Consider the following 57,671-nt stretch of genomic DNA (forward strand, 5'->3'; position numbering starts at 1 on the left):
ACAAAAATCGCTTTACAAATAGTGGTAAAGCGTTAAGCTATGCCTATTTTTTTAAACTTAAATGTTATCATGACTATGCCTGCAAATTTTGACGAGATTATCCAACAAAACAGTGATGCCTACCGCACCCTAATTGCATCAACAGGGGAAGACTTAACACGTGAGGGACTACTTAATACCCCAGAACGTGCTGCTAAAGCCTTTAGTTTTTTGACCCAAGGCTATCATCAAGATTTGGTCGAAATTACCAATAACGCGATTTTTCCAACTGACAATAATGAATTGGTTATGGTAAAAAATATCGAGTTTTATTCGATGTGTGAGCATCACATGTTGCCTTTTTATGGCGTGGCCCATGTGGCGTATCTGCCCGATGGCAAAGTGATTGGACTGTCAAAAATGGCACGTATCGTGGATATGTACGCCCGACGTTTGCAAATTCAAGAAAACCTAACCCGCCAAATCGCACAAGCGGTGATGGATATGACAGGGGCGAAGGGCGCGGCGGTGGTGATGGATGCCGCGCATATGTGCATGATGATGCGCGGGGTGATGAAACAAAAATCCGATACCCGCAGTATGTCACTACTGGGCGAATTCAAACACAATACCGACGCAAGACAAGCGCTGTTAATGGCGATTCCAAGCGCCTAATATCTAGACTTGGTACCTAAGCCACTTAATACCTAAACTTAGCGCCTAAATAGTCAACCTAAATTAACTAGTTAAAAAAGCCCCAGTGACGTTACTGGGGCTTTTTTATATTCAGCCGATTTATAACGGGCATATAGCACTACTCCATAAAGTGCTTTTCCATATACTACTTTTCAATATCATCTATTGGCGATACACTAAAATGGTTTTCGATTTTTGCCCTGTAAGACCATAACATAAAGACAAACATATTAAAACAATAACAAGGAATATAAAATGCTCCATCATACCAAGGCGATTAATAGCTTTCTTGACTACGTTAAAGTTCAATTGCCCATCATCCAAGCGCCGATGGCAGGTGTCCAAGACAGCAAACTTGCTATCGCAGTGTGCCAAGCAGGCGGGCTTGGCTCACTCCCCGGCGCCCTGCTCAGCCTACAAAAAATCGAAAGTGAAATTGCGAGTATCCGTCAAGCGACTGATGGCCCCTTTAATGTCAATTTTTTTGCCCATCAACAACCTGACTATACCCAAGCAATGCAAGAAAAATGGTTTAATGTCCTACAACCTTATTATCAAGAATTGGGTTTGACGCAAGATGAGATAGCCACGACTGGTGGACGTCAGCCATTTACCCATGAACAAGCAGCGCTAGTGGCGGATTTAAAAGTCCCTGTGGTGAGTTTTCATTTTGGCTTACCTGAAAAAGCTTTGTTAAATGTCGTCAAAAAATCTGGGGCGATTGTGGTATCCTCCGCCACCACGCCTGCAGAAGCACGCTGGTTGCAAGCCAATGGGGCGGATATGATTATCGCACAGGGGTTGGAAGCAGGTGGGCATCGGGGTATGTTTTTAAGCCAAGATGTAACGCTGCAAGCGGGCACTTTTAGCCTATTACCCAATATCATCCGCTCTGTCAGTTTACCGGTGATTGCGGCAGGCGGTATCAGCGACAACGCTACCGCACAAGCAGCGTTTGCTATGGGCGCTAGCGCAGTACAGGTGGGTACGGCTTTTTTGCTGGCAGATGAGTGTGATACCAAAGACTTTCACCGCAAAGCGCTGCAAAGTGAGCGAGCCGAACACACCGCTTTAACCAATGTATTTAGTGGTGGCTTAGCACGCGGGATTGTCAATCGCTTTATGCAAGAAACGGGGTATATTAGCGAGTCTGCACCGCCATTTCCCCATGCCTCGTTTGTCAGCAACCCCATTAAAGCCAAAGCCGAAAGCATGGGTAGTGATGAATTTAGCTCACTGTGGGCAGGGCAAAATGCGAGATTGGCGAAAAGTGGTACAGCAGATAAAATTATTCAAGATTTACTTGGACACTAATTGCAAAAAATAATCTTGATATATTTTGTTAGTAAAAAAACGTGAGTAGCGTCACTCACGTTTTTTTTAATGAACAGTTTAGAAACCTAATGTTTTGCCATCAGGATTTCTTGGGTCAGAATAGCCATAAAACCCAGAACCATCAGCTTGAATAATTTGAATACGTCCCATGGGTGCTTTAGTAACAACTTTATGACCTTTGTCTTGCAACAATTTTATCGTATCAGGACTAATGCCTTCTTCAACCCTAAGCTCATCGGGTAACCATTGGTGATGAACGCGTGGTGTAATTATCGCTTCTGCGGGATTCATTTCATGGTCAATCGTATTAACCACACTTTGCAATACAGTCGTGATGATACGAGCCCCACCTGGACTACCTGTCACCAGCCAAGGTTTATTATTCTTCATGACAATCGTTGGTGTCATTGAAGAAAGTGGACGTTTTTTTGCTTCAATCGCATTGGCAGTACCACCCACTAGACCAAACGCATTTGGCACACCGGGTTTCACTGAGAAGTCATCCATTTCATTATTGAGTAAAATCCCTGTGCCTTCTACAACAATGCCACTACCAAAGTTAAGATTTAATGTATAGGTGACAGCAACGGCATTGCCCGCTTTATCCATTACGGAAAAATGCGTAGTCTGGTCACTTTCATAAGGTTGTGGTTTACCAGGTTTAATGTTTGATGAAAGTCTTGCTTTATTATCATCAATCGTTTTGACTAGTTCATTAGCATATGCTTTCGATGTTAAACCTGCGACAGGGATTTTGACAAAATCCGGGTCACCCAAATATTCTGAACGGTCAGCATAGGCTAATTTCATACTCTCTGCCATGTGGTGAATATTTTTGGCACTATTTACCCCATCTTCTTTGATAGGGTAATGCTCAAGCATATTTAATATCTCAATCAAGTGTACACCACCCGAACTTGGGGGTGGCATGGTAACAACTTTATAGCCTCGATAATCACCAATAATTGGCTGACGCTCAACAACTTTATATGCTTTTAAATCTTCAAGTGTCATTGTGCCACCATGTGATTGCATTTCTTTAGCAATTTTTGTGGCGATTTCACCTTGATAAAATGCTTTTGCCCCTTGTTTGGCAATCAAACGCAATGATTTCGCCAAGTCTTTTTGTACCAACAAATCACCAGATTTCAGCGGTTCACCGTTTTTGAAAAAAATCGCTTTGCTAGATGACCATTTACCCAGTGTTGATTTTTCTTCTTTTAACGTCTGTGCCAATACATCACTGACAATAAACCCTTTGTCTGCAAGCTTAATTGCAGGCTCTAGCACTTTAGATAATGGCATGGTACCCCATTTTTTTAGCGCGTATTCCATCCCAGCTACTGTACCAGGCACACCTGAAGCGTCATGCGTGAACAATGATTTTCCATCAATAACATTACCTTGATTATCAAGGTACATATCACGGCTGGCTTTGGCTGGCGCAATTTCGCGAAAATCAATCGCAACATCTTTACCAGTTTTATCATCATGCAACACCATAAAACCACCACCACCAATGTTGCCTGCATTTGGCAAGACGACTGCTAAGGCAAATCCAACCGCGACCGCCGCATCGATAGCATTCCCGCCTTGTTTTAATATATCCAAACCAACTTGCGTGGCTAACCCTTGCTCGGAAGCCACCATACCATTTTTACCATAGACAGGATGAAAGATATCATTACTGCTATCGTAGCGATTTGCCGCTAACTGGCTAGCATTGGTGGCTGGTTGTGGTAATAATTTGCTTTGGGCAATGGGTGATATCACTAACATTAAAGCCAATGACAGATTGGTTAAAATCAGTTTCGGTTTTAGTCGCAAGTCCCTATCCTTCTAAAATACTAGTTGATGTTGTAGCAGATACAAATAATATGTATGGCTACAATATACATAAATCCTTTCACAAAAACGTCATATTAAATTGTGACAAAAATATTTTTGTTATCTGACCAATTCGTTAATTTTTCTAACGGATATCTAAGTTATAAGTATTTACCACAATCTGCAAGCTTTTTTAACTGCCCTACCCCATCAATTAAAGATTGCTATAGTTTATTAAGATAGTTTATTAAGTCTGTGATGTAGCTTAACCACATTGCCCATAATTAAAATCGCTGGGGCGGGCAAGTTTGCCTCAGCTTGTTTTGCCACGATGGTCTCAAGCGTGCCTGTCAAAACTTGCTGATGCGGCAAGCTGGCATTTGACACAATCGCAATCGGCGTACTAGGATTTTTTCCTGCATTAATCAAGCCACTCGTCAGTTTATCCAGCTGCTTTAATCCCATATAAAAAACCACGGTTTGGTTATCATCAAGCCAGCTAGCAAAGTCTTCATTGATGGTATCCGTCTTAAGAGACGCGGTGACGAACTTGACAGAGTGCGCATACGCACGGTGTGTCAATGGAATACCGGCACAGCTTGCCGCCGCGGTGGCTGCGGTAATGCCGGGCACGACTTCAAACTCAATCCCAGCTGCAACCAATTGCTCGGCTTCTTCGCCGCCCCGCCCAAATACATACGGGTCACCACCTTTGAGACGTAACACGCGCTGTCCTTGCTGCGCCTGCTCGACCAGTAGCTCATTGATTTTTTCTTGCCTTATCGCATGATCACTGGCTTTTTTGCCGACGTAGATTTTGGTGGCATCACGCCTGCATAGATCGAGAATCTGCGCTGAAACCAAATTATCATAAAACACCACATCCGCTTGTTGCATCAATCGTAGCGCTTTAAAGGTTAGCAAATCAGGATCGCCTGCCCCTGCACCCACAATATACACTTTGCCAAGCTGTGCTTTATCGGCAGGTTGGTTGTTGGCGTGCTGTTGTAGCAAAGTTTCAAGTTGGCTTTCAGCTTTGCTTAGGCTATTTGAATTACCCTCAAATACCGATTCCGCCACTTGCCCTTCAAAGGCTTGTTCCCAAAACTTACGTCTAGCCGTCACATTGGGCAATGCAGCTTTTACTTTATCGCGAAATTTACCTGCCAACCCTGCCAATTCGCCATATTGGGGTGGCACGACTGTTTCGATTTTGGCTCGAAGTAGTCTTGCCAGCACAGGTGCTTTGCCTGCACTGGATACCGCGATGGTAATCGGATTGCGGTCGACGATGGCAGGAAAGATAAAGGTACATAGCGGTGGATTATCAACGACATTGACTGGGATAAAACGGGCTTCACAGTCATGAAAAATCTGCGCATTTACCGTTTCATCATCGGTACAAGCAATAACAATGGTTTGTTTATCCAAATATTTTTGCTGATAAACATCATTAATCAATTGATGACGAGAATCGCTAAATTGCGCGGTGAGTCTCGGCTCATAACTGGGTGCGACAAAGGTGATTATCGCCCCAGCTTTATCGAGCAAATCCGCTTTACGCAGTGCCACTTCCCCACCGCCAACCACGAGTACAGGGCGATTTTCCAATTTAAAAAATAGCGGTAAGGTATTCATAGACATTCTCAACATTAGATAGTGACAAGAACAATTAAGCTGAACCGAAGTTCAGCTTAACATTATCATACATACTGCCGATCAAAAATTATAATTGTGTGTGTAGACCACATTCACGGTTCTCTTCGACTTTGGTAGGGTCAAAGTAGTCATGTTCATTTGGCAAATCATGCTCTTTTAAGTAAGCTTCTAGGTCATCTTCTGACCAATGGAACAATGGCGCTACTTTTAACACGCCGTCTTTACTTTCTGACAACACGTCAAGCGATTGGCGAAATTCCGTTTGGTCTTTACGAATCGCATTAATCCACACGTCAGGGGCAATTTCTTTTAACGCACGTCCAAATGGCTCAAGTTTCACTTGCTCAGTGAATTTTTCGTGCGCTGGGTTGTTGACACTAGGTATACCATTGAACTCAACATCACGCCAAGCTGCGGTTTGTTGTGGCAAATAGGTAATCACGTTTAAGTTTAGACGTTTAATCAAATCTTGCGCATGGCGGTAAGTGGCTTCAGTGTTGTAGCCAGAATCCACGAACAATACTTTGATATCAGGACGTTGTTTGGTAACCATGTCTAATAATACCACTTCGTAAGGGCGAAAGTTAGTAGTGATGATAGGATTACTACCTTGTGCCAGTGCCCAAGCAATGATTTCCTCTGCGGTTTTGCCGTTCAATTCTGCGTTGGCTTTGTCTAGGTCGATATTTAGTTTATTGCTCATTGGATTTCCTAATGTTTTATGGTGAAAAATTGGGATACGCTATGCTAATCAACTATGCGATGTTTAAAAAATGATTTTTAATGATATTATTATGAAAATTTAGAATTAACAAATTGACTGGAAATGCAGAAACCAGAAGTTAGAAACGACAAGGTAGCAACTGGCTAACATTAAAAAAGCGAACCCTTAGATTCGCTCAATCTTAGCATCATTCAACAATTAATTGGCAAAAATCGGTAATTGCGTCACGCTGCGACCTGTATAGCGGTGTTTGATATCGACAAAATAATCAAACCAACTGGGGTTAAAATCGCTGTCATCAATATCAAACTCACTAAACCCTACTTCGGTGAGCAGCTGCAACGTATCTGGCAAGATATCACCGCTGGCGCGCAACACAATAGCGGGGGTATAACTGGGGTGTTGCTGGATTTTTTGCGCTAAACTATAACCGCGTCCATCACGAAAACCATGAAAATCAATCACAATCACCGACAGTAGCGGCATCACTTTGACAAAGTCCTGGTGCAAAAACTGATAATCACTAGCACCCGATAAAATAATACCCAGTTTTTTATCGCTCAACCGATGTGAAAGCGCTACCAAATCATCCGCTTCTAACTGTGGTTTTGGCGGATTTTTCTCGCTAAATTCGACAGGGCGATAGTCCACCAAAATTTCAGTGATATCTGAGGCATACTGGGATGGGTCGATATGCTCGATTTTTTGCTCATGAATACTCACGCTCACTGAGTTTACATTATCAATCACTTGGCTTTGGTTAATGAGTGCCATGGCTTATCCCTCCACCGGCTGTTCTGATTTGTCACGATACACATACTCTTTAAATGGCTCAATACCGATACGATCGACCACTTCGGCAAATGTTTCACTACCAAAGTCGGTATCCGCCGCTTGACGGTATTTAAGATAGACTTGCAGGATATCATCCACTGTCGCCGCAACCGCATCGACAGGCACGGATTTACCCAAAATATCGCCTAATTTAGCGTTTTGACCCGATCTACCACCGAGCGAGATTTGGTACCAATGCTCGCCCTTTTTATCTACGCCCAAAATACCGATATCTGCGACGTGGTGATGCGCACAGGCATTCATACAGCCTGACATGTTTAGGCGAATTTCGCCAATATCATGGACAAAGTCTGCGTCTTGGAAATATTGGTTGACTTGGTTAACGATATTTAAGGTACTGGCATTGGCCAATGAGCAATAGTCAAAGCCTGGACATGAGATAATATCCGTCAATAAGCCAATATTTGGGCGAGCAAGGTCGTATTGTTTGAGCACCTGATAGACGTCATACACCTTTTCAAGTTTGACATCCGTGAGCACCAAGTTTTGATGATGGGTGCCGCGCACTTCACCAAAACTGTATTTATCCGCCAAATCAGCCACCACGCGCATTTGGGTGGCGGTGATATCGCCGGTGTCTTGCATAAAATGTTTGAGTGAGATAATCACCACATGATAGCCTTTGACTTTATGCTCGCGGGTATTTTGATTAAACCAACGCACAAACTCGCTATCTTCAAACTGGGTAGCCAGTTTGTCTTGGCTAGCTTGTAATTGTTGTTGGCTGAATGTTTGATACGCCGGCTGTGGAAAGAAGGTTTTAGCGTGTTCAATTTGTTCAGCTGTCAGTGTTAACGCACCGTCTTTATTGTGTTTTTGCCAATCTTCTTCCACGATTCGTGAAAACTCTTCGGCGCCCATACTTTCAACCAAAATCTTGATGCGGGCTTTGTATTTGTTGTCACGGCGACCATATTGGTTGTAGATACGTAAGATGGCATCTAAATAAGAGAGTAAATGGCGTTCAGGTAAAAACGGACGAATCACTTTGCCAATCACAGGGGTGCGCCCTAGACCACCGCCCACAATCACTTCAAAGCCAATTTCACCTGCGTCATTTTTGACCACATGCAAGCCAATGTCATGCAGCTGGGTCGCGGCACGGTCCGACCGGGTACCGATAACCGCAATTTTAAATTTACGCGGTAAATAGGTAAATTCTGGGTGAAACGTTGACCATTGGCGAATGATTTCACAATACGGGCGCGGATCGGCAATTTCATCAGCCGTCACACCGGCAAATTGGTCAGTGGTGGTATTGCGGATACAGTTGCCCGAGGTTTGAATCGCATGCATTTGTACCGATGCCAATTCTGCCAAAATATCGGGTACCTCTTCTAATTTTGGCCAGTTAAATTGCATATTGGTACGGGTGGTGATATGACCATAGCCACGATCGTATTTTTCACTGATGTCGGCAAGTTTACGCAGTTGATACGTCGCAAGCAGACCATAAGGAATCGCCACGCGAAGCATCGGCGCATGACGCTGAATATATAGACCGTTCATCAGGCGTAATGGCAAGTACGCTTCTTCACTGAGCTCGCCAGCCAAAAAACGTCGGGTTTGGTCGCGAAACTGCTCGACCCGATCGTCTACCAATTGTTGGTCAATTGCGTTGTATTTATACATGCGGATTCCTATGTCACTAAGACAAATTCTAATTACAAAGGGAATTTAAAACTTTTAGCTTTTGCAGCTATTTCAACTGGGTGAAATTTTAACCTGCCTATCATAAATGCCCAAGGGGTTTTTAGTAAATTCCATTTTTACATAAATATATCGAATTACTGCATTTATTATTGCGAACTGCAATATTCTATTATACGCTACCTTAATTTTCTTGAACCGTCTTTTTTTTTGACACGTTAATTTTGACACGTTAATATAGGATATCCGATGAGCCAAAGCGCCACTTCAACTCTCCATTCTCTAAGCCAACTGGTGCCACCACACGGTAGTGACACATTAAAAGAAAAATTACTTAAAGGCGATGCGCTAACCGCTGCCCAGCAAAAAGCCAAAAATCTGCCAAAAATCCAAATCAGCTCCCGTGAAGCCGGTGATTTGATTATGCTCGGTATTGGCGGCTTTACCCCGCTAGATGGTTTTATGAACCAAACAGACTGGCAAAGCGTATGTGATAATATGCATTTAACCACTGGCGACAATGCGGGTGTATTTTGGCCCATTCCTATTACCCTATCGACCGATACTGCCACTGCCGATACGCTAAACCTAGGCGATGACATTGCGCTAGAATACCAAGGTGAAATCATGGGCATTTTGACCTTAAGCGAAAAATACCGCATTGATAAAGCGCACGAATGCCAAACCGTCTTTGGCACCACAGAACTTGAGCATCCCGGCGTTGCCATGGTAATGGCACAAGGTGATGTCAATCTCGCCGGCGATGTGGTGGTGTTAAGTGAAGGCGAATTCCCGAGCAAATATGGTGATATCTACCTCACCCCGGCACAAACCCGTGACATCTTTACTCAAAATGGCTGGAAAACCGTCGCTGCCTTCCAAACCCGTAACCCGATGCACCGCTCACATGAGTACCTTGCCAAAATCGCCATTGAAATCTGTGATGGCGTACTCATTCATTCATTGCTTGGCGCATTAAAACCTGGGGATATTCCTGCAGATGTACGCCAAGAAGCCATTGGTACATTAATCGACCATTACTTCCGTAAAGACACCGTCATCCAAGCAGGCTATCCACTGGATATGCGCTATGCAGGTCCGCGTGAAGCGTTATTACATGCCTTATTCCGTCAAAACTACGGCTGTAGCCATTTGATTGTCGGTCGTGACCATGCAGGCGTGGGTGATTACTATGGCGCGTTTGATGCGCAGCATATTTTTGATACACTTAAACCGAATGATTTAATCACCCAACCGTTAAAAATTGACTGGACATTCTGGTGTGATGCTTGTGACTCGATGGCATCGACCAAAACTTGCCCACACGATGCCAGCCATCATGTCAAAGTCTCAGGTACCAAATTGCGTAAAGCCTTATCGGAAGGGGAAGATGTGCCTGATAACTTCAGCCGCCCAGAAGTGTTAGCGGTACTTCGTAACTACTATGAAGGCTTAGAAGATCATCAAAAACATAAAGTTGAGCTAACAGGTCACTCTGCAAAATAACTATTGCGCAGTTTAACGCTTATCAATCGATAAAAAGGGTATGTGACAATACCCTTTTTTTATCCAACCTTTAGCAAAAAAATTAGCAAAAAAATTAGCAAAAAAAAGAAGCACACGGCTTCTTTTTTTTATTGCTTAACTAAGCTAAATTTAACTGAGCTAAATTTAACTGAGCTAAATCACATATTCGACGTGCGAATCTTGCAGAAAATTGGCAACAAAATGATTCGAGGGGTGATTGACTAGCGTCTCATAATCCCCAATTTGCACGATTTGACCTTGGTTCATCACCACAATTTCATCGGATAATTCTGCCGCTTCTTCTTGGTCATGAGTCACTAAAATACTGGTGACACCGAGCTCATGATGAATCGAACGCAGCCAAGCACGTAATTCTTTACGCACCTTGGCATCGAGTGCGCCAAATGGCTCATCGAGTAACAACAGCTTTGGCTCTACCGCCAACGCACGCGCTAATGCGATACGCTGACGCTGACCGCCTGAGAGTTGATGCGGGTATTTTTTTGCGGTTTGGGATAGTTGCACCAGCTCCAGCAGATAATTGACCTTTTTGCTGATTTCCGCGTTGCTTAGGCGTTTATTTTTTGGCATGACGGTCAAGCCAAATGCCACGTTATCAAACACGGTCATATGGCGAAATAACGCATAATGCTGAAACATAAAGCCGATATGACGCTGCTGCACAGGCACATCGGTCACATCTTCACCATCAAAAAAAATACGCCCTGTATCGGCAAGCTCAAGCCCTGCGATGATGCGCAGTAAGGTAGTCTTACCACAGCCCGAAGGTCCCAAGAGTGAGGTTAATTTGCCCGTCGGTACGGTTAAATTAATCGGTTGTAGTGCAGTAAAGCGACCAAACTGTTTGGTGATATCACGGATTTCAATACTCATGGTATTCTCTTAACTTTTTTTACTTTTTAAATTGCATCAATGTTATTCATCATTGCCAGACTGACGTTTAGTCAATGCCTGCTGCACGATTAAGGTAACGAGCGCCAACAACGCCAACAGACTCGACAACGCAAACGCCGCCGTCATGTTGTATTCATTGTAGGCAATCTCAACCAATAGTGGCATGGTATTGGTTTCACCGCGGATATGACCTGAGACTACACTCACCGCGCCAAACTCACCCATCGCACGGGCATTGGTCAAAATAATACCGTATAGCAATGCCCATTTGATATTAGGTAGCGTCACCCGCCAAAACATTTGCCAGCCTGACGCGCCGAGTGTTAATGCCGCTTGCTCTTCACTGCTGCCCTGCGACTGCATCAGCGGAATCACTTCACGTGCCACGAATGGAAAAGTCACAAACATGGTGGCAAGCACGATACCAGGAATGGCAAAAATCACTTGGAAACCAAAGTATTCTAGCCAGCCGCCAAGCCAGGTATTGGCGCCCAGTAGCGCTACAAACATCAAGCCTGCAACCACCGGCGACACCGAAAATGGCAAATCTAGCAGCGTGGTGAGAAATTGTTTACCTTTAAAATCAAATCGGGTCAATAGCCAGGCTAATGCAATCCCAATCACCGTATTAATCGGTACCACAATCAGCGCCGTAATCAAAGTAAGCTTGATGGCCGATAATGCCTCGTGATCGGTCAAGGCAGCCACATACAACTGCCAGCCAGATTTTAAGGCTTCATAAAACACCGATATCAGCGGAATCACTAGCATTAGCGTCATAAACGCCACCGCAATGCCAATTAAGGTATAACGTAGCCATGTTGGCTCACGGGTTGCGGCTTGGGTTTGGTAAGGATATTGGCTGCTCATACACTTGCCCCGCCCATACGTTTGGTAAATAGCCACTGCAAGGCATTAATGGCAAATAAAATCACAAATGAAATTATCAACATAAACAAAGCAACCGCCGCAGCCCCTTGTACATCAAAGCTTTCAAGCTTACCAATAATAATTAACGGTAAAATCTCAGATTTCATCGGCAAATTACCCGCAATAAAAATCACCGAGCCATACTCCCCCGTCGCCCGCGCAAACATCATGCCTGAGCCCATCAGCAAGGCAGGATACAACTCCGGCAATATGACCCGTCTAAAAGTTGTCAATCTACCAGCGCCCAGCACCGATGCTGCCTCTTCATATTCTGGCGACAGCTCCGCAAGCACAGGTTGCACCGCACGCACAATAAACGGTAAACTCACCACAATCAGCGCCAACCAAATACCAATGGGGGTAAAAGCAATTTTAATGCCGAATGGCGCAAAAAACTGCCCGATTAAACCATTGGGTGCATATAAGGTTGCTAGCGAAATACCCATTACCGCTGTTGGCAAAGCAAACGGTAAATCCACCAGCGCATTTAAAATCGACTTTCCCCAAAACTCGTAGCGCACCAATACCCATGCAATCAGCGTACCAAACACCAAATTGGTCAATGTCGCTAGCAATGACATTTTTAGCGACAGTTCAATCGCTGCCTTGACGCGCGGCTCGGCAATGGTTTTGATAAACCCTGCCACGCCAATATCGGCGGCCGTCATTACCATTGCCACAAATGGCAATAGCACAATAATCGACAACGCCAACACACTAATACCCAAACTCAAATTAAAAAACGGCATGATATGGCGCTTTTTATTGCGTTTTAAGGGTGAATTGGGTGTTTTAGGCTGATTGTTTGATGTTAAATCGGCTTGATGGTTAGCATTGATGCTTGCCATGCAGGGCTTCCTTTACTAATAATCGGTAGGCGACGTCAGAATTTAAAATAATAAACATACAAAAATAAAAATTCCAAAATAAAGATACAAAAAGCTCTGTACCCAAAATCTTAAGCACGGCTATAGTACCATCTCATTTTGATTTTCCAAACTATATTTATGCGCTTTAAATATTCTTAGCTAGAATAAAAAACCAGAGCCGAACTCTGGTTTTGTGAGCTTAACACAGCGAACTATTTTGCTGCAGGTGCCGATGCTATGGTGCTCGTTGGGCTGGCTAGTTGATCAAAGACCCCACCATCTTTGAAGTATTTGGTCATGATATCCGTCCAGCTACCAAATTCAGCATTCGGACTAAAGGTGGTAAGCGCGGGTAATTTATCTTGATTTTTAGCCAGTACCGCCGCATCGCTTGGGCGAAGATATAAATCTGCCGCCAATTGCTGGGCAGGCTCGCTCCATAAATAATCAAGATACGCTTTCGCTGCGTCGTTGGTGCCTTTTTTATCGGTCACTGATTTGACAATCGCCACCGGGTTTTCTGCTGATATGGTGTAGCTTGGATAGACAATTTGCACATCGCCTTTACCAAACTGTTTGACCGCTAGGTTGGCTTCATTTTCAAAGGTGACTAACACATCGCCAATTTGGCGCTGTAAGAACGTGGTAGTTGCCGCACGCCCACCATTTTCATACACCGGCACGTTTTTGAGCAACTCTTTGACAAAGTTTTTGGTTTTGCTTTCATCTTTATTAAAACTATGTAAGCCGTAGCCATACGCGCCTAAGAAGGCATAGCGCCCATTACCCGTGGTTTTTGGGTTGGCAAGTACGATTTGTACACCTGGTTTTGCCAAATCAGACCAGTCTTTGATTTGTTTTGGGTTGTCTTTACGCACCAAAAACACGATAGCACTGGTATAAGGGACTGCTTTGTTTGGGAATTGGCTTTGCCAATCTTGTGCCACCAAGCCTTTTTTTACCAACAGCTCCACATCTGAGCCTTGATTCATACTGACCACGTCCGCTTGCAGACCATTGGCAACTGCGAGCGCTTGTTTGCTAGAACCGCCATGCGATTGCTGGATATCGATGGTTTTGCCGCTATTTTTGGCTTCGTAGTCTTTGATAAACAGGGGATTGTAGCTTTTATAAAAGTCACGCGCAACGTCATAGGAGACATTGAGGAGCTTAATACCGCCTTTATCGCTCACGCCTGCATTTGATTGCGTGGCGGCTTGACCTGAAGCGGCTTGTTGGTCTTGCTGGGTGGGCGCACGTGAACAGCCCGCTAGACTCACGCCTAATAACGCCAGACTTGATAGCACAGCTACGGTTTTGTGTTGAACCTTAGTTTTTTTTTGAAAATTAACAGTCATCATGGTCACCCCTCATCTCAATGTATAAAAATCAATATATAATGTTAAATTCATTCATACTATTTTACAAAAAAAGCGTCGACAAAAAAAACAATATTATTCTTTATTCATATTCCACTTCTGAATATTACATCATAAAATATAATGTAATATTTAAAATTAAAAATTTAGCAACCTGTATTACACCTGAATCGCACCTGAATCACAAATGTCACGTTGCCAGCGTTATCATTTTCGCCTACAATTTTATTTTTAGTTATCAAGAATTCTCCATGGCAAAAGCTTCCAAAACCGTTATCAAATCAATTGAAGATCAGCTCGCACGACTGGATTTGCAAACCACTCCATTAAATCAGGCTGATGACGTATTTTTGGCGCTGCTTGACGATAGTGAGGATGACAATAAAGCAACTGCAAAGCGTGGCAGTGTTGATAACTTAAGCGATTATGACTTTAGCGAACAATTAGCCATTCAAGACCGCGATAGCCAACTGCAACAGGCATTAAGCGATACTATATTGTCACTAAGTGATTATCTATCCGCTGTGCAGTTGGTGATTAGTGAAACGTTTGCCCATACCGTTTGGGTAAAAGCTGAAATCCGTAGTCTGTCAGCCAAAGGCGGTCACTACTATTTTGAATTGGCGGATAAAGATATGGATGGCAAAGTCACTGCCAGCTGCCGCGGCACGCTATGGCGTGGTCAAGCAGCCAAAGTACTGTCAAAGTTTGAAAAAAACACTGGCATGAGCCTTGAGCGAGGCTTGAATGTATTGCTCAAAGTCTCAGCCACGTTCCATGCCCAATATGGCTTTTCGCTAAACATCGTCGATATCGACCCCACTTACACACTGGGCGATTTGGCAAAGCAATACCAAACGATTTTAACCAGACTGCATGAAGAAGGGCTGCTCGATCTCAATCAATCGCTCCCGATGCCGTTTGATATTGAGCATGTGCTCGTTATCGCGCCTGAAAAAGCTGCAGGGCTCGGTGATTTTCGCGCGGATGCCGATAGGCTCGCCAGCACAGGGGCTTGTATTTTTCATTATGAGCACGCCACCTTTCAAGGCAATCACGCCCCTGAAGACATCCGCCAAGCCCTCATTAAAGGCATGAAAAATCTGAGTAAGCAGCATATTACCGCAGATTTGATTGTGATTATCCGGGGTGGTGGCGCGGTGGGCGATTTGGCCTATCTCAATGATTACGAACTTGCCGCGCTGGTGGCAGAGCAGCCGATACCGGTATGGGTTGGCATTGGTCATGAGCGTGACCGTGTCATGCTAGATGAAGTGGCACATCAAAGTTTTGATACCCCATCCAAGGTTATCGCAGGTATTCGCAATCATTTGCTCACTATTACCCAAGGTGCCAAACAACATTTTTTGACCATCGAGCAAATTGCTAAATCTAGCATCTTGCAGGCACGCCGTGATAGCGAACAACAACTTACCAAGATACAATCGGCAGCGCAGCGACAATTATCTGCCGCTAAACTTGCCATGGACAACCAATTTGTACAGATTCGCCAGCTTGCCTATCAACAAATCACCACGGCTCGTCAATCGACCGATCGACTGCGTGAGATGACATTGTTACAGCATCCGTCAACTGTATTAACCCGTGGCTATGCGATTATCAGAACCTCGCATCCTGCATCAAATACGGTGATGACTTCGATTGCCCAAGTTGAACCCAATTCAACCATAACCATTGAACTACAAGATGGCTATCTACAAGCCACTGTCAATGCCAAACACCCAAAAAACTGACCTATCCATCAAGGAACAACCATGACCGAGCCAACCGATTTTAAAAGCGCCTATGAGGTGTTAAAAACAAATGCACAGCTCTTGCAAAACAGTCAAGAGCCCAATATTGACGCGCTGATGACTATTGTAGCGCAGTCCATTGACGCCTATAAAGTATGCCAAGCGCGGATTGATGCCGTTGAAGCCTCGCTTAATCAAGCATTTGAAACAGACTAAGTTTCAATCAAGCAGAAAAGCAAAATAAAAAAGCCACTATCGAAGGATAATGGCTTTTTAGTTGGGCATTTAAATTTCTACTTTGGCACCCATTTCTACCACATTGTTGCTAGGAAGTTTTAGAAACTCAGCCGCGGTGCCGGCATTACGGTGCATATGGGCAAACAATTTTTCACGCCATAACGCCATACCTTTAATACTCTCAGATGCCACCACCGCCTCATGGGATAAGAAATAACTCACCTTGGCAGGATCGAAATCAAAGTTAAATTGCTGAATGTGTTTGAGTGAGTCTGGCACATCAGGGTCATTTTTAAAGCCAAAATTGAGCACCACCTTCCAGCAATTGTGTCCCAAATAGGTCACTTCACTACGTTTACTGAGACCCACCCAAGGGGTTTCTAAGGTATTAACGGTCACAAAGATATTGTATTCATGCAAGCATTTATTGTGCTTTAAGTTTTGTTTCAACGCCACGGGTACGATATCGACTTCAGAGACCATAAATACAGCAATGCCTTTGATTTTTTTGATATTTTCAAAGAGCACTTGGCAGCGCTGGTTGATTAAGATTTTCTCCTGCAGTAATGCTTGCTGATTTTGCAGCTCTTGGATATTTTCAAGTGGCGCGTTTTCAATATCTTGGGTCAGCTTTTCTAATTTGCCTTGCGTCGACTCCAAGGCTATTTGTAAGCGTTTATTGGTAAAACTGCCAAACAAGTCATCCAAGAAATTTTTTAAGTTAATTTGCCTTGTGGTATGGGCAATTCTCACCAAATTACGCCCATCTCGCCAAGTCATCATTAACACAAACATGACGCCCCCTAACAACAATGGGAACCAGCCGCCCTTGAGGAGCTTCAGCAGATTTGATGCCCAAAACAAGAAATCCACCACAAAGAACAATGAGGTAGCGGCAATACACAGTAGCAAAGGATATTTCCACGCATAGCGAATCACAAAGAAGGTCAATATCGTGGTAATCAGCATATCCGTACAAACCGCAATACCATAAGCGGCCGCTAACGCACCCGATGATTTGAACATCACCACAGCAAACGCAATGGCGATAAACAAGCCCCAGTTAATCGCTGGAATATAGATCTGACCCACTTCTTTAACATTGGTATACACAATACGCATACGCGGTAAAAATCCAAGTTGCACCGCTTGTTTGGTGATACTAAACGCCCCAGAAATCAGCGCTTGTGACGCAATCACTGTCGCTAAAGTTGCCATCACCACCATGGGAATACGCATGGCATCTGGAATCATCAAAAAGAAGGGATTGGATTTGCCATCAGGATTGGCGAGTAAAAATGCGCCTTGACCAAAATAATTGAGCAGCAAGGCGGGCATGACAATGGAAAACCAAGCGATACGAATCGGTTTTTTGCCAAAATGCCCCATATCGGCATACAGGGCTTCACCGCCTGTCACACACAACACAACTGCCCCCAATATGATAAAGGCGAGTGTTGGATTGGTCATCACAAACTGATAAGCATAGATGGGATTGATGGCTTGCAAGATTTCGACATTGTGCTGAATATGATAAACCCCAATACCAGCAATCAACAAAAACCACAGCACCATCACAGGTCCAAACAGCTTACCGATACCTTTGGTACCAAATTTTTGCACAAAAAATAACAGGAACAAAATGGTCAGCGTCGCAGGAATTACCACACTATGCAGCCGTGGCGATACCACCGTCAAACCCTCTACTGCCGATAGCACTGAGATAGATGGGGTAATCACCCCATCGCCATAAAACAAGCAGGTACCAAATATTCCCATGGTCATGATGACTGCGTGCAATTTTGGGCGATGTTTTACCGCGCTTGATGCCAAGGCGAGCATCGCAATCAGACCGCCTTCCCCTTTATTGTCGGCACGTAGCACCAACGAGATATACTTAAGACTGACGATGATGGTGATAGTCCACACAAATAACGACAGCACCCCATAGATATTGGCAACGTTAAAGGCGACATGACCAGAATTAAAAACTTCTTTTACTGAATACAGTACACTGGTACCGATATCGCCATAAACGACCCCGATTGCCCCTAATGTCAATGCAGGAACCGAGGTTTTAGCATGTGCTTTACTCATAAATTAACGACGCAATTTGATAAGATGGATTATTATAAGTCGAATTATAAAATTGCGGTTAAATTATATTTTGTAACCAAAGTTATCTATGTACTTGACGATAGTAACATTTTATCAGCGTCAATTTGAAAGAAGCAACCTAACCCCTTATTTTTAATGGTGAAATGGCGGTTTGGCAAGCCAAATCATACCAATCAATAATAAGAACACCAAGCCAAACACATAAAAGACCTCATTCGAACCAATAATCAGCGCCTGTTGGTTAATATTTTGGTTGATGAGTGCCAACGTTTGGTCATAACTCATGCCAGACGCTTGCAGGCTTTTTGACCACGCATCAAAATTAGAATTTTGGGTGATACTTTCGGTCAAATAAGTATGGGCATGATTGCTGCGTCTTTCCCACACAGTCATCACCATTGAAGCACCAATCCCGCCCGCCAAAGTTCTCACAAAGGTAAAAATCCCTGTCGCTGCCGCCATTTTATCATGCGAAATATTGGAGAGCGCAATGGTAGTTAAGGGCATAAAAAACATGGCGGTACCCAGTCCTTGAATAAACTGCGGCCAAAACACATCCCAAAACGTCATCTGCGGATTAAAATCACTTCGCCATACAAAGGTGGCACAATAAATTAAAAAACTTAACGTCACCAAGATGCGCATATCGATGTTTCGCGCGTATTTACCGATTAAGGGCGTCAACAATACCGGGAAAATACCAATCGGTGCCGCTGCCAACCCTGCCCAAACTGCGGTATAGCCCATGGTCTGCTGCAGCATGACGGGCAATAGCACAATGGCGCCCATATATAGCAAAAATGCCAAGCTAATCACCAATGTGCCAATGGTAAAATTGCGGTCTTGAAAAATCGACAAATCAATAATCGGATGTTCCTCACCGCGCTCCCAAATTATCAAATAACTCAAACATAAAACGCTAATAACGGCTAAAGCAATGATTTCAGGGGAGGCAAACCAATCGAGCTCACGCCCACGATCCAAGAAAAACTGCAGTGCACCCACCCCGACAATCATCAAAACAAGCCCTACTTTATCAATATCGGTCTTGATGACAGGCGTTTCGCGGTTTTTAAGTTGTTGCCATGCCAAAATGATGGCGACAATACCAATCGGAATATTGATAAAAAATATCCAGCCCCAGTGATAGTTGTCGCAGATATAACCGCCCAAAATCGGACCTAATATCGGTGCGGTGACCACCACCATAGCAAATAATCCAAGCGCCATCGCCCGTTTTTCAAGCGCAAAAGACTGTAATAATAGACTTTGTGCCAGTGGAATCATCGGGCCTGCCACTGCGCCTTGCGCCACCCTAGCAATAATCAGCATCGTCAAACTATGTGACACCCCGCATAACCATGAACAAAACACAAATAAACTTGCCGACACCAAAAACACTTTGACCGAGCCATATTGACGAGCCAACCACCCTGTGAGGGGAATAGATATCGCGTTGGAAACGGCAAACATGGTAATCACCCATGTACCTTGCGAGGTCGCCGCACCCAAATCCCCCGCAATGGTCGGCAATGCCACATTGGCAATGGTCGAATCAAGCACCATCATAAACACCGCCATGGATAGGGCGAAGGTCACAATCGCAAGCGGCATCCCTGATAAAGGCGCGGGCTGATCGCCTTGTGGCTGACTACGGGCTTGATTATCAGCCGCTGGCTGCTCGGTATCCATAGTGGGTGAAATTGCTTCCGCCATTTTTCACCTCATGATTGGTTTTGCTGGATGATTTGTTGGATGATTTTGGTCGCGCCTGACATATCGACTTGCGGCTGCAGCTGGGCAACCGGTTTGTTGCTAGCGGTCGCGGTAGCCACCTGCGGTTTGCCTTGTTGGTCTCGGCTATCCAGCTCGGCATGCATACTTAGCCCCACGCGTAGCGGATGCTGTTGTAATTCTTTGCTATCGAGTGCAATTCGTACAGGCAGACGCTGGGTGACTTTAATCCAGTTACCGGTGGCGTTTTGGGCAGGCAAAACCGAGAACGCACTGCCTGTTCCTGCTGATAAGCCAATCACTTTGCCATGATAAACAACCTCTTTACCATAAATATCTGATGTTAAATTCACCGCTTGACCTAGGTAAATGTCTTTAATTTGGCTTTCTTTAAAATTGGCATCAACCCACAAATCATGTAACGGCACAATCACCATCAAAGGCGTGCCTGCGCTGATTTTTTGACCTAATTGCACACCGCGTTTGGCAATTTGCCCATCGATGGGTGCTACAATCTGGGTACGGTTGAGATTGAGCCAAGCGGTTTGGATATTTGCTATCGCGGTTTGTACCGCAGGTTGTGATAGCACATCATTTTTACCTAAATTGGCGATTGTCACATTGCGCTGCGCTTCGGCAGTCACAACGGCAGAGCGAGCGGTGGCTTGCTTGGCAACTGCCGCATTGAGCTGGGCTTGGGCTTTTTTGACAGTGTCGGCAGCATGCTGGACTTCTTCTTGCGATACTGCTTGACTTGCCATCAAAGCGGCGCGGCGTTGATAGTCAGATTGTGCGGCAAGCAGCGCAATCTTGGCAGATTCAATTTGTGATTGCACTTCATTCATCGCAGTTTGTGCTTGCGAGATATTGACATCAGCTTGTTGGATGGTTGCGGTTTGGGTTTTATACTGTCTGATTGCTGTGCGCAATTGTGCTTTGGCGGTTTCAAGGGCTAAGCCATTATCCGCTTGGTCTAATGCTACCAAGGTTTGCCCGGCTTTGACCATATCCGTGTCATTGACGCCAATCGCCGTCACCGTCCCCGATATTTGCGCGTTGATTTGTACTTGGTTGCCGCTCACATAGGCGTCTTCGGTACTGACTTGATAGCGCCATTGGTTAACGTATAACCATAACGTCACCGCAGCAATCGCTAAAACAATCAAGGTAAATAACAATAGGTTTTTTTTACGTTTGGATTTGGCGGGGCGTTGGGTTGTGTTATGCGTAGGTTCTAGTGTCGGTACTGGTTCGGGGCTATCATCAACCCCAGTCGGCATGGTTTCAGCCATTTTTTCGTCCTTATCGCTAAACTTGAGTGGCAAAATCTAAAAAATCCGACGGTTGACAGACGGATTTATCCTAGAAAATAGCTCGATTATGTAATTTAATATGCTTAATGGGTGGCAATATAAAACTATCCTAAACAGCCATCAAGCATCAAATAAAACATAAATGTTGCATAAGAATACAGTTAGGTAGATAATGTTGTTTATTGTAAAAATTTTGCGCAATTCGTGCGATTGCTAAAATTTAAAGGCTAAGACATAAAGCGTATGATAAAGAGCGTAAGGATACCAAAAAGCGATGAACGAAAATGATTTACGGGTCATTAAGACTGAACAACATATCGAGCAAGCTTTTCTGGCATTACTGCAGCAGAAACGTTACCGCGCCATCACGGTCCAAGATATTTTAGATACTGCAGCGATTAATCGCTCAACCTTTTATCGTCATTATGCCAGTAAAGAGGCGCTGGCGGAGAAAATGGTGAGTAATTTTCGCCAAGTGTATGAGAAGTTTTTAACTGAACGCTTTAGTGTCGCCAGTCAAGAAAATTTACTGATGTGTTTGGAACAATTTTGGGCGTTTATTCACGCGCAAAAACAACGCATACTGGCTTTTTGGCAAATCAAAACCCCAAATATCCATTTATATGATGATATGTATGCGTTAATCAAACAAAATTATATTGAGCATGCTAAGCGTCATGGACGCCCAGGCGACTTAGAGTTTCAAGGGCATACGTATGCAGGGATTATATTAAATAATTTAAGTTACTGTCTGCAGCAAGACCACCACATATCACTCGAGGATATTCGTAGCAATATACAACTGATGATGCAGACAGTGTCTATACAGTAATCTCTCATCGCAATGATCGGTCACCGCCATAATCTGCCATAACCTCGATACGCTCATTAGCAGCCAGTTTTAAGCGCTAAAGTCCTATTTAGGATTTTTTACCGACTAAATCAATTACCCAAAGTTCCGCTTGCGAGCCCAGCCGAAACGGTACTCCCCAAAAACCATACCCCGAGCTTACAATTACATCGGTATTGTTGATACGTTCATAGCCGTAACCCAAACGATTTAAGAATTTGACAATGAAATTGGCAGGAAATATTTGCCCATTATGGGTATGTCCAGACACTTGCAAATCAATCGGTAATTGTACGTTTTGTTCAATCTCATTGGGCTCATGGTCAAGTAAAATTATCGGCTTATCCGTATTTGACGGTATTAAGTCCTTGGTCGCTTTACGATAACTGGCATGATTATCCAGTCGTCCTACCAACCAAAACTGATTATCAACCAACACTTTGTCATCTGCCAATAAGGTAATATTGGCTTTTTGGATCGCATCGCGAATCTCGCCTTCATGCCCATACATGTCATGATTACCTAGCGTGGCATACGCGCCCATTGGCACTGCATTTGCTAGTTGTTGCAGCGCGGGCTGCATATTTTGCGAGGTATAGTAGTCAACATTATCATCCATAATATCGCCAGGCATGAGCAGCAGTTGCACGTTCTGTGCTTTTACCATATCGGTTAATCGATTAATTTGCCGCTCACCGACCATTAGACCTAAATGCAAGTCTGAAACCATCCCAATCCGAATCGGTTTAGCAAGTGGCTGATTGGCAGTCAAGCTGATATGACGAATAGTGGGTGTATAAGCATTATAAATACCCATCAACACCATGCCAAAAAACACAAGCGGCAACAAAATGCGTTCCCCGTAGATTTGATAACTCACGGAATTAAAAAATTGCGGGGCAACTTTCATCAACACCAGATTGATAATTCCCACCACCACCATCGACAGGATGACAAACCACAAAATAGTCAGCCAAGTCATAGACAGCTTAAGCCCAAAGCTCGTCAAGCGTGCGATGCCAAATACCAATAACGCATTACTCATTACAAATAGACTAATCATCAAATAGCGAGAAGACCGATCGGATAACCAAGACCCTGCCCACCACTGGAGCCCCCGCCCCGCCCCATAAGTAAACAATTCAAACAACAATACAATGACGGTCAGAAATATCCAACGCATACGAGCCCCAAATTTTTGATAAGTAAAGGTTATATAAAGAATATTTGTGAATTTACAATGTCGCTTTATCTATTAAAGCCAATCAGTGAATTTGAAAAAATCAATTAATATAATTTGCGCATTAAAAAACCCAACTTACGAGAATAAGTTGGGTTTTTTCGATATCGGCTCATCCGATAGCGGTATTGTGGCAGGTTTATTGATTTTTAACAAGCAATAAATTTGCTATAATAACCCTTTTGGCACTTTTAAAAATTATGACATATTCAACTGCTGTTAATTTATCTGATATTGCGAGCCCTGCCCAAACCCGCGTCATTGTGGGGATGTCAGGGGGTGTTGATTCTTCTGTCACCGCCGTTTTGCTCAAACAAGCAGGCTTTGACGTTGAAGGCTTGTTTATGAAAAACTGGGAAGAAGATGACGGTACCGAATATTGTACCGCCATGACTGACCTTGCTGATGCGCAAGCGGTCGCCGATAAAATCGGCATTAAGCTGCATACCGCCAACTTTGCCATGGAATATTGGGATCGCGTATTTGAGCATTTTTTGGCGGAATATAGCGCCGGTCGCACCCCAAATCCTGATATTTTATGCAACAAAGAAGTCAAGTTTAAAGCCTTTTTGGATTATGCGCTAACCTTGGGGGCGGATTATATTGCCACCGGTCACTATGCGCGCCGCGGTTTTAGCGATGAAACTGGCAAAGCGCCACTACTGCGCGGACTTGATAACAATAAAGACCAAAGCTATTTTCTGCACGCGGTGGCAGGCGATAAAATCGCCAAAACCTTGTTCCCTGTGGGTGAGTTAGAAAAACCTGAAGTACGCCGTATTGCCGAGCAATATGATTTAGCGACAGCGAAGAAAAAAGACTCTACCGGCATTTGCTTTATCGGCGAGCGACGCTTTAAAGACTTTTTACAGCAGTATTTGCCCGCTCAAAAAGGTGATATCTATACCGATGATGGCAAAAAAATCGGCACCCATGATGGCTTAATGTATTACACACTCGGTCAACGTGGCGGTATTGGTATTGGTGGGGTCAAAGATAGAGATGAGGCGCCTTGGTTTGTGTTGCACAAAGACTTAGATAATAATCGCCTGATTGTCGGTCAAGGGCATGACCATCCGATGTTACAATCCACTGAATTGACTGCCTATAAACTTGACTGGGTGGTTAATGCACCAACCCAACTGTTTACTGCCCAAGGTTATCGCTGTACCGCCAAAACGCGCTATCGTCAGCCCGATCAAGCCTGTACAGTTTTTGCCCTTGATGAAACGGGGGATACCATAAAAGTGGTGTTTGACGAGCCACAGCGTGCGGTGACCCCCGGTCAGTCTTGTGTGTTTTATCAAGATGACATCTGTTTAGGCGGTGGCGTGATTCAAACCATCGATGCCCCTACTAGCCTGGCTGAAGTTTAAAGTTTAATACACATCAACACACAAACAGCGCAAATTGATATCATTTGCGCTTTTTTTATACCCTATTGATTAAGAAAAGTTTGCAGCTAAGCGTTTGTTCCACCCTGCTTTTTTTCGTAGGTAGCCAATTCCCCAGCAGCTTAAATAAATCACAAATGAAATGGTGGTGATATAGGGTGAAATCGGCAGTCCAGGTCCTAACGATAATAATATGCCGCCAACCCCAGCGATAATGGCAAACAGCATAGACAACAAATAGACATAGATAGGTCTAGCCGTCACTTGACTCGCCGCCGCAGCAGGCGTGATGAGTAACGATAATAACAGCAATGCACCGACAAACTGCACACTCACCGCCACCACAAGACTCAGCGCAAACATAAACAGCAAGGATAAAAATGTTAAATTCAAATGCTGCGCTTGGGCAACTTGCGGGTCGACTGCGGCAAATAACATGCGCTGACCAAATATGGCAATGATTGACAGCACAATCACTGCGACCACTAACATCGACTGCAATTCAGCGGGCGTAATTGCAACAATTTGCCCAGTTAATAAGCCAAATTTATTGGAGGAGCGACCTTGATACAAGGATAAAAACAACACCCCCAGCCCAAGCCCGAATGGCAACAAAATACCCACCACTGAGTTGCGGTTTTTGCCATCAATCCCCATCACTCCCAGCACCATGCCCGCCATTACCGCCCCAACGACGGCGCCTAGCGTCACTGAAGACCCTAACCATAAGGCACACGCCGCCCCTGCAAACGACAGCTCTGCTGTCCCATGCACGGCAAACGCCATATCCCGTGCCTGTACCATCGGTCCAATGAATCCCGCCATCACACCCAACAATACCGCGGCCACGATGGACGTTGATACCAAGGGCAACAGCTCAGCAAAGTTATCAAAATTGATGATGGTATGTAGCCAAGTCGTGAGCAGCATGTAAATTCCAAAAGTTAAAAAACCATCGAATGTGATGGCTTGTTTTTGATTGAAGCAAATAAGTTAGAGAAATCGATTGATTAAGTCGATACCACCGAGGTTGGCAGTCGCATTTTCAAGGCGCAGTACTTTATCTACCAAAGGTATAATTGGTTCGAGTTCATGACTAATCATCAAAATCGCGGTATGATGCGCATGTTTGCGATGGGCTAAAATATCACTAACCACATACTGGCTTGCCACATCAAGGCTCAGTAGCGGCTCATCCATCAACAAAACATCAGGCTCAGCGACCAAGGCTTGGGCGATACGCATGCGCTGCTGCTCACCACCCGAGAGCATGGTAAGCGGCGCATCACAAAATGACTCACCGCCGACTTCCGCAATGGCTTTATCCACCAAATATTTTTTTTGTTTTGCTGTTTGCCAAAAACCGCCCAAGGTTTTTTTGGGGCTAAACAGACCAAACAAATAATTTTCCCCATCCAGCCCTAGCTGCACCAAGTCCCTACCCCGAATCGGTAGTTTTGGCGCAAAGTCTTTGAGCTGAGGCACATAGCCTACTCGAATATCTTTGCCAAGCGTGATTGAACCACTTGATAGTGGCACAAGTTTGAGTAAACTTCGCAGCAGTGTGGTCTTGCCTGTACCATTGGCGCCGAGCAAAGCCACAAATTCACCCGATAAAATCGAAAAATTGACATCCTGCCAGAGCAGACGTTGTCCAAAGTGCATACTGCCATCTTTGACTTGCAGAACGACTTGCTGTGAATGGGGCGGTTTGACAAACGATTGGCAATGAATAGCCTGCTCAAACTGCCGCTCGCTATTGGCTATTTTGGTGGTTGACATGGGCATGGTGGCTACTTCTTCATCCTAACAGCAAGATTAACGACAAGATCCTAAAGGCGAGGATGGTTGATTGGCAATATCACATTGCAAAAAATCTGGGCTAAAAAATTTAAGCATTATAAGCGATAACCAGCCAATACTATACCAATTAACGCAAATTTTTCCCCAAATGCGCTAATGGGTAATCTAAAATTTTTAGGCTAATTAAAATTAGCGCGTCGCGGCCGCAAAATCATCCAGGGTTTTTTCAATAAATTGCGTATAGCTTGTCACGCCATCGGGCAGAGTTTCATAGACCGCCACAACCGGTACTGTTGATGCCTTCGCCAATGTGATTAGTTGCTTTGAGGTAGCATCCTCGGTCTGGGCATTGACAACCAACAAACCCACTTGTTTATTGCTCAGCAGGCTTTTGCTGTCATTGAGCACTTTGACCGATACCCCCGCATCCGTCTCTGATTGCACAGCATAGGCTTTTGGCGTCACATCCTTGATGCCCATATCTGCTAGCAAATACCCGATGACGGGCTCAGTAGCAAAGGCAGTGATGGCTTTTCGCTGTCCGATTTGTTGGGCTTTGACTTTAAGCGCATCAATTTGCTGGATGAATTGCTGGGTATTTTTCGCATAAATTGCTTGATTGGCAGGCGATGTTGCAGCCAATTGTTTGTTGACTGCTTCAGCCACTTTTTTTGCTGTATCGAGGGAGAAAAACACATGCTCATTGAAGTCACCGTGCGAGTGACTATGTACTTCGCTATGCGCTTCACTGGGCACGTGAGGATGATCAGATGGTTGCGGATCAGCGGTTTTTATTTCGTGTTGGGTGTCGTGTTGGTGTTGTTCACTGGCAGACTCATCTGCCGCATTGTCCGTGTTAGGCGACAGCCCTGAAAGTGCTACGGCATTAATCACCACAGGTTTGTGACTCACCGACTGAGCTAAGCTCATACCCCAATCATCATACCCGCCACCGTTGACCAGCATGACAGCGGATTTGGTGATGTTAAGCTTGTCGGTCGCTGTGGCTTGATAATCATGCGGATCTTGTGATAAATCATCGACCCCCACAATCACATTGACTTTATCCCCCCCGACCGCTTTAGCCACCGAACCCCACACATTGGTGGTGGCATACACGGTGGGTAATTGGGTATCAATAACGGTGTTTGATGAGACTGTTGTAGCTGAGCTATTTGATGCGGATTGATTTGAGGTGGATTGATTATCAGTTTGCTTTTGGCAGCCTGTTAATCCACCCAATAGGCTCATCGTCAATGTTACCCCTGCAATCGTGGGGGTTTTTAGTAGCCTTAGTAGCAAAAAAGGTCGGCTAAAAAAAGCATATTTGTTAATCAATGCGTTTATCATGCTGGGTCGCCCAATCAAGTATTGAGAAGATTAAAAATGTTATATTATAACATTTTAATGGTGTTCTCAAGGTGGCTCAAGGATTTATGCTGGCTTGAATTGCATCTATCGCACCTTTAAATTCAACTATTTGCGCTGACCTTTTTATGCCATAATAAATTTATCACCTTGCTGTATGGTTCACAGGCAAATCGGTTGTTATTTTCTACGCTTTACGCCTGTCAGCACTTTTTTGTATGACCCACTCTCACAGGATGTTTTTATGAAACAATTTTTCGCGCCTTGTCTGGTACTTGCCAGTATGTTGGGCACAACATTTGCCCACGCAGCCTCTATGCCAGTGGATACCAATGCCCGCTTTAAACTGGGTTTAAACGCGTCTATCAATCATTATGCGTACGATAAGGACAATGATGTTACGATCATGCCACAGGCATTTTATGACAACAATCGATTCTACATTGAAGGCAGTGAAGCGGGCTATTATCCCTACAAAGACGCACAAAACGAATGGCGATTGACCGCAAGCTACGATAGCCGTTCATTTGATCCAGACGATGCGAGTACAGCGGCGTTAAAAGGACTCGATGAGCGTAAATGGTCTGCTATGGTGGGCACTAGCTATATGCGCATCACCCCGTATGGTGGCTTTAAAGCGCAACTGGAAACTGATGCCTTAGGTCGCAGTGATGGTACTAGCGCAAAAGTGGCGCACTTAAGCAGATTTAAAGCAATGGATGATAAAATCACCATTTATCCTGAGTTAGGACTGCAGTGGTACAATGACAAGTACAACAACTACTACTTTGGTGTTTCTGAGCAAGAATCGCGACGAACAGGAATAAAAGCTTATAACGCTGATAGTAGCATTACTCCCTATGTCAATGTCAGTGCCAGTTACGCCATTTCGCCACGCTGGAGTGCGTTTATCAGTCAGCATTTAGAGTATTTGAGCGATGAGCAAAAAGACAGCCCACTGGTTGATAACCGTGTCGATAGCAAAACGAAAATTGGCTTTAACTATCAGTTTTAATGCATAGCTTGATGCCTAGTTTACCCATAAATAGCTGCCCATAAAAAGCGCAAATTGTTTGATTTGCGCTTTTTTTATTTATAAGAAAGGATTACTTACTTCGTCCACGTGCGACGCTTGCTGCTGTTGCGTGGCAGATTTTTCCACCGTTTGCGCTTGATGGACTTCTAAATACGCAATGATTTGGTTCAACACATCTTGTAATTGTTTTGCCGTGGCTAAACTTTGTTTATCCAACGTAAACGTCGCACTGCCATAGAGATTGACTTGCTCTCCTTGATTCTCAAGGGTAAATTCGCCCAAGCCAACGCTTTGGCTATCATTTTGAAATGGTTTAAAAGCACTCATCTTTTTCCCTTGTTTAGTTGCTAATTTGCTAGTTTTTGACTTGCTAATTACTACTTATGGTTATGGTGAAATAGTTGCTACATTACTCGGCAAACTGGGAAATGCATTGACCCCGGTGCGTTTTTTAAGGGTGCTTAGGCTAATTTTTTCAACGGTTCCGCTATCATCATTCGGGCTAAAAAATGCCATCGCTTGATGTTGTGATGGCAAATATACCGCTTTAAAAAAATGCGATGGCACCAGCACACGATTTTTTAGCCGTTTGACTTCCGGTGTTAGAAATGCCACCCCTGTCACCACATAAGCTGAGCCGTATTGGTTGGTCAGGTTGCGAGTTTGTGTTTCAATTTTTACCCAGGTTTTACGGTTGTTATCAGGTGTTTGTGGGGCAATATTGGCCAAACTAAAGCTATCAAATTGTGAGTCCGGGTTTGCCATATCAGCATTGGGCGCTAAATGCCCTCTGTCAAATCCGGTACGGGTATAATCGCTCAATAAGCTACGCACCTCGGTTGGCAGGCGAGTTTCTTCATGAAAGTTATCCTCTCTGACCAAGGTTTTGGCAGCCGTTATTCGTTGTCGTGTTAAATGCTCAGCGACCCAAATCGGGGTTTTGGTGACACCCGAATACATCACCGCGAAGCCATTAAAGCACAGGGGGTAGGTTTTTTGCGATAGCTTAGCAGTAATTGTCGGCTGGGTTTTCTCCAAAAACTCGCTGGCGCATTTTTGTAGCGCCTTGTCTAGCGAACGCGTGGTGAGTGCTTGGGTATCTGGGTTCGCTTGGGTGTTAGGAATAGTGGCAGGGGTATTAATAGTATTGCTATCGGGCTTGGCGGTTGAGGGCGCAACACTACAACCTGTCAAATACAGCAAGCCAACGCTTATGGCTGATAAGATGGCAGTATGGCTAACAAAATGGGTTTGAACTATCATGAGTGACCTTAAACAAAGAAAAAATAAAAAATGATGCAATGACGACAATGGTATGGTTTGGGCTAAAGTGTCAGATAACGTAGTTTAAAGCTCGGTTTAAAACTTCTTGGTTATTTTATAAGTTTTTTTAGTGGAATACGCAAATATTTACTGGTAGTGATAGCAGTTTTTTGAAATGTTTTTTGGCTAATATTGCGTTGACTATTTTTATCCCCATATTTTCCCATCAACAATTGCTTAAGTTCTGATAAAATACACCTTTTGTCGTTAGTAAATTTTTATGAGTACATCAACCACACCACAAAACGCCGTCGTCTTACTCTCGGGCGGGCTAGATTCCGTGACTTGCCTTTACTGGGCAAAAGCCAATTATGCCAACGTCACAGCGGTAAGCTTTAACTACGGTCAGCGCCACAATAGCGAACTGAATGCCGCCAAAAAAATCGCTGTGACTGCCCAAGTCAACCATCGTATTATCGATATTGATTTGGCACAGTTAGGTGGCTCGGCGTTGACCGATGCTTCGCTGGTGGTACCCGATGCCAAACAAACAGATTTTAGCGATAATCAGCATAATGACAGCATTCCAATTACTTATGTACCTGCGCGTAATACCATCTTTTTGTCGTATGCGCTGGCATTGGCAGAGGTGACACAGTCCAACGCCATTGTGATTGGCGTCAATGCAGTCGATTACTCAGGCTATCCTGATTGTCGTCCTGAATATATTGAAGCCTTTGAAAAGATGGCAAATCTCGCTACCAAAGCCGGTGTGATGGGCAATCATCTCCACATTGCAACGCCATTGTTGCATTTAAGTAAAGCAGAAATCATTAAGTTGGGGGTATCGCTGGGGGTGGATTATGCTTTGACCGTGTCATGCTACCGCGCAGATAGCGAAGGACGCGCCTGCGCGCACTGCGATAGCTGCTATCTACGTCAGCAAGGTTTTTTACAAGCTGAAATAGATGACCCGACTATTTATCAGTAATCTATCATCATCAAATCCTGCCAGCTTTATTGCGTCAACGGTAAAGCTAGCCATTGTACGATTGAACACCTGCTGTTCTATACTGCTGTCTTTTATGAGGATAAACTATGAAACATTCAGCCATCGCAACCCTATTTGCTAGCATGGTTTTGCCATTTGCCGCGCATGCCGCCAATCCACAATATGTCAATGCTTGCGCCACCCAAATGACCGAAAAACACATCACTGATGCCGCTTCTGCAAAAAAAGTATGTACTTGTGTGGTAGATGAACAAGCAAAAATCACCCAAGCGCAAAAAAATGAGCTTGATACTTGGGTAAAAAGTGGAAAAGATGTTCGCCAAAACAAAACTTTTCAAACCATCAGTGCCCGTATGAAAGCGTGTGGCAACGGCGTTAAATTTAATAAAGCCCGTCCCTAATTGGTTACAATCAATACCATAATCGATAGCGCCGCACCACCAGACCAGTTGTTTACTGGTCTTTTTTTGTTTTGTCGCATGAAGAAGTTTGTACTCAATCTGGCTTTCTGATATTGTTAGTTCAATTTTTGCTTGGGAAATGCCCATGACTCAACTACCCAATTTTTTGGTCACCACGGTTGAAGCGGATACCAGCCGTCATTCTACAAATCAGCCGCAATTTATCCAGCGTCAAATCAATCTGCTAGCTTATGCCAAACAAGCAGACAAAGGCTTGATTCTGTACTTTTATCCAAAAGACAACACCTCAGGCTGTAGTGTACAAGCGCAAGATTTTAGCCATCATTTGCCCCAACTGCAGCAGCTTGGCTACCAAGTGATTGGCGTATCAAGAGATAGTGTCAAAAGCCATGAAAAATTTATCAGCAACCAACAGATTAATTTTGCACTGGTGAGTGATACCGATGAACAGCTTTGCCAATATTTTGGCATCATTGCCGAAAAAAAATTGTACGGCAAAGTCAGCCTTGGCGTGGTGCGTTCAACCTTAATTTTCGACAACGCAGGCAAGCTGGTTCATGAGATGCGCAATGTCCGCGCCAAGGGGCATATGGATAAATTACTTGCGATATTGCCCACCCTTTAACTCAGATTAAGCCAAACACCTTATTTTATTTTGATTTTTTGACTCGAGATCACTCATTGTATGTCCGTGAACCAGTTTTTTAAAAATATCTATCACGACTTGTATTATGACGTCTATAAAGCAGTCGGTGGTTCGCTCGAAGATGAAGCAGTTAATTGGCCGCTGTATCTCTCCAAACTTGCCAGTACAGGCATCAAAATTATGGTACTGTTGGCAATTTTGGTCGTGGTCTATCGGCTAAGTTTGTTGCTCATTAATTCTGCCCGTTTTATCGCCAAAGACAGTAAATACAGCCAATCGTTAAGGCTCATCGCACGGTTGATGTGGTTGTTTTCAAGTTTGCTTGCGGTGATGAGCCAGCTTAATTTTGAACCTGAAACAGTCAAAGCCACTGCCAAAGCAGGTATTTGGTCAGTGATTTTTTATATGGCGTGGTACAACCTCGGTTATTTGATGCAAAAAATGCTCAAAAATTATGGGTTAAATGCGTCCATTGAACAATTACTGCACAATTTGTTATCCATGCTCATCATCGTATTATGGATTGCCTCGGTGATGTCGCAGTTTGGTTTTGACATTGTGTCTGTGGTTGCAGGTCTTGGGATTGCGGGTATAGCAGTGGGTTTTGCCGCGCAAGCCACACTCGCCAACTTTATTGCCGGTATCACCATTTTGATTGAGCAGTCGTTTCAAGTCGGTGATTGGGTCAGCATCAATGAAAAAGAAGGCAAAGTGGTGCAAATCGCCTTGCGCACTACCCAAATTTTGACCCGTGACAATATCACTGTGATTTTCCCCAATTCAACCGTTGCCTCAGCGGAAGTCATTAATTTGACTGCCAAAAATCTGATTCGTTTTGATATTGAAGTGCGTATCGCGTTGGAAGCGGATATTGAAAGCGCTCGCGCTATCATTCTTGATATTTTAGCCAACACCAAAGAGGTATTAGAGCGTCCTGCGCCCACAGCGACAGTGGATAAAATTGGCGATTTTGGGGTGTTTTTTATCGTGCGGTTTTGGGTCAATCCGCCACACGTGTCTCGGATGCCATTTATCAAAGAAAATCTACGCGAACAAATCAAAGTAGCATTAGATGATGCCGGCATTGCCACACCTTACCCTCATATGCAGCTTTTAATGCCAAGCGGTGAAGTAGCACCATCGGTAAAAACTTCCCCATAATTTCAGACATTCTGTCATTTGTCCTTTGCTAATCATGCTAAAATACGCCATTAATCAACTTTGACTTTTTTTGGCAGTTTTTATGACAGACAGCAATACAACGCCCGTCGGGCAAACTTTTCACATTGTAATCACTTGTGCGGATGGGCTAGAGATTCCCTTGCAAACTGAGCTGGCAAGCTTTGGTATAGATACACAAATTGAGCGCACGGGTCGGCTGATGGCGACATTGACGTTGGCGCAGATTTATCAAGTTTGCCTATGGTCTCGTGTGGCATCGCGGGTGTTGTTGCCACTGGGCAAAAAGAACATCAATCCCGAGTACGATATTGCAGATCAGCTCTATACCTTTGCCAAAACTGTCAAATGGACCCAGCTATTTGATTTGGAGCAGACCTTTGCGATTCGTTTGACACTAGATAAGCGCGTACAAGCCAACCAGCAATTCACCATGCTGCGTGTCAAAGATGCGATTGCCGACCAATTTAACGAGCAGTTTGGTCGTCGCCCCAATGTCGATAAAAACCCCGATTTTGGCATTGTCGCTACGGTGGGTGACAAACAAGCTGAATTATATCTAGACTTATCAGGTACCAGTTTGCACCGCCGTGGTTATCGTGCTGCAATGACCGAAGCGCCACTCAAAGAAAACTTGGCGGCTGCCCTGCTCTATAGCGTGAATTTTCACACCACCCAATTTGACAGTATCGTCGACCCGATGTGCGGCTCAGGCACGCTGATTATTGAAGCCTTGCTGATGAGCGCAGATTATGCCGTAGGACTGGATAAAGCCGATAGCCAATTTGGGTTTTATGCATGGCAACATCATGATACTGCCCTTTGGGAGCGTATGGTGCAAGACGCGCAAACCCGTTTTCATCATCGCCTAAATGCCATGGCAAATGGCGAGATGCCCGCGGTATTTGCTTTTGATATGGATTCAGGCGCGGTTCGAGCCACGCACAAAAATTTAATCGCCGCAGGTTTGACGCCTATCATCAACCGTATTACCTTGCAGCAGCGCTCACTGGCGACCCTTAATTTGGCACTAGAAAAACAAGTCAATGGCTGGGTCAATCCCCTGTTTATCACCAACCCACCGTATGGTGAGCGTCTGGGTGAGGAAGAATTGATTAAACCCTTGTATCAAGGTCTGGGTAAAAAACTACAAGCCCTGTTTGCAGATAGCCCTGCCAAAGTGACTTTGGGTGTCCTCGCTGCCAAAGTTGAACAAGCCGACGTACTACCCCTTGCCGAGCCAAAAACCCTACGCTGTCACAATGGTGCTATCACCGTTTATTTTCGTTATGGTGAGCTGTTAAAGAGTAAAGATACACCGGTGATTACGCGCTTTGAAAAACGTGAAATTGCCGTAGAAGAAGGTCAAGATTTTATCAATCGACTACAAAAAAATCTTACCAATCTGCGCAAGCTTGCTCACAAACAAGCGGTGACCAATCTGCGGGTGTATGATGCCGACTTACCTGATTTTAAAGTAGCGGTGGATGTGTATGGCGAATTTGTGCATGTGCAAGAATATGCTGCCCCCAAATCAATTCCGTTGGAGACCGCCAAAAAACGCTTTAATCTAGCGCTGCATGGCGTGCGTGAAGCCTTGCAAGTGAACCGTGAGCAAGTGTTTATCAAAACCCGCGCCCGCCAATCCGGCAATGAGCAGTATGAGAAAAAAGCCAATTCGGGTAAGTTCCATGTAGTCAGCGAGCCAACCGCCAACAACCAACGGGCGTATTTTTTGGTGAACTTTAGCGATTATTTGGATACAGGGCTATTTCTTGACCATCGCAGCATCCGAAAAATTATTGCAGAAAACGCACGTGGTAAAACAGTGCTTAATCTGTTTGCTTATACTTGTACCGCCAGTGTGCATGCGGCATTGGGCGGTGCAAAAGCGGTGACATCGGTGGATTTATCACAAAACTATCTGGATTGGGGACGCAAAAATTTTGCCCTAAACGGCTTGCCAGATTTGCCAAGCTACCAGTTTATTGCCCAAGATATTTTTGAATGGATTAAAAGCAATACTGAGCAGTACGATGTGATTTTTATCGATCCGCCGACTTTTTCTAACTCCAAAAAATTTCAAGGTACGTTTGATGTGCAACGCGACCACGTACCGCTCATCAACCGTGCCATGAATCGCTTATCGTCTGAAGGCGTGTTGTATTTTTCCAATAACTTTACCAAATTTGTGCTAGATGACGAAATCAACAACCGCTATCACGTTGAAGAAATGACCAACCAAACCATCGGCTTTGATTTTGATAGTAAACGCCCTATTCACCAGTCGTGGGCGATTCGCCACAAATAATTTGCCAATAAAAAAGCGATGACTCGTGTTAGCCATCGCTTTTTTTGATGAGTTGGTTATTTTGCCATAGTCTTGGTTTCAATCACGCTATCAAGCTTGTAAAGACTGCCATAGCCTTTGGTATCGGTCGGTGGGGTGCGATAGCGAGTCAAGCGTAAAACCCGCTGTGCGCTTTCATCATGACGATAACCCATGATGGGCGCATCGAGAAGATACCATTGACCCACCGCTGTTTTTAGTCCCTGATTGTCATAATTGATGTCGCGCACTTCTAGGCACTTTTTATCGGTGACGTTGTCGCAATACTGCCATTTGGGTTTGACCTCCAAAAATACGGTTTCCCCTTTGCCGTATTTTACTTCAGGCTTTAATTTACCTACCCACTGAAGCCAGCTACCATCAGCCGTGGTTTGCGACAATACTGCATCTACTTGAGTTTCCATTATTTGTAGCTCACTTGGGCTTTGCATCTGTTTAGCAAGCCATTGTTCCCGTGCTTGCAATTCACCACAACCCATTAAAGTACTAATACCTGTCCCGATGGGTTGCATGGTATTTTTGCTTAGGCTATATTGATTTGATAGTTGGTTACAGCCTACATTATAGGTTATGTGATTTTGGTTAAAGTTTAGCGTGACTTTGCCATTCTGTGTTTGCAAGTATGAACCATTCCACGTAATCGGATCTGTGCTATTGATATTGTTAAGCTGCCAATCATAACTCTGTAAAGAATTAGTGGTGGGGGTAGAGCCGATAAAGATGGGCAACTGCACGTATGGCACTCTTTCACTCGGCGCTGATGGGTTAGTATTCACCGTTTGGCAACCCGTCAGGGCAAGCATGAGCAATGCGCTGGTTTTAAAGCTACCTTTAACTTGATTGTTTATCATTGTTTATATCCATTATTACGCCATTAATTGAAGTTTAGCCAAATATTTATGGTTACTCAGCATCCGTTCTGTAAATTTAGTTCAGTACCTTTAAGTTTAGTTGAGTATATTTAATGGGAGAGTTGGCATAAAAAAACCCAGTCAAGCGACTAGGTTTTTGATTTTAAACTTAACATAAACAGTCTTAACATAAACAGTTATTTATTCGGTTGTGGCGTGGTGCGTAGATAAGGTTTGATTTCTGTATGCCCTTTTGGGAATTTCGCGGCGATTTCTTCATTTTTGACGCTCGGCGGGATAATCACATCGTCCCCGTCTTGCCACTCAACCGGCGTTGCAATGCCATAATTATCTGACAATTGCAATGCATCAATCACCCGTAAAATTTCATTGAAGTTACGACCCACGGCAGCTGGGTAAGTGAAAGTTAACCGCAGTTTATGCTGTGGATCGATAATGAATACACTACGAACCGTGTGCGTGGTTGACGCATTTGGGTGAATCATGTCGTAAGCTTCCGATACTTTTTTGTCAGCATCTGCAATGATGGGGAAATTCACCTCGCAGCCTTGGGTTTCTGAGATATCGCCTGCCCAAGTTTTATGGTCTTCGACACTATCGACTGATAAAGCAATGGGTTTGACATGGCGCTTTTTGAATTCATCACCCAATGATGCTGTGCGTCCTAACTCCGTGGTACAGACTGGGGTAAAGTCTGCGGGGTGTGAGAATAAAACCACCCAGTTATCACCTTGCCAATCGTAAAAATTGATGTTGCCTTCAGTGGTTTGTGCGTCAAAATTTGGTGCCGTGTCGCCAATTCGTAATTGTGCCATCGCTGACTCCTTATGATTTGATTTGATTTGATTTGCTCTGATTTGATTTATCGTATGTGGTTATTGTTTGATATCGGTCTTTTACACAGACTCAGCAAAATTTTAACAGATTCTAAATTCATTAATCATGACTTTTTGCAAATCTTTGTTTCTAAAAAGGCATAAGCGCGCTACGATTGACTGTTTTATAGTGGAGGTTTTAATCAAATTCCGCGGTCTTTAAAAACTGCGCGACCACGTTAAACTGCCCAGCAGTGGTATCTTCTTCATACATCGCTTGGCGAAACGCATTGGAATTGGCAATGCCTGAGGTATACCAAGCAATATGTTTACGAGCGATACGACACCCCGAGTATTCGCCATAAAACGCATAAATCTCTTGCAAATGGCTTAATACAATCTCTTTTAGCGCATCCATCGTTGGACTGGGCAAGATTTCACCGGTCTTTAGATAATGCGCAATATCACGAAAAATCCAAGGCTGCCCTTGCCCTGCCCGCCCAATCATAATGCCATCAGCGCCTGTTTGCTCATATACTTGTTTGGCTTTTTGCGGGCTGTCGATATCGCCATTGACGATAACAGGAATGGTTAGAAGATTTTTAACCTCTTTAATTAACTCATAGCGAGCGCTGCCCAGATATTTATCTTCCCGGGTGCGTCCATGTATCACAATCATGGCGATACCTGCCGCTTCTGCCATTTGCGCGACACGTAAAATATTTTCTTCACCATTGGCATAGCCTAGACGGGTTTTTAGCGTGACTGGCACATCCACTGCATTGACCGTGGCATCCAATAGTCGCTTGACCAAGTCTTCATCTTTGAGTAGCGCTGAACCGGCAAGCTTTTTGCAAACTTTTTTTGCCGGACAACCCATATTGATATCGACAATTTGCGCCCCATTGGCAACTTGATAGCGAGCGGCTTCGGCGATTTTTTCTGGGTCTGAGCCAGCGATTTGCGCAGAAATAGGCGCGATTTCACCCTCAAAATTGGCACGATATAGCGTTTTGTGATGAGCAAATAACGTGGCATCAGACGTCATCATTTCTGACACGGCATGCCCTGCGCCAAAGGACTTAGCCAGCATGCGAAAAGGCTTATCAGTGACCCCTGCCATCGGGGCAACGATGATGCGGTTGGCGATGGTCTGGTCGCCGATATTGAGGGGAGTGAGCAATGAATGGTTGGACATAAATAAAAAAGCATGATGGGCTCAAAAATGGGGAAACATTATAACTTTTATCACTCGTGCTTTGGCAAAAAATATCACTTATTTAGTGCAAATCCGAATTTCCCCCTTTTAAACAATCTGGTGAGTTTTTATATTAATTTTTACGATTTTTTATTTGTTTGTCATATAGACTTAACTCAATAGAAGTTTAATAGTGTCATACTCATCAATTTGCTAGACATAGATTTAGACATAGATATGGGCATAAACATATGTTAAAACAGCTTAAGCTTTGGTATCGAGGCGGTAAGCATGTCAATGGGGAAGTGATTTATCAGCTGCCCCATTGGTCTGCTAGGGTGGCTCGTCGTACGGTTGATTTTGTTTCGCTTGAATGGAAGTGGTTATTGGCATTTTTATGCCTAATTATGATAATTCTTATTATCGCTATTTGATTCGTCGCTATTTGATTTGTCGATATTTTACCTATTTAGCCATGCCAATTTGGGCAACATATGGGAGGTAAAGACATTGTATATAAAACCGCTAACAAGGTTCACTATGTTTTACCATGACAATTCGTTGAGATTTTAGTATACTATCTTGTTTATTTGACACGCTTATACGACCGCTATGACCCAAATTCCTGTCATTCAAAACCCAGAAATGGTCAATCCCCAAGACCTTACCGCAAAAATCAATCTACTTGGCATGAGTAAGGCTGAACTTGGACAATTTTTTGCCAAGCTAGGCGAAAAACCGTTTCGCGCTACCCAAGTGATGAAGTGGATTTATCAATTGGGCGTGACCGATTTTTATCAAATGACGAATTTGTCCAAAAAACTACAAGAAACATTGGATGAAGTGGCAACTGTCACCCCACCTACTGTCAAGTTTAAACAATTTAGCGAAGATGGCACCCGCAAATGGGTGTTTGAAGTAGCAGGTGGCTCGCTGGTGGAAACTGTACTTATCCCAGCTGACGATAACAAACAATTTGGACGTAAAACCTTATGTATTTCCTCGCAAGTCGGCTGTGCGCTTGACTGCTCGTTTTGTAGCACCGGTAAACAAGGCTTCGAGCGGGACTTATCGCCTAGCGAAATTATCGGACAGCTGTGGGTTGCCAACCAGTCTTATATGGAAAATGTGCCTGTCACTGAACGTGAAAATCGGGTCACTAATGTGGTGATGATGGGCATGGGTGAACCCCTGTTAAATTACGAGCCTGTGGTAGCCAGTATGTCATTGATGCTCGATGATTTTGGTTTTGGCTTGTCCAAACGCCGCGTTACCCTATCAACGTCAGGCATCGTGCCAAAGATGTATGAGCTTGCCAAAGACATTGATGTGGCACTTGCCATCAGCCTACATGCACCCAATGACGAACTGCGTAATGAACTGGTACCCATCAATAAAAAATATCCACTCAAAGAGCTGATAGCCGCCGCCAAATCTTATGTATATGACGAAAATCCCCGTCATAAAAAGCACGTCACCATCGAATATGTGATGTTAAAAGACGTCAATGACACGGATGAACACGCCCGTCAGCTGGTCAATCTACTCAAAGATTTGCCTTGCAAAATTAATTTGATTCCGTTTAATCCGTTCCCGCATGCGCCTTACGGACGCTCTAGTAACAATCGTATTCATGCGTTTAGCAATATCTTGAACCAAGCAGGCTTTGTCTGTACCATTCGCCAAACCCGCGGCGATGACATTGATGCGGCATGTGGACAGTTGGTTGGACAAGTCACCGATAAAACCCGCCGAGCAAAACAATGGCAAGAAAAAGTGTCGAAAACGTTACAATCTAAAGCATCTCATTAAATCTTTTATCATTATAATGGTTTGGCGTGATAAAGGCGCAAGTTAGCCTTATCGGTTGGTGTTATCAAGGTTTTTTTGCTATAGTAATAGCCGTTTTTAGTGATAGGCTTGTTTTGCTGTTGGGTTTTATCGACAATTAAAAATCGTTATCGACTGTCAAAATTTTTAATTATTCAATTTAGTTCATTTGATTATGAGTAAGTTTGTTATGCCACCATGTCACTCACGTCAAACTCATTTATACCACAGTCAACCTGCTATTTTGTGTCAGTTAGACGACAACTATATAAAAGACAATGATAAAATGCCAGGCAAATCAAATTTTTTATCGAAGGTTTTTGCCGCAGGTATCATTGGCTTTTCAAGCCTCACCCTTTGCCTAACCGGTTGTACCACCACCCGACAAGTCACCACGCAGACAGTCACCGCAAGTGACCCAAGTCGTTGGGAAAAAAATCCAGAAGAAATCGCCAGAATTCGCACCGCGATTGCTGCTGAATATATTCGTGGTGGTAAATTAGACGATGCCAAACGACAGTTAGAAAGTGCCTTAAAGTCTTATCCAAAGTCAGCAGAAGCCAATGATATGATGGGCGTGTTATTACAGCAAGAAGGCAGCCCGCGCAATATGCAAAAAGCCGAAGCTTATTTTAAAAACGCCATTGCACTCAATCCTGACTTTAGTCAAGCAAACAACAACTATGGCGTCTATCTCGCCCAACTCGGTCGTAACCAAGAAGCGATTGCCCAGTTTCAAATTGCGGGTTCTGCCTTGGGGTATGACGGTCGTGCCAGTGCGTTAGAGAATTTAGGTCGTACAGCATTAAAGGTCAAAAATAAACCGCTAGCGATACAATCATTTATCAAAGCACTCGATGCCAACCGCCAAAGCATCGTCGCCCGTACAGAGCTCATAGATATTTTATTGGCCGATGGCAAATTTTTGGAGGCGCAGGCGCTGTATAATGATTTGGTTAAAATTATTGGTCAATCCAACCTTGACCCGCGCACTTTATCGCAAGGGATTAGGCTTGCCAAGCTTGCGAACAATACCATAGAAGTGCAAAAATTAGCGCAGCAGCTTTTGGATCGCTATCCCCTTAGCGATGAAGCAAAGCAGATTCGTTCTGGACTTTTAACCCCAACGTCAACTTGGAAATAAGATGGAAAACAGCAATAACACCGATAATCAACAAAACTCTACCCCTGTTCATGACACAACCCAGCTTTTGGGTCAGCGTTTTAAACAGGCCCGTGAGAAAAAAGGCTTATCGATTGACGATGTGGCTGCCAAAACTTTCATTTTAAAAAGTCATCTTCGGGCGCTTGAAGCCAATGATTTTGATGCCTTACCACAGCCTACCTTTGCACGCGGTTTTGCCACTACCTATGGGCGTTTTTTGGGTTTGGATAAAAATCTAGTTGCGCAAAGTTTTGATGCCCAGTACCCCGCTACCCTCAAACAAAAATATGCCACGGTCATCAATGCCCCGATGCAGCCGATGGGCACGCTTAATCGTGAAGCGCGTCCCAGTGTGCGCATTAATCCTTTTGTCATTGGTGGGATTTTATTGGTATTGGGACTGGCGATTTTTATTTTTAATAAAGTTAGCAAAGCACATAACGACTCGGTTGAACAAGCGCCCGCTAGTGCTGTTGCCAGTATGCCAACCCAAGACCAAGTCAGCGGTGCGTCGCTTAACAATGCAGGCTCAGCGATTGTGACAAACACAGTCACTGCCAGTGGCTTACCTGCCACCGGATCTGCGATTACCGGTGTCGCGGTGAGTGCTGATAATGCCAGTGCTACAGCAGCGACAGGACAAGCTGGCGCCAAAGCTTCGCTTGATATTTTTGTCAAAGACACCACCAAAATCACCATTGTCGATGCGACAGGCAATACGATTTTAGATGGCGAGCAAGCACGCGGTAGTTACCAATTGACAGGTCAAGCGCCGTTTCAAGTCACTATCGACAAAGCCAGCAACGTGAGCTTGGATTTGAACAAACAACCGATTAAATTAAGCAATTATGCCCAAAACGATAAAGCCAATTTTACGTTAAAACCTTAACGGCTTATCACTTTAAAAATACGCTAAATCATTCGTTATAATAGTTATAATAATAGGAACGCCTATGTCAGCGCATAATCCCATCAAACGTAAACTCACCAAAAAAATCTACGTCGGTAATGTCGCAGTAGGCGGTGACGCCCCCATTAGTGTGCAAAGTATGACCAATACAGATACCTGTGATGTCGATGCCACTGTGGCACAAATTCAGCGCTGTGTCGATGCCGGTGCTGATCTGATGCGCGTCTCCACGCCAACGATGCAAAGCGTAAAAGCCTTTGCCGAAATCAAAAGACAAGTTTCTGTGCCACTGGTGGCAGATGTTCACTTTGATTATAAAATTGCGCTGGCGGTGGCTGATGCGGGCGCAGACTGTTTACGTATCAACCCAGGTAATATCGGCAATGAACAAAAAGTGCGTGAAGTGATTGCCGCCGCCAAACATCATGGCATCAGTATGCGTATTGGCGTAAACGCGGGGTCACTAGAAAAAGATATCCAAAAAAAATATGGTGAACCTACAGGTGAAGCGATGCTTGAGTCGGCGATGCGCCATATTGATATTTTAGATCGTAATAATTTTGACCAATTTAAAATCTCAGTCAAAGCCAGTAATGTGTTTTTGACCATGGATGCGTATCGGTTGATTTCTGCACAAGTTGACAACCCCCTGCATTTAGGTGTGACAGAAGCAGGGGTGTACCGTACCGGTACCGTTAAGTCTGCCATTGCCTTAGGCGGGCTACTGCTAGAAGGCATTGGTGATACCATGCGTATTTCGCTAGCCGCTGAGCCAGAAGAAGAAATTAAAATCGGTTTTGATATCTTAAAATCACTCGGCATCCGTAGTAATGGGGTGAATTTTATCGCCTGCCCTAGCTGCTCACGTCAAGAGTTTGATGTGATTCGGGTGATGATGGACTTAGAAAAACGCCTAGAGGATATCCGTGAGCCAATGGATGTATCGGTGATTGGCTGTAAAGTCAATGGTCCAGGGGAAGCCAAAGAATCGGATATCGGCGTGGTGGGTGCGAGTCCAAATAGCCTAGTATATAAAAATGGGGAAAAATCACATTTGATTGATACCACCAAGCTTGCGGACGAGATTGAAGCCATGGTACGTCAAAAAGTGGCTGAACGGGAAGCGCAGCGCGCCAATGAAATTTTACGGGTTAAATAATTTTTGTGTCGTTTATTTTTTTAGTTTGTATTGTTTGGGAAATTGACCATGTTAAAATCCATTAAAGGTTTTAATGATATCTTACATATTGAGACAGAATCGACGCGCCCATCGAGCGAATGGCGCCAACTTGAAAGCAGCCTTATCGATGTGCTCAATCAATTTGGCTTTGAGCAAATTCGCCTCCCAATCGTTGAAGAAACCCAGCTATTTGCCCGGGCGATTGGCGATGCCACTGACATTGTCGAAAAGGAAATGTATAGTTTTTATGACAAATCTAACCCACCTACGGCATTGACGCTACGCCCTGAAGGCACGGCAGGCGCGGTACGTGCCGTGGTGGAGCATAACTTATTGCGGGGTGACAACCCAAAACTTTGGTACATTGGTCCTATGTTTCGCTATGAACAACCGCAAAAAGGCCGTTATCGTCAGTTTCACCAATTAGGGGTTGAGAGTTTTGGCAGTGAATTGGCGGATGCTGATGCTGAGCTCATCATCATGACCTACCAAATGTGGCAAAAATTGGGTATTTTAGACGTGGTGCAACTTGAGATTAATAGCTTGGGTGAGATAGACGAACGACTGGCATATCGCCAAGCTTTGGTGGATTTTTTAACCGATAAAAAATCTCAATTGGATGAAGATAGTCAGCGCCGCTTAACCACCAACCCACTACGCATTTTAGATAGTAAAGATAAAAATACCCAACAAATTTTACAGAACGCCCCAAAGCTTGCTGACTTTTTGGGGGCAGCAAGCCAGCAGCATTTTGAAGCCTTGCAACAGTATCTTAAAGCGGTCAGCATCAATTTTGTGATTAATCCAAAACTGGTACGGGGTTTAGATTATTACAATAAAACCGTATTTGAATGGACGACTGACCAGCTAGGTAGCCAAGCGACGGTATGTGCTGGGGGTCGTTATGACGGTCTTATCGGACAAATCAAAGCCATTGGCAGTGATAAGCCAGCCGCTTCCGAGCCTGCAGTAGGTTTTGCCATGGGACTTGAGCGTTTGTTGTTACTCATGCAAAAGGTACAGCCGTTTGAGGCAACACCGGCCTGTGATGTATTTGTGGTCGCCCATCCTGATGTTTACACCGATGCCATCAAATTTGCCCATGAGCTGCGTACACGACGTTCAAATCTTCGCGTGAAAATGGCGAGTGCCACGAGCTTAAAAGCGCAAATGAAAAAAGCCGACAAATCAGGTGCGCAACTGTCAGTGATTATCGCGCAAGATGAAGTCGCCAATCAGCAAATTACCATCAAAAAAATGGCAACCGGTGACCAAATTACGGTCGCGAGTGATACGCTCTTTAGCGAAAATCCAGATTTTATCTAATCTATCTGATTGAGCCAAATTTGATGGGTAACTTATATCAGTAATTTTTTGAAAGGCTTTATGTAATGGTTAAAGACGTACAACCTAAGCTAGTAAATGATGAACAGCAATTCTTAAGCGCGCTCAAACAATATGGTGGCTATATTGTATCCGCCATTATGTTGGTATTAGCGGGTTATTTTGGCTGGACTTACTGGCAAAAGCATGGCGGCAATATAGATACCGCAGCAGCGAACGATTTTGCCAAAATTCAAAGCGACCAAAACAACATTGAGACCCTAACCACCCAAGCTGCCAGCGATACCAAAGCACAAGCGCAACTGACTACGGCGCAAACCAATTTGGACAAAGACTTGGGCGAATTTGTGGCTAAGCATGATAATTCGGTTTATACATGGCAAGCCTTGATGCTGCAAGCCAAACAGCAAACCGATAAAAATGATTTAAAAGCGGCGGCGGCAACGCTACAAAAAGCGTCTCAGTTAACGCTCAAGGATGATGGGCTAAAAGCCATTGCCATTTTGCGCCAAGCACAAGTGCTGTTGTCGGACAATCAAGCAGATGCGGCACAAAAGCGCTTACAAAGCCCCTTACCCGCTGCCTTTGAAGCCAGTAAACTTGAGATTTTGGGGGACATTGCCAACCAACAAGGGGATAAAAAAGCGGCTGCTACTCATTATCAAAAGGCTTGGCAATTGATTGAACAACGTAATCAAAACAACCCAAACCCACAAGACCGTGCATTGCTGCGTATCAAAATGGAAAGCCTAGGCCTAAGCGTCAAACAACCTGATTTAACAGGCGGCGTACTCGCTAAACCTACCCAAGCACCTACCCAAGTTGAAAATGCTGCCCCTGCTGCAGCAATCGCATCTGCGCCCGCAGTTGCGTCAAGCACAAAATAGGCACACATAGCTAAAAAATAGGCAAAAAATCTTAACCTGACAAAACTCTTAAATGGCAATATTTAAATTTCACCGTACGTTACGAGATAAACAATGACGACCATAACAACAACAAAATCGACACCCTTATCGACAAACTTAATGAAACCTGCCGTATTTGCAACCGCCTTGGTGGTAGCGATGACCCTGACAGGTTGTGACAAGTTTAAAAAATCTGACAATGTCCATAAACCTGCCGCACTTGTGAAACTCGCTAGCAGTCAAAATGTGATTTCCCCACTGTTTAGTCAAGGCAGTAATACAAAAATTAGCCAACGCTTTGGCAATTTGCGCAACAAAACCACCATCAGCCAACAACCTACCGCCTTTCGCGTGGCGTATGACAACAATGGCTATGTGAATGCGTTAGCAGACGGTAGCGTGCAAGCGTTTGATGGGCAAGGCAAAGTGCTTTGGAGTACCAAACTCAAACAAGGCTTAATGTCAGGGGTGGCGCTAGATGAACAATCTCGCGTAGCCGTGGTTAGTGACAGCAAAGGGGTCATCATTGCGTTAGACAGAATGACTGGCAAAGTTATTTGGCAAACGCCGTTGGACACCGCAACCCTATCCCCTGCCCTAATCAGCCAAAACCGTGTCATTACCCTTGGCAATGATGGTAAAATTAGTGCGCTGTCGCTAGAGTCTGGCGCGCCTATTTGGACTTTTAACACCCAAAATCCAAATTTAAGCGTTCGCGGTAGTGCCACGCCGATTTTGTTCAATCGCAATACGGTACTGGTGTCGACAGCCGATGGTCGTATCCATGCCTTAAATATCGATAATGGCGTACCCATTTGGTCAAAACGTTTTGGTATTAGCAAAGGCAGTAGTGATATCGAAAAAATTTCTGATGTGGATGCCACCCCCGTACTAGATGGCAATATGCTGTACGTTGTGTCTTATAGCGGTCAGTTAGTCGCTGCCGATATGGCTTCACAGCAGCTAAGTTTTGTCAAAGAGTTGGCGAGCCTAAAATCAGTCGGCACAGATGATAGTCAAGTTTACGCCACTTCGCTTGATGGCGAATTGGTAGCGATGGATAAAATGACAGGCACGGTTAATTGGCAAACCGATAATTTGTCTTATCGTGGTTTGAGTAACGCGGTGAGTATCGGCAACTACGTGGTGGTTGGTGATGCTATGGGTTATTTGCATGTGTATGACCGCACCTCAGGGGCACTGGTTGACAGAAAACAAGCCAAATCCGACGTGGCGGTATTACAGTTTATCAATAACCGTTTGATTGCCCAAAGCGCAAATGGCGCATTTAGTGTTTGGCAAGTAAATCGTTAATTGTTAAACTGTTTACGCATTTAGCAGTTTTGGTGATTGGGTTAGCAGCCCAGACTGATAAAAGTGTGAGTTTAAATGACAACCCAGCATTGCAGCGCGATGTTGGGTTTGTTAAGTTATAGAAATAATGAATTTTTCAAGCATGTTAAAATCTTGCTTGTTGAAAATCTTGCTTTTTGAAAATTTTGGAAATTAAATTTATGAAACCAGTTGTTGCCTTGATTGGCCGTCCGAACGTTGGCAAGTCCACCCTATTTAATCAGTTGACCCGCAGTCGTCAAGCCTTGGTTGCTGATTTGGCAGGTCTTACCCGCGACCGTCAATATGGCGATGCAACCTTTGAAGAAAAATCCTTTATCGTCATCGATACCGGTGGTATTGGCGAAGTGGATGAAGGTGACGGCACCATTGATGACTATATGTCGCACCAATCGCATACCGCTATCCATGAAGCAGATATCATTGTATTTGTGGTTGATAGCCGCGCAGGTATCACCGGCGCCGACGAAGTCATTGCCAAACAACTTCACACCCTAGGAAAGCCCGTGTTTTTAGCCGCCAATAAAATGGATGGCGTCCATGAAGCGGCGATTCATGAATTTTATGCGTTAGGTTTTGGCGAGCCATTTCCCATGGCAGCCAGTCACGGACGTGGGGTCGGCAATTTATTAGAAGCCGTCACTGCCAATATGCCCACCGATGACCAAGAAGAACAAGCACCTGATGGCTTACGTATCGCCATCATTGGCAGACCTAACGTGGGCAAATCGACCCTTGTCAATCGCTTGCTTGGTGAAGAACGCGTGGTGGTTTTTGATATGCCAGGTACCACGCGCGATAGTATCTATATCCCTTACGAGCGTGACAATAGACATTATGTGTTGATTGATACTGCGGGTGTGCGTCGCCGTGGACGTATTGACGAAAAAGTTGAAAAGTTTTCTGTGGTAAAAACCTTGCAAGCCATCAAAGATGCCCACGTGGTCATCGTGGTCATTGACGCGCAAGAAGGCATTACCGATCAGGATTTGAACTTATTAGGCTACGCCTTAGAAGCAGGTCGCGCGATGGTGCTTGCCATCAATAAATGGGACGGGCTTGACCAAGACCAAAAGAACTTTGTCAAAATTGAAATGGATCGACGTTTTAACTTTATCCCTTATGTAAAAGTGCATTTAATCTCTGCGCTTCACGGAACGGGTGTTGGCAATCTTTACCCATCGATTCACCGTGCCTATGATGCGGCAATGTTTGATATTTCCACCAGTCGCTTGACCCAAATTCTACAAGATGCGGTTACTGCACACCAGCTCCCTATGGTAGGCGGGCGACGGATTAAACTTCGATTTGCGCATTTGGGCGGTCATAATCCACCGATTATTGTGATTCATGGCAATCAGACCAGCCAAGTGCCAAACAGTTATCGTCGCTACCTAGAAAACGAATTTCGCAAGGTATTTAAGCTTGAAGGCACCCCGATTCGGGTTGAATTTAAACAAAACGCCAATCCTTATGCAGGTCGCACCAATACCATGACGGATGCGCAAAAAGAACGTAAACGTCGAGAGGTACAAAAATTCAAAAAACGCGGCAAAAAACGTTAAGGTGATGTTAATTGGCGTTTTAAGGGATGAGTGAATGGTACAGAAGACTTTAGGTTATCAAATTGGGTTAAAGCGTATCGTTGCGATACCCTTTTTATTGGTTTTATTTATTTGCCTTGCGATTTATACCTTAGTCGACTTGACCCAAACGGTACAATATGAAATCAAACAGGCCAGTAAGATTAATTATCTACTTGCCCAGTCTACTGCAAGTAATCCTAACGGTGTGACAACCGCTAGCATTGACACACTATTAAGCGAGATGCCGCAGTACGAAAGCATTTTGTTTTTTCCATTTGATCAGCAGCAGCATCCGACCACCCGTCCGATTAAAGCTACTGAAGTGCTTTTTGAGCGCTATTACGGATTGAGCGAACCTGTTAAAATCAATTTGTTAAAATTAACGCCCAATCAAAGAAACACTAAAGTAAACCAGCTAATTGGCTATAGTAATCTTACCCTTGACCTACAAACCATTCGCCAGCAGTGGTTTTGGCAACATTTGCCGTTAGTACTGGTATTATCATTTATTGCGCTGTTCAATTTGTGGTTTGTGTTGCAAAAGGTGCAAAATTTAACCCATCGCTTACCAAAACTTGAAAATTTAAGCCATCACATTTTGCAAGATGAATTTTTAGCGGCAGAGGCGTATAAGCTGCCAAAAAGTAATGAGGCTTGGGTATTTGAAAAAGCCTTGGTGTATTTGCTCAACAAGCACAAGGCGCAAATTGCCCAAATCAACACCCTGCGCCAAGAAAACAATGACCTTGAAGAAACCCAAATTAAGCAGCTTGAGCACAATTCAAAATTTGAAAATATTTTGATTCATGAGTTCAAATCCTCTGTAAGTCGTATCGAATCGGGTCTACAGCTATTACACAATCAATATATCAGCGCTGAGCAAAAAGATGCCGTTGAAATTATTACTTTGGGCAAAGATGATTTAAATGCTAAGCTTGATCAAATCATCCAAATTAACCGTATTGATAAAGGGCAAACAGGCGTCAGCGCCTACCAATTTAGTCCAACGGGGTTAATCACCCAAATTGTCAATGATTATCAGCCTCTGGCTGCCGAGAAAAATATCACGTTAAAGGCAAAGCCCTATCATGCCGACTATGTCCTAGAAGGCGATGTTCAAAAAATCACCCTAATTATTAATTCATTGCTAGAAAACGCGATTAAATTTACCGATAAAGGCAGCATAACAATCACCTCGCAGTTGCAACATTTACAAACGCAAGTACGGTGGACGCTGCAGATTGAAGACACCGGCATAGGCATTGCAAAGGAATATTTAGAGCTAATTTTTGAACCTTTTTTCCAAATTAATCCTGAAGTAAAACATTCCTCATCAACTAATTCTGCAGGATTATTTTTGGTGAAAAAACTCTTAGCACTGATGAAAGGCAGCATCACAGTTACTAGCGAACCTGATGTGGGTAGCAATTTTCAGGTATCGTTATTGCTAAAAGATTGGAAACACAACTATGAACGCAATTTATTGCTAAATAAACATATTGTCGTTTGGTATCACTATGAGGATTTATTCGAAACGGCCAAACGCATGGAAAATGCGGGTGCTAAAGTTGAGACGTTTACCAGTAGCGAACTTCTTGAAGATTATTTGTTATTTCATACGGTGGATGCGCTATTTATCTCGCGAAATATCGATTATCAAGCGATGTTAGACTTCGTCAGCAAATTTCGTGAGCGTGAAAATAAAGCCAGGGTCACCATTATCTGCGTTTATGACACCAAAGCGTTAAATCCGCATACCATTGAATTACTAAAAATAGCTGGGGTGGATTATTTTGTCAAAAAAGAAGTCATAGACGAGCGACTCGATCAATATATCAAAGAGTTGTCCAATATATTGAGTTAAATTTTGAGTTAAAAAAACCCTTCGTTTCATTTGAAGGGTTTTTTTTGTGATTTTTCTTTGTAATTTAGAATAAACCTTTAAAGAACAGTACGATGTGTTGCCACATACGTTTAAAAATTCCAGCTTCTTGAACTTGGGTTTCCGCGACCAATGGGACAGACGCCACAGGTTTGCCATTGAGCATAGCCACCAGTTTACCCACTTCTTGACCTTGCGCTAACGGCGCTTTAACATCGGCTGGCAAATTGACCACAGTACTGATTTTTTCTTGATCCAGTTTTGGCACTAGTACTTGTAAATTGCCTTTGCTGACGACGTTGACTTTATCGACAGCACCGAAGTTGACTGGCACGCTGCCGTAGCTTTTTTGGGCAGGGGCGGCAATTTTAGTAGCAAAGTTACTAAATCCCCAGTTGAGTAAGTTGCGCGATTGGTCTGCGCGCTCTTGAGCGCTTTTAGTACCCATAATCACTGAAATCAGACGCATATCACCGCGTTTACTCGATGCTACTAGGCAGTAACCTGCTTCGTCGGTATGTCCTGTTTTTAGGCCGTCTACCGTTGGATCAGTGAACAACAGCGCATTGCGGTTGCCCTGGGTGATGCCGTTATAAGTAAATTGTTTTTGGCTATAGATGGGATAATACTTTTTGCTGTTTTTAATAATGGCTTGAGCGAGTTTCGCCAAATCTTCGGCAGATGCTTGATGGCCTTCTTGTGGCATACCGGTCGCATTCATAAAATGGGTATGGGTCATGCCAATTTTTTTGGCTTCTTCATTCATCAAATCTGCAAACGTGGTTTCGCTACCGCCAATGTGCTGTGCCATCGCTTTTGACGCATCATTACCCGATTGGATAATGATACCTTTTAACATATCAATCACAGGGGCGGTTGTGTTAACAGGAACATACATACAAGACTCTTCACTTGAGCCTTTACACCACGCTTCAGGAGTCATGAGGATGGGTTCGTTTTCTTTTAATGCCCCTGATAGCAGCCGCTGCTCAATGATATAACTGGTCATCATCTTGGTCAATGATGCGGGTGGGAATGGCTGCGCGGCATTTTTTTGAGCCAATACCGTACCCGTATCATAATCAATTAGGATAAAAGCAGAATTGTCTAGTTCAGGCTGTTGTATGGCGGCATTTGCCTGTACAGTTGTGGCAAAAAAACTGGCGGCGACAAAAGTGCCGACCATCAGACGTTGGGTATATTGCGGTATTACGATTGCTTTCATCTCACTCACTCTTGGCTCAAATCAAATGCGACCTGTTTGCTTGGACGCTTGGTAAAACAAATTGCCTATATTAGCAAAAAAAATCATGATTCAACACTATATTCGGTCTAAAAATCAACGATTTATCATAATTGACTTCCTCCCCTCCCTAAAGTGAGGGGATTCCTTCTACAAGACGGTTAAGCCCAACCGCAAGAATGTTCTGACTGGCGTTAATATCTCTATCATGCCGTGTGCCACACGTTGCACAAGTCCATTCTCTTATTCGCAAACCTGCTCTACCTTTCGGACTACTGGACATATCGCCACAGCACGAGCAAGTTTGGGTAGTGTATTTCTCATTCACGATTTCAAAACGGCAACCTGCGTTCTCGCATTTGTAATTCAGTTGCCTTTTGAGTTCAAACCAACCTGCATCGTAAACCGATTTGGCTAGTTTGCCTTTTTTACTGTTAAATTGGGTAGTTCTAACGTCACCTACCACGATTAGGGCATTGTCTTTGACTAATTGAGTGGTGAATTTGTGGATTAGGTCTTGCCGTGTATGTTTGATTTTGGCATGGATCGCTTTGACACGCTGTTTGTTTTTGGCACGTTGGGCGGTGGCTAACGCTTTGGCATATTTGAGCGTTTGCTTGATTTGTAGTTTATCGCCATTTGAGGCGGTGGCACTGTCTTTTAAGCCTAAATCAATCCCAACGCTACCCATTCCGCAAGTAGTTTTAGGGTATTGTTTGACGGTAATACAGGCATACCAACGGTTACGGCTGTCTTGGACAATTTCCAGCGTGTTGATTTGATATAGGCTAAGGTTGTAGCTGTCCCATAGATCAATGACTAGCTTTTGCCCTTTGGCTAAAGATAGTTGTAAGGTAGATTTTAAGCCCTTTTTACCAGTTTGGTGTGTGGCAATGTGCTTAATGGCGGATTGTTTGAATGGTAGCCAACCTAAGTTTTTACGCTTTGATTTTGGGTTGTTGGTTCGCCATGATAATTTAGCTTTTTTGGATTGCTTACGGCTTTTGGTGTGGGTTTCATTGATGGCTTGAATAGTTTGAGAATGTAAACCAAGTAACTCACCGCTACCTTTGGTGTAGTCGTTTAGGTCATAAGCACTAAAGAATTTGCCAGTTTTTTGTAGGTGTCTGTAACTCAAATCATTGACATAATTCCACACGAAATTGACCGAACCGCTTAGGCGGTTTAATTGGTCTGCGTGTTTATCTCGTATGCGTAGCTTGAGTGTTTTCATGGGTTCAAGTATAATTAGATTTTTATATTCTATAGTTGGTCTAAATATATGTCAAACGATTTAAGACTTGGTAGGCACGTTGTTTACAATCTTCATGTGCATTTGGTCTTTGTGGCTAAATACCGCAAAAAAGTATTCACTAAAGAGATTTTAGACGACATGCAGGTTATCTTTGAGAAAGTTTGTTCAAAGTTTAAGGCGCAACTAGTAGAGTTTGACGGTGAAAGTGACCATGTGCATTTACTGGTGGTTTATCCGCCCAAAGTGGCTATTTCTAGTTTGGTGAATAGCTTGAAAGGCGTGTCTAGTCGGTTATTGCGTAAAAAAGAATATCCGTCTATTAAAGAGCAGTTATGGGGAGAAGCGTTGTGGTCGCCTAGTTATTTTGCAGGTAGTTGTGGCGGTGCTCCAATTGAAATTATACGCCAGTACATTGAACAGCAAAATACACCGCACTAAATACCATCTGTGTGTAAGCATGATTGCGGAGTTGCCTTATATCCACCGCCTGAAGTCGGTGGTTTTACGGCAACAGAGGATAAAACCCCCTAAATCAGTTAGGGGGTGGATAGCCTAGGTTGACTTAAATTATTAGTTACTGTTGGCAAGGTCTTTGCACAGTTCAAGATTCTCCGCTTTTGGATAACTGAGTGTCCATTGGCGAGTTTCATTCAAAATTTGCTTGTAATCTTGCTGAGAGGATAAGTACTGCACCGCTAAACGAGGATCGCTGATGGTCGGCATTAATTTTTTTAGCTCGACATTATAAGCAGCGTTAAACCCTGTTTGTTGCGATTTATTCAGCATGGGTGGGCAGATTTCTGATAACACTTGTAATACCGCCACTTCTTCTTTGGTAGTCGATAATTCTGACATATCGATTGCGATGGTATCGTTATTTTTATCTTCAGCGATACCACTCACGGTGACGCCCATTAACAACATGCCTATCATAGCTTGACTGATTTTGCCCAGTTTAATCATACGGTGTCCTAAGGTTATCTAAGTAAAATACAGCCCATATCATACTAAATAATCAAAAAAAATATAGCGAATAATCACGCTATATAGTCAGTATTTTGTGAACAAGTAAAATTTTTTGAAACAGTGTAGCAATATACGGCTAGGTAAAAACTTCGGCATCATCCATGTTACGGCCTAGTTTACACGGTCTAGTTTAATAGCTCAATCGTTTGAATTTGAAAAACACTATCGGCTATCTGGCTAAAATGAACATCGACATTCTGATAACGCATGACAAATGGGGTATTAAGCGCTTGCTGGCGATACGCAGGTCTGGGGTCTTGCGCAATGAGTTGTTCGATGGTTTGCCAATCTGTTTGCTTGAGCTGACTTTTTATTGCAATATTGGATAAATCCTGCAATAAATCGGGATGCCAATGCACCGACTTGATGACAGGTTTTTGGGCAGCATACCCAGCAATCGCATCATCGATACTATCGCTATAAGGCAAATATGGTTTGATATCAATGACTGGCGTGCCATCTACCATATCAGCGCCGATGATATGCAGCCTCAAGCCGTCCTCACTGTTTTCAATATGCGAAAATTTGACCACTGACAATCCAATATTTGCCGGTCGATACATACTTCGACTGGCAAAGACCCCTATCTTTTGGTTGCCACCAAGTCTAGGTGGGCGGACTGTTGGCTGAAAATTTGACTGATTGGTATTGATTCGATTTTGATGAAATTGCCATATAATCCAAAGATGACTAAATTGGGCAATACCTTCAAAAGCACTGAGCACATTGTAGGGCGGCAACATGCTGATAGTAGCGTTGATATCGACAAGATTGGGCTGGCGAGGTGTGCCAAACTTTTGCTTAAGTGGAGAGTTCACAATGCCGATAATCGGCAGGGTAATTTGTTGTGGTAACATAATGGGTCGTTAAAATATGATAATTTAAACTATGATTATGCCATTTTTTTACGCCCAAATTCGACTAATTCATCAAAAATTTGCTATCATATCGCCCCAGAATGTCAATATTAACCCGCTATTTTTATTCTTTATCCAGTTTTATTTTTATCTATGACCAATACAAGGTTGGGTGCTATGTCAAAATTTTATGAAGAAACCGTTACCTATGTGCATCATTGGAATGACACATTATTTACCCTAAAAACTACCCGTAATGCAGGTTTACGTTTTAGGAATGGTGAATTTGCCATGATTGGTCTGGAAGTCAATGGAAAACCTTTGATGCGTGCCTACTCTATTGCCAGCACCAACTATGATGAAGAGCTCGAATTTTATTCTATCAAAGTCCAAGATGGTCCTTTGACGTCTATTTTACAGCATATCAAAGTGGGTGATAAATTATTGGTGAGTAAAAAACCGACCGGCACCCTGGTGCTTGATGACCTAAACCCTGGCAAGCATTTGTATATGCTAGCAACGGGTACAGGCTTGGCACCATTTTTGTCACTTGCCCGTGACCCAGAAGTGTATGAGCGTTTTGAGAAAGTCATCGTGGTGCATGGCGTACGCTATGTGAGTGAGCTAGGCTACCGGGAGATGTTTGAAAAAGCCTTGTTTGAAGATGAGCTACTGGGTGAATACGTTAAAGATAAACTCATCTATTACCCCACGGTCACGCGTGAGCCGTTCCGCAATGAAGGGCGTATGACTGATTTGATGAAGTCTGGCAAGCTGTTTACTGATATCGGCTTACCACCCATCAATCCAAGCGATGACCGCGCGATGATTTGTGGTAGCCCATCTATGAATAAAGACGTAGCGGCCCTACTCGACGAATTTGGTCTGAAACCATCACCACGTATGGGTGGCACAGGCGATTATGTGGTTGAACGTGCCTTTGTCGAACAGTAAAAGTTGAGCAGTAATTTGAATTAAAAAAAGAGCCATTTGGCTCTTTTTTATTAATTACCTTAAAACGTATACTCCACCATTAAATTACCACCCGCATCTTTATCATCACTGATGCTGTCTTTTTTACCCCAAATACCCAGTTTTACCGAGGTTTTGTCATTGTATTTATGTTTCCAATCCGCTTCGACAATATCCAAGTCCTGCTTGGTTGCAAAGGCAGCATTAATCACTTGATTAGATTGATTGACTTTGGCGTTGGCGTATTTTAACCCGAGCTGGTTGTTAGCGTTAATATTACCTGATAGCCCCACACTAATGATTTCACCATCCCCACCAATCGGATGACCTAGCGGCAAGCCCTTTTGATAATAACCATCTTTATAAATGCTATGGGTGTAAATAGTATTGGTTTTATCCAAATCATAATAAGTATTCGCCCATTCTGCATGCCACAACCAAGGTTGCTGCAACAGCGGGATCGTACCTTTTAAACCTGCCAAATACGCCTTTTTACTTGGCAAACCCCCTGCTTCATCTTCCCCAATGAATTCACCATAGACACTCACCGGCAGGTTTACCAACGGTTTTAAATTTAGCTGTGCATCGATGCCTGCGATTTGGTTTGAAGGATCTTCATCTTCGCCGCCATTATCATATTTACCGATTAAAGCCTTACCTAAAGACTTTAGGCTTTCGGACTTATTATCGCCACCCCACATCAAGGAACGCGAAGCGCCGATTTGAAACGCTTCATGCGGTTGAAAACTCGCCCGCATGCCAATCAATTTAGTGTGAGGCTCTGCTTTATAGTCTTGTAATTGACCGGCAGTAATTTGGTAATTAAAATTACCCAGTTTCGATAATACAGGAAAATTAATGGGGCTATTATTGGCGCGCTGCATTAAAAAGCCCGTGACAGGTCTAGCTGCATCACTGCGAATTAAACTGCCATCAACGCCGTTGCCCCACCATACAGGAATACTACCAAAGGCAAGGCGATGATTGCCTAATTTGGTACCGATGTAGCTGCCATCAAGATTAGATAACTTGCTAGGCTCATCATCTTCGACATTTAAGGTGCCTTGAATTTTGTAATCAATGTTCTCCCCTGCATGACTATGAGAAATACTAACACCCAAAGGCGTCACTGTATTGCCTTCTGTATTAAATCCGCTAAATACCGCGCGCTCGTCACCATTCACGTTGCTCACTATTTGTAGCTTGGATAC

General features: G+C 43.8%; 50 protein-coding genes (1 of these 50 cut by a window edge). 24 read left to right on the forward strand and 26 right to left on the reverse strand.

Annotation, left to right across the window (positions count from 1 at the left end; all coding sequences use genetic code 11):
• The first annotated feature begins 75 nt into the window (after positions 1-75).
• A complete protein-coding gene (gene folE, locus H9W84_RS06140; RefSeq protein WP_060995758.1) occupies positions 76-654 on the forward strand; it encodes a GTP cyclohydrolase I FolE in 579 nt (192 codons plus the stop codon).
• Positions 655-930: 276 nt separating this feature from the next.
• A complete protein-coding gene (locus H9W84_RS06145) occupies positions 931-1,989 on the forward strand; it encodes an NAD(P)H-dependent flavin oxidoreductase (protein ID WP_239742406.1) in 1,059 nt (352 codons plus the stop codon).
• A gap of 78 nt (positions 1,990-2,067) precedes the next feature.
• Here the strand turns inward: H9W84_RS06145 and ggt are convergent, their stop codons facing one another.
• The 5 genes from ggt to H9W84_RS06170 all read right to left on the reverse strand — a co-directional run bounded on the left by ggt (position 2,068) and on the right by H9W84_RS06170 (position 8,707).
• The gene (gene ggt, locus H9W84_RS06150) at positions 2,068-3,837 is read right to left on the reverse strand and encodes a gamma-glutamyltransferase (protein WP_239742408.1); all 1,770 of its coding nucleotides are present in this window, start codon (positions 3,835-3,837) and stop codon (positions 2,068-2,070) included.
• Positions 3,838-4,071: 234 nt separating this feature from the next.
• A complete protein-coding gene (gene cysG, locus H9W84_RS06155) occupies positions 4,072-5,475 on the reverse strand; it encodes a siroheme synthase CysG (protein ID WP_239742410.1) in 1,404 nt (467 codons plus the stop codon).
• An 88-nt stretch (positions 5,476-5,563) separates the two neighbouring features.
• Entirely contained in the window at positions 5,564-6,199 is a 636-nt protein-coding gene (locus H9W84_RS06160; protein ID WP_204156008.1) for a phosphoadenosine phosphosulfate reductase domain-containing protein, read from the reverse strand.
• Between the two features lie 219 nt (positions 6,200-6,418).
• The gene (locus H9W84_RS06165) at positions 6,419-6,994 is read right to left on the reverse strand and encodes a DUF934 domain-containing protein (protein ID WP_239742412.1); all 576 of its coding nucleotides are present in this window, start codon (positions 6,992-6,994) and stop codon (positions 6,419-6,421) included.
• A 3-nt stretch (positions 6,995-6,997) separates the two neighbouring features.
• The gene (locus H9W84_RS06170; RefSeq protein WP_239742414.1) at positions 6,998-8,707 is read right to left on the reverse strand and encodes a nitrite/sulfite reductase; all 1,710 of its coding nucleotides are present in this window, start codon (positions 8,705-8,707) and stop codon (positions 6,998-7,000) included.
• A gap of 267 nt (positions 8,708-8,974) precedes the next feature.
• Between H9W84_RS06170 and sat the strand changes: the two genes are divergently transcribed.
• Positions 8,975-10,231: a sulfate adenylyltransferase gene (sat, locus tag H9W84_RS06175; protein WP_239742416.1), complete on the forward strand. Its 1,257-nt coding sequence runs from the start codon at positions 8,975-8,977 to the stop codon at positions 10,229-10,231.
• A gap of 174 nt (positions 10,232-10,405) precedes the next feature.
• Here the strand turns inward: sat and H9W84_RS06180 are convergent, their stop codons facing one another.
• The 4 genes from H9W84_RS06180 to H9W84_RS06195 form a co-directional block, all read right to left on the reverse strand.
• Positions 10,406-11,146 carry a sulfate/molybdate ABC transporter ATP-binding protein gene (locus tag H9W84_RS06180; protein ID WP_083106222.1) on the reverse strand — a complete coding sequence of 247 codons (741 nt, stop codon included), beginning with the start codon at positions 11,144-11,146 and terminating at the stop codon, positions 10,406-10,408.
• 42 nt (positions 11,147-11,188) lie between these two features.
• On the reverse strand, positions 11,189-12,037 hold the full coding sequence (gene cysW / locus H9W84_RS06185) for a sulfate ABC transporter permease subunit CysW (RefSeq protein ID WP_239742418.1): 849 nt from the start codon (positions 12,035-12,037) through the stop codon (positions 11,189-11,191).
• On the reverse strand, positions 12,034-12,945 hold the full coding sequence (gene cysT, locus H9W84_RS06190; RefSeq protein WP_420846647.1) for a sulfate ABC transporter permease subunit CysT: 912 nt from the start codon (positions 12,943-12,945) through the stop codon (positions 12,034-12,036). Before cysT ends, cysW begins: the two co-directional genes overlap by 4 nt.
• A gap of 233 nt (positions 12,946-13,178) precedes the next feature.
• Positions 13,179-14,327, reverse strand: a complete 1,149-nt coding sequence (locus H9W84_RS06195; protein WP_420846648.1) for a sulfate ABC transporter substrate-binding protein — start codon at positions 14,325-14,327, stop codon at positions 13,179-13,181.
• 269 nt (positions 14,328-14,596) lie between these two features.
• Here H9W84_RS06195 and xseA point away from each other — a divergent pair, with 269 nt between their 5' ends.
• Both xseA and xseB read left to right on the forward strand, forming a co-directional pair.
• Positions 14,597-16,099 carry an exodeoxyribonuclease VII large subunit gene (xseA, locus tag H9W84_RS06200; protein ID WP_239742420.1) on the forward strand — a complete coding sequence of 501 codons (1,503 nt, stop codon included), beginning with the start codon at positions 14,597-14,599 and terminating at the stop codon, positions 16,097-16,099.
• Between the two features lie 21 nt (positions 16,100-16,120).
• Positions 16,121-16,315, forward strand: coding sequence for an exodeoxyribonuclease VII small subunit (xseB, locus tag H9W84_RS06205; RefSeq protein WP_036603655.1), 195 nt, complete (start codon positions 16,121-16,123; stop codon positions 16,313-16,315).
• A gap of 69 nt (positions 16,316-16,384) precedes the next feature.
• Here the strand turns inward: xseB and H9W84_RS06210 are convergent, their stop codons facing one another.
• From H9W84_RS06210 to H9W84_RS06220, 3 genes are all read right to left on the reverse strand, one after another.
• Complete coding sequence (locus H9W84_RS06210) at positions 16,385-18,433, reverse strand: potassium transporter Kup (RefSeq protein ID WP_239742422.1); 2,049 nt, start codon at positions 18,431-18,433, stop codon at positions 16,385-16,387.
• Between the two features lie 153 nt (positions 18,434-18,586).
• Complete coding sequence (locus H9W84_RS06215; RefSeq protein ID WP_275579721.1) at positions 18,587-20,170, reverse strand: DHA2 family efflux MFS transporter permease subunit; 1,584 nt, start codon at positions 20,168-20,170, stop codon at positions 18,587-18,589.
• An 8-nt stretch (positions 20,171-20,178) separates the two neighbouring features.
• Positions 20,179-21,480, reverse strand: a complete 1,302-nt coding sequence (locus H9W84_RS06220) for an HlyD/EmrA/EmrK family protein (protein WP_159676336.1) — start codon at positions 21,478-21,480, stop codon at positions 20,179-20,181.
• 295 nt (positions 21,481-21,775) lie between these two features.
• Between H9W84_RS06220 and H9W84_RS06225 the strand changes: the two genes are divergently transcribed.
• Positions 21,776-22,333 carry a TetR/AcrR family transcriptional regulator gene (locus tag H9W84_RS06225; protein ID WP_096488966.1) on the forward strand — a complete coding sequence of 186 codons (558 nt, stop codon included), beginning with the start codon at positions 21,776-21,778 and terminating at the stop codon, positions 22,331-22,333.
• An 88-nt stretch (positions 22,334-22,421) separates the two neighbouring features.
• Here H9W84_RS06225 and H9W84_RS06230 read toward each other — a convergent pair whose 3' ends face one another.
• Entirely contained in the window at positions 22,422-23,534 is a 1,113-nt protein-coding gene (locus H9W84_RS06230) for a metallophosphoesterase (protein WP_239742425.1), read from the reverse strand.
• Between the two features lie 257 nt (positions 23,535-23,791).
• Here H9W84_RS06230 and mnmA point away from each other — a divergent pair, with 257 nt between their 5' ends.
• Complete coding sequence (gene mnmA / locus H9W84_RS06235; protein ID WP_239742427.1) at positions 23,792-24,967, forward strand: tRNA 2-thiouridine(34) synthase MnmA; 1,176 nt, start codon at positions 23,792-23,794, stop codon at positions 24,965-24,967.
• A 69-nt stretch (positions 24,968-25,036) separates the two neighbouring features.
• Here mnmA and H9W84_RS06240 read toward each other — a convergent pair whose 3' ends face one another.
• The 3 genes from H9W84_RS06240 to H9W84_RS06250 all read right to left on the reverse strand — a co-directional run bounded on the left by H9W84_RS06240 (position 25,037) and on the right by H9W84_RS06250 (position 28,138).
• Positions 25,037-25,915 carry a metal ABC transporter permease gene (locus tag H9W84_RS06240; RefSeq protein WP_239742429.1) on the reverse strand — a complete coding sequence of 293 codons (879 nt, stop codon included), beginning with the start codon at positions 25,913-25,915 and terminating at the stop codon, positions 25,037-25,039.
• 63 nt (positions 25,916-25,978) lie between these two features.
• Positions 25,979-26,773: a metal ABC transporter ATP-binding protein gene (locus tag H9W84_RS06245; RefSeq protein ID WP_239742431.1), complete on the reverse strand. Its 795-nt coding sequence runs from the start codon at positions 26,771-26,773 to the stop codon at positions 25,979-25,981.
• A gap of 204 nt (positions 26,774-26,977) precedes the next feature.
• Positions 26,978-28,138: a metal ABC transporter solute-binding protein, Zn/Mn family gene (locus H9W84_RS06250; protein WP_007115353.1), complete on the reverse strand. Its 1,161-nt coding sequence runs from the start codon at positions 28,136-28,138 to the stop codon at positions 26,978-26,980.
• A gap of 262 nt (positions 28,139-28,400) precedes the next feature.
• Here H9W84_RS06250 and H9W84_RS06255 point away from each other — a divergent pair, with 262 nt between their 5' ends.
• On the forward strand, positions 28,401-29,171 hold the full coding sequence (locus H9W84_RS06255; RefSeq protein ID WP_239742433.1) for a MipA/OmpV family protein: 771 nt from the start codon (positions 28,401-28,403) through the stop codon (positions 29,169-29,171).
• A 78-nt stretch (positions 29,172-29,249) separates the two neighbouring features.
• Here the strand turns inward: H9W84_RS06255 and H9W84_RS06260 are convergent, their stop codons facing one another.
• Positions 29,250-29,519: a hypothetical protein gene (locus tag H9W84_RS06260; protein WP_050325408.1), complete on the reverse strand. Its 270-nt coding sequence runs from the start codon at positions 29,517-29,519 to the stop codon at positions 29,250-29,252.
• Positions 29,520-29,579: 60 nt separating this feature from the next.
• The gene (locus tag H9W84_RS06265) at positions 29,580-30,455 is read right to left on the reverse strand and encodes a DNA/RNA non-specific endonuclease (protein ID WP_239742435.1); all 876 of its coding nucleotides are present in this window, start codon (positions 30,453-30,455) and stop codon (positions 29,580-29,582) included.
• 280 nt (positions 30,456-30,735) lie between these two features.
• Between H9W84_RS06265 and queC the strand changes: the two genes are divergently transcribed.
• From queC to rlmKL, 5 genes are all read left to right on the forward strand, one after another.
• Complete coding sequence (gene queC / locus H9W84_RS06270) at positions 30,736-31,446, forward strand: 7-cyano-7-deazaguanine synthase QueC (RefSeq protein ID WP_239742437.1); 711 nt, start codon at positions 30,736-30,738, stop codon at positions 31,444-31,446.
• A 107-nt stretch (positions 31,447-31,553) separates the two neighbouring features.
• Complete coding sequence (locus H9W84_RS06275) at positions 31,554-31,868, forward strand: hypothetical protein (RefSeq protein WP_239742439.1); 315 nt, start codon at positions 31,554-31,556, stop codon at positions 31,866-31,868.
• Between the two features lie 145 nt (positions 31,869-32,013).
• Complete coding sequence (locus tag H9W84_RS06280; protein WP_144917728.1) at positions 32,014-32,514, forward strand: peroxiredoxin; 501 nt, start codon at positions 32,014-32,016, stop codon at positions 32,512-32,514.
• A gap of 60 nt (positions 32,515-32,574) precedes the next feature.
• Complete coding sequence (locus H9W84_RS06285; RefSeq protein WP_239742441.1) at positions 32,575-33,696, forward strand: mechanosensitive ion channel family protein; 1,122 nt, start codon at positions 32,575-32,577, stop codon at positions 33,694-33,696.
• A gap of 82 nt (positions 33,697-33,778) precedes the next feature.
• On the forward strand, positions 33,779-36,025 hold the full coding sequence (gene rlmKL, locus H9W84_RS06290) for a bifunctional 23S rRNA (guanine(2069)-N(7))-methyltransferase RlmK/23S rRNA (guanine(2445)-N(2))-methyltransferase RlmL (RefSeq protein ID WP_239742442.1): 2,247 nt from the start codon (positions 33,779-33,781) through the stop codon (positions 36,023-36,025).
• Between the two features lie 56 nt (positions 36,026-36,081).
• On the opposite strand, the gene H9W84_RS06295 is transcribed toward rlmKL, so the two are convergent.
• From H9W84_RS06295 to dusB, 3 genes are all read right to left on the reverse strand, one after another.
• On the reverse strand, positions 36,082-36,915 hold the full coding sequence (locus tag H9W84_RS06295; RefSeq protein WP_239742444.1) for an META domain-containing protein: 834 nt from the start codon (positions 36,913-36,915) through the stop codon (positions 36,082-36,084).
• Between the two features lie 197 nt (positions 36,916-37,112).
• Positions 37,113-37,751, reverse strand: coding sequence for a peroxiredoxin (locus H9W84_RS06300; protein ID WP_239742446.1), 639 nt, complete (start codon positions 37,749-37,751; stop codon positions 37,113-37,115).
• Between the two features lie 199 nt (positions 37,752-37,950).
• Complete coding sequence (gene dusB / locus H9W84_RS06305; protein ID WP_239742448.1) at positions 37,951-38,949, reverse strand: tRNA dihydrouridine synthase DusB; 999 nt, start codon at positions 38,947-38,949, stop codon at positions 37,951-37,953.
• A gap of 612 nt (positions 38,950-39,561) precedes the next feature.
• On the opposite strand from dusB, the gene rlmN reads away from it, so the two are divergent.
• From rlmN to H9W84_RS06350, 9 genes are all read left to right on the forward strand, one after another.
• On the forward strand, positions 39,562-40,761 hold the full coding sequence (gene rlmN / locus H9W84_RS06310; protein WP_239742450.1) for a dual-specificity RNA methyltransferase RlmN: 1,200 nt from the start codon (positions 39,562-39,564) through the stop codon (positions 40,759-40,761).
• A gap of 208 nt (positions 40,762-40,969) precedes the next feature.
• The gene (pilW, locus tag H9W84_RS06315) at positions 40,970-41,923 is read left to right on the forward strand and encodes a type IV pilus biogenesis/stability protein PilW (protein ID WP_239742452.1); all 954 of its coding nucleotides are present in this window, start codon (positions 40,970-40,972) and stop codon (positions 41,921-41,923) included.
• A 1-nt stretch (position 41,924) separates the two neighbouring features.
• The gene (locus tag H9W84_RS06320) at positions 41,925-42,833 is read left to right on the forward strand and encodes a RodZ domain-containing protein (protein ID WP_239742455.1); all 909 of its coding nucleotides are present in this window, start codon (positions 41,925-41,927) and stop codon (positions 42,831-42,833) included.
• Between the two features lie 64 nt (positions 42,834-42,897).
• Positions 42,898-44,013, forward strand: a complete 1,116-nt coding sequence (gene ispG / locus H9W84_RS06325; protein ID WP_239742456.1) for a flavodoxin-dependent (E)-4-hydroxy-3-methylbut-2-enyl-diphosphate synthase — start codon at positions 42,898-42,900, stop codon at positions 44,011-44,013.
• Positions 44,014-44,061: 48 nt separating this feature from the next.
• Positions 44,062-45,360 carry a histidine--tRNA ligase gene (hisS, locus tag H9W84_RS06330; protein ID WP_239742458.1) on the forward strand — a complete coding sequence of 433 codons (1,299 nt, stop codon included), beginning with the start codon at positions 44,062-44,064 and terminating at the stop codon, positions 45,358-45,360.
• A gap of 65 nt (positions 45,361-45,425) precedes the next feature.
• On the forward strand, positions 45,426-46,265 hold the full coding sequence (locus H9W84_RS06335; protein WP_239742460.1) for a YfgM family protein: 840 nt from the start codon (positions 45,426-45,428) through the stop codon (positions 46,263-46,265).
• 93 nt (positions 46,266-46,358) lie between these two features.
• On the forward strand, positions 46,359-47,600 hold the full coding sequence (gene bamB / locus H9W84_RS06340) for an outer membrane protein assembly factor BamB (protein ID WP_239742462.1): 1,242 nt from the start codon (positions 46,359-46,361) through the stop codon (positions 47,598-47,600).
• Positions 47,601-47,800: 200 nt separating this feature from the next.
• A complete protein-coding gene (gene der, locus H9W84_RS06345) occupies positions 47,801-49,204 on the forward strand; it encodes a ribosome biogenesis GTPase Der (protein ID WP_239742464.1) in 1,404 nt (467 codons plus the stop codon).
• Positions 49,205-49,238: 34 nt separating this feature from the next.
• Positions 49,239-51,089: a sensor histidine kinase gene (locus H9W84_RS06350; protein WP_239742466.1), complete on the forward strand. Its 1,851-nt coding sequence runs from the start codon at positions 49,239-49,241 to the stop codon at positions 51,087-51,089.
• A gap of 64 nt (positions 51,090-51,153) precedes the next feature.
• On the opposite strand, the gene H9W84_RS06355 is transcribed toward H9W84_RS06350, so the two are convergent.
• Together H9W84_RS06355 and H9W84_RS06360 are read right to left on the reverse strand one after the other, a co-directional pair.
• A complete protein-coding gene (locus tag H9W84_RS06355) occupies positions 51,154-52,293 on the reverse strand; it encodes a D-alanyl-D-alanine carboxypeptidase family protein (RefSeq protein ID WP_040403236.1) in 1,140 nt (379 codons plus the stop codon).
• Positions 52,294-52,480: 187 nt separating this feature from the next.
• Positions 52,481-53,584: an RNA-guided endonuclease InsQ/TnpB family protein gene (locus H9W84_RS06360; RefSeq protein WP_239742468.1), complete on the reverse strand. Its 1,104-nt coding sequence runs from the start codon at positions 53,582-53,584 to the stop codon at positions 52,481-52,483.
• Between the two features lie 48 nt (positions 53,585-53,632).
• On the opposite strand from H9W84_RS06360, the gene tnpA reads away from it, so the two are divergent.
• The gene (gene tnpA, locus H9W84_RS06365; RefSeq protein ID WP_239742470.1) at positions 53,633-54,043 is read left to right on the forward strand and encodes an IS200/IS605 family transposase; all 411 of its coding nucleotides are present in this window, start codon (positions 53,633-53,635) and stop codon (positions 54,041-54,043) included.
• 132 nt (positions 54,044-54,175) lie between these two features.
• Here the strand turns inward: tnpA and H9W84_RS06370 are convergent, their stop codons facing one another.
• Positions 54,176-54,568, reverse strand: coding sequence for an MCR_0457 family protein (locus H9W84_RS06370; protein ID WP_239742471.1), 393 nt, complete (start codon positions 54,566-54,568; stop codon positions 54,176-54,178).
• 188 nt (positions 54,569-54,756) lie between these two features.
• Positions 54,757-55,488 (reverse strand): tRNA (N6-threonylcarbamoyladenosine(37)-N6)-methyltransferase TrmO, encoded by a 732-nt coding sequence (gene tsaA, locus H9W84_RS06375; protein WP_239742473.1) that lies wholly within the window; start codon positions 55,486-55,488, stop codon positions 54,757-54,759.
• A gap of 177 nt (positions 55,489-55,665) precedes the next feature.
• Here tsaA and H9W84_RS06380 point away from each other — a divergent pair, with 177 nt between their 5' ends.
• Positions 55,666-56,442, forward strand: a complete 777-nt coding sequence (locus H9W84_RS06380; protein WP_062330698.1) for a ferredoxin--NADP reductase — start codon at positions 55,666-55,668, stop codon at positions 56,440-56,442.
• Positions 56,443-56,501: 59 nt separating this feature from the next.
• Here the strand turns inward: H9W84_RS06380 and H9W84_RS06385 are convergent, their stop codons facing one another.
• Positions 56,502-57,671 carry the 3' portion of a capsule assembly Wzi family protein gene (locus H9W84_RS06385; protein ID WP_239742475.1) on the reverse strand. 267 nt of this gene lie beyond the right edge of the window, so 1,170 of the gene's 1,437 nt are visible here — the last part of the coding sequence; its start codon lies beyond the right edge, outside the window — the gene reads right to left on this strand; it ends in the stop codon at positions 56,502-56,504.

It is taken from the genome of Moraxella tetraodonis, from assembly GCF_022359095.1.
GTDB lineage: Bacteria > Pseudomonadota > Gammaproteobacteria > Pseudomonadales > Moraxellaceae > Faucicola > Faucicola tetraodonis.

Excerpts from the sequence above, each read along its gene's own strand:
- folE (WP_060995758.1), top strand. The coding sequence starts at position 76 with ATGCCTGCAAATTTTGACGAGATTATCCAACAAAACAGTGATGCCTAC.
- H9W84_RS06145 (WP_239742406.1), top strand. The coding sequence starts at position 931 with ATGCTCCATCATACCAAGGCGATTAATAGCTTTCTTGACTACGTTAAA.
- cysG (WP_239742410.1), bottom strand. The coding sequence starts at position 5,475 with ATGAATACCTTACCGCTATTTTTTAAATTGGAAAATCGCCCTGTACTC.
- H9W84_RS06160 (WP_204156008.1), bottom strand. The coding sequence starts at position 6,199 with ATGAGCAATAAACTAAATATCGACCTAGACAAAGCCAACGCAGAATTG.
- H9W84_RS06165 (WP_239742412.1), bottom strand. The coding sequence starts at position 6,994 with ATGGCACTCATTAACCAAAGCCAAGTGATTGATAATGTAAACTCAGTG.
- H9W84_RS06170 (WP_239742414.1), bottom strand. The coding sequence starts at position 8,707 with ATGTATAAATACAACGCAATTGACCAACAATTGGTAGACGATCGGGTC.
- sat (WP_239742416.1), top strand. The coding sequence starts at position 8,975 with ATGAGCCAAAGCGCCACTTCAACTCTCCATTCTCTAAGCCAACTGGTG.
- H9W84_RS06180 (WP_083106222.1), bottom strand. The coding sequence starts at position 11,146 with ATGAGTATTGAAATCCGTGATATCACCAAACAGTTTGGTCGCTTTACT.
- cysW (WP_239742418.1), bottom strand. The coding sequence starts at position 12,037 with ATGAGCAGCCAATATCCTTACCAAACCCAAGCCGCAACCCGTGAGCCA.
- cysT (WP_420846647.1), bottom strand. The coding sequence starts at position 12,945 with ATGGCAAGCATCAATGCTAACCATCAAGCCGATTTAACATCAAACAAT.
- H9W84_RS06195 (WP_420846648.1), bottom strand. The coding sequence starts at position 14,327 with ATGATGACTGTTAATTTTCAAAAAAAAACTAAGGTTCAACACAAAACC.
- xseA (WP_239742420.1), top strand. The coding sequence starts at position 14,597 with ATGGCAAAAGCTTCCAAAACCGTTATCAAATCAATTGAAGATCAGCTC.
- xseB (WP_036603655.1), top strand. The coding sequence starts at position 16,121 with ATGACCGAGCCAACCGATTTTAAAAGCGCCTATGAGGTGTTAAAAACA.
- H9W84_RS06210 (WP_239742422.1), bottom strand. The coding sequence starts at position 18,433 with ATGAGTAAAGCACATGCTAAAACCTCGGTTCCTGCATTGACATTAGGG.
- H9W84_RS06215 (WP_275579721.1), bottom strand. The coding sequence starts at position 20,170 with ATGGCGGAAGCAATTTCACCCACTATGGATACCGAGCAGCCAGCGGCT.
- H9W84_RS06220 (WP_159676336.1), bottom strand. The coding sequence starts at position 21,480 with ATGGCTGAAACCATGCCGACTGGGGTTGATGATAGCCCCGAACCAGTA.
- H9W84_RS06225 (WP_096488966.1), top strand. The coding sequence starts at position 21,776 with ATGAACGAAAATGATTTACGGGTCATTAAGACTGAACAACATATCGAG.
- H9W84_RS06230 (WP_239742425.1), bottom strand. The coding sequence starts at position 23,534 with ATGCGTTGGATATTTCTGACCGTCATTGTATTGTTGTTTGAATTGTTT.
- mnmA (WP_239742427.1), top strand. The coding sequence starts at position 23,792 with ATGACATATTCAACTGCTGTTAATTTATCTGATATTGCGAGCCCTGCC.
- H9W84_RS06240 (WP_239742429.1), bottom strand. The coding sequence starts at position 25,915 with ATGCTGCTCACGACTTGGCTACATACCATCATCAATTTTGATAACTTT.
- H9W84_RS06245 (WP_239742431.1), bottom strand. The coding sequence starts at position 26,773 with ATGCCCATGTCAACCACCAAAATAGCCAATAGCGAGCGGCAGTTTGAG.
- H9W84_RS06250 (WP_007115353.1), bottom strand. The coding sequence starts at position 28,138 with ATGATAAACGCATTGATTAACAAATATGCTTTTTTTAGCCGACCTTTT.
- H9W84_RS06255 (WP_239742433.1), top strand. The coding sequence starts at position 28,401 with ATGAAACAATTTTTCGCGCCTTGTCTGGTACTTGCCAGTATGTTGGGC.
- H9W84_RS06260 (WP_050325408.1), bottom strand. The coding sequence starts at position 29,519 with ATGAGTGCTTTTAAACCATTTCAAAATGATAGCCAAAGCGTTGGCTTG.
- H9W84_RS06265 (WP_239742435.1), bottom strand. The coding sequence starts at position 30,455 with ATGATAGTTCAAACCCATTTTGTTAGCCATACTGCCATCTTATCAGCC.
- queC (WP_239742437.1), top strand. The coding sequence starts at position 30,736 with ATGAGTACATCAACCACACCACAAAACGCCGTCGTCTTACTCTCGGGC.
- H9W84_RS06275 (WP_239742439.1), top strand. The coding sequence starts at position 31,554 with ATGAAACATTCAGCCATCGCAACCCTATTTGCTAGCATGGTTTTGCCA.
- H9W84_RS06280 (WP_144917728.1), top strand. The coding sequence starts at position 32,014 with ATGACTCAACTACCCAATTTTTTGGTCACCACGGTTGAAGCGGATACC.
- H9W84_RS06285 (WP_239742441.1), top strand. The coding sequence starts at position 32,575 with ATGTCCGTGAACCAGTTTTTTAAAAATATCTATCACGACTTGTATTAT.
- rlmKL (WP_239742442.1), top strand. The coding sequence starts at position 33,779 with ATGACAGACAGCAATACAACGCCCGTCGGGCAAACTTTTCACATTGTA.
- H9W84_RS06295 (WP_239742444.1), bottom strand. The coding sequence starts at position 36,915 with ATGATAAACAATCAAGTTAAAGGTAGCTTTAAAACCAGCGCATTGCTC.
- H9W84_RS06300 (WP_239742446.1), bottom strand. The coding sequence starts at position 37,751 with ATGGCACAATTACGAATTGGCGACACGGCACCAAATTTTGACGCACAA.
- dusB (WP_239742448.1), bottom strand. The coding sequence starts at position 38,949 with ATGTCCAACCATTCATTGCTCACTCCCCTCAATATCGGCGACCAGACC.
- rlmN (WP_239742450.1), top strand. The coding sequence starts at position 39,562 with ATGACCCAAATTCCTGTCATTCAAAACCCAGAAATGGTCAATCCCCAA.
- pilW (WP_239742452.1), top strand. The coding sequence starts at position 40,970 with ATGCCACCATGTCACTCACGTCAAACTCATTTATACCACAGTCAACCT.
- H9W84_RS06320 (WP_239742455.1), top strand. The coding sequence starts at position 41,925 with ATGGAAAACAGCAATAACACCGATAATCAACAAAACTCTACCCCTGTT.
- ispG (WP_239742456.1), top strand. The coding sequence starts at position 42,898 with ATGTCAGCGCATAATCCCATCAAACGTAAACTCACCAAAAAAATCTAC.
- hisS (WP_239742458.1), top strand. The coding sequence starts at position 44,062 with ATGTTAAAATCCATTAAAGGTTTTAATGATATCTTACATATTGAGACA.
- H9W84_RS06335 (WP_239742460.1), top strand. The coding sequence starts at position 45,426 with ATGGTTAAAGACGTACAACCTAAGCTAGTAAATGATGAACAGCAATTC.
- bamB (WP_239742462.1), top strand. The coding sequence starts at position 46,359 with ATGACGACCATAACAACAACAAAATCGACACCCTTATCGACAAACTTA.
- der (WP_239742464.1), top strand. The coding sequence starts at position 47,801 with ATGAAACCAGTTGTTGCCTTGATTGGCCGTCCGAACGTTGGCAAGTCC.
- H9W84_RS06350 (WP_239742466.1), top strand. The coding sequence starts at position 49,239 with ATGGTACAGAAGACTTTAGGTTATCAAATTGGGTTAAAGCGTATCGTT.
- H9W84_RS06355 (WP_040403236.1), bottom strand. The coding sequence starts at position 52,293 with ATGGTCGGCACTTTTGTCGCCGCCAGTTTTTTTGCCACAACTGTACAG.
- H9W84_RS06360 (WP_239742468.1), bottom strand. The coding sequence starts at position 53,584 with ATGAAAACACTCAAGCTACGCATACGAGATAAACACGCAGACCAATTA.
- tnpA (WP_239742470.1), top strand. The coding sequence starts at position 53,633 with ATGTCAAACGATTTAAGACTTGGTAGGCACGTTGTTTACAATCTTCAT.
- H9W84_RS06370 (WP_239742471.1), bottom strand. The coding sequence starts at position 54,568 with ATGATTAAACTGGGCAAAATCAGTCAAGCTATGATAGGCATGTTGTTA.
- tsaA (WP_239742473.1), bottom strand. The coding sequence starts at position 55,488 with ATGTTACCACAACAAATTACCCTGCCGATTATCGGCATTGTGAACTCT.
- H9W84_RS06380 (WP_062330698.1), top strand. The coding sequence starts at position 55,666 with ATGTCAAAATTTTATGAAGAAACCGTTACCTATGTGCATCATTGGAAT.